Source organism: Pseudomonas sp. (genome assembly GCF_048265905.1).
Lineage (GTDB): Bacteria > Pseudomonadota > Gammaproteobacteria > Pseudomonadales > Pseudomonadaceae > Aquipseudomonas.
The window spans coordinates 454,715-510,179 of the sequence record NZ_JBLXAP010000001.1 but is presented as its reverse complement, the minus strand read 5'-3'; the positions used below and the strand labels follow the sequence as shown (position 1 = coordinate 510,179).

General features: G+C 53.9%; 60 protein-coding genes (2 of these 60 cut by a window edge). 33 read left to right on the top strand and 27 right to left on the bottom strand.

Translation table 11 applies throughout. The annotated features are described in order from the left end of the window. From ACN0UH_RS02425 to gatC, 7 genes are all read right to left on the bottom strand, one after another. A protein-coding gene (locus tag ACN0UH_RS02425) for a CatB-related O-acetyltransferase (protein ID WP_417660545.1) crosses the window boundary here: on the bottom strand, positions 1–352 show its 5' portion. 329 nt of this gene lie to the left of the window's left edge; only the first 352 of its 681 coding nucleotides appear in the window; the start codon lies at positions 350–352; its stop codon lies beyond the left edge, outside the window. Between the two features lie 208 nt (positions 353–560). Next, positions 561–941 carry a carboxymuconolactone decarboxylase family protein gene (locus ACN0UH_RS02420; protein WP_417660544.1) on the bottom strand — a complete coding sequence of 127 codons (381 nt, stop codon included), beginning with the start codon at positions 939–941 and terminating at the stop codon, positions 561–563. 14 nt (positions 942–955) lie between these two features. Then, positions 956–2,047: a calcium/sodium antiporter gene (locus ACN0UH_RS02415; RefSeq protein WP_417660543.1), complete on the bottom strand. Its 1,092-nt coding sequence runs from the start codon at positions 2,045–2,047 to the stop codon at positions 956–958. Positions 2,048–2,147: 100 nt separating this feature from the next. After that, positions 2,148–2,531, bottom strand: a complete 384-nt coding sequence (locus ACN0UH_RS02410; protein ID WP_417660706.1) for a septal ring lytic transglycosylase RlpA family protein — start codon at positions 2,529–2,531, stop codon at positions 2,148–2,150. A gap of 234 nt (positions 2,532–2,765) precedes the next feature. Then, on the bottom strand, positions 2,766–4,211 hold the full coding sequence (gatB, locus tag ACN0UH_RS02405; RefSeq protein ID WP_417660542.1) for an Asp-tRNA(Asn)/Glu-tRNA(Gln) amidotransferase subunit GatB: 1,446 nt from the start codon (positions 4,209–4,211) through the stop codon (positions 2,766–2,768). 11 nt (positions 4,212–4,222) lie between these two features. After that, a complete protein-coding gene (gatA, locus tag ACN0UH_RS02400) occupies positions 4,223–5,674 on the bottom strand; it encodes an Asp-tRNA(Asn)/Glu-tRNA(Gln) amidotransferase subunit GatA (RefSeq protein ID WP_417660541.1) in 1,452 nt (483 codons plus the stop codon). Between the two features lie 15 nt (positions 5,675–5,689). Then, positions 5,690–5,977, bottom strand: a complete 288-nt coding sequence (gene gatC / locus ACN0UH_RS02395) for an Asp-tRNA(Asn)/Glu-tRNA(Gln) amidotransferase subunit GatC (RefSeq protein ID WP_087518118.1) — start codon at positions 5,975–5,977, stop codon at positions 5,690–5,692. A gap of 237 nt (positions 5,978–6,214) precedes the next feature. Here gatC and mreB point away from each other — a divergent pair, with 237 nt between their 5' ends. The 8 genes from mreB (at position 6,215) to tldD (ending at position 17,353) form a co-directional block, all read left to right on the top strand. Next, the gene (mreB, locus tag ACN0UH_RS02390; RefSeq protein WP_010489781.1) at positions 6,215–7,252 is read left to right on the top strand and encodes a rod shape-determining protein MreB; all 1,038 of its coding nucleotides are present in this window, start codon (positions 6,215–6,217) and stop codon (positions 7,250–7,252) included. A 267-nt stretch (positions 7,253–7,519) separates the two neighbouring features. After that, the gene (mreC, locus tag ACN0UH_RS02385) at positions 7,520–8,467 is read left to right on the top strand and encodes a rod shape-determining protein MreC (protein ID WP_417660540.1); all 948 of its coding nucleotides are present in this window, start codon (positions 7,520–7,522) and stop codon (positions 8,465–8,467) included. Next, positions 8,464–8,952 carry a rod shape-determining protein MreD gene (gene mreD / locus ACN0UH_RS02380; RefSeq protein ID WP_417660539.1) on the top strand — a complete coding sequence of 163 codons (489 nt, stop codon included), beginning with the start codon at positions 8,464–8,466 and terminating at the stop codon, positions 8,950–8,952. The genes mreC and mreD overlap by 4 nt, the downstream gene beginning before the upstream one ends. 33 nt (positions 8,953–8,985) lie before the next feature. Continuing rightward, positions 8,986–9,585 carry a Maf family protein gene (locus ACN0UH_RS02375; protein WP_417660538.1) on the top strand — a complete coding sequence of 200 codons (600 nt, stop codon included), beginning with the start codon at positions 8,986–8,988 and terminating at the stop codon, positions 9,583–9,585. Between the two features lie 67 nt (positions 9,586–9,652). After that, positions 9,653–11,110 carry a ribonuclease G gene (rng, locus tag ACN0UH_RS02370; protein ID WP_417660537.1) on the top strand — a complete coding sequence of 486 codons (1,458 nt, stop codon included), beginning with the start codon at positions 9,653–9,655 and terminating at the stop codon, positions 11,108–11,110. A 31-nt stretch (positions 11,111–11,141) separates the two neighbouring features. Further along, on the top strand, positions 11,142–14,966 hold the full coding sequence (locus tag ACN0UH_RS02365; protein ID WP_417660536.1) for a YhdP family protein: 3,825 nt from the start codon (positions 11,142–11,144) through the stop codon (positions 14,964–14,966). A 93-nt stretch (positions 14,967–15,059) separates the two neighbouring features. Next, on the top strand, positions 15,060–15,908 hold the full coding sequence (locus ACN0UH_RS02360) for a carbon-nitrogen hydrolase family protein (RefSeq protein ID WP_417660535.1): 849 nt from the start codon (positions 15,060–15,062) through the stop codon (positions 15,906–15,908). A gap of 2 nt (positions 15,909–15,910) precedes the next feature. Next, positions 15,911–17,353 (top strand): metalloprotease TldD, encoded by a 1,443-nt coding sequence (gene tldD, locus ACN0UH_RS02355; protein ID WP_417660534.1) that lies wholly within the window; start codon positions 15,911–15,913, stop codon positions 17,351–17,353. Between the two features lie 105 nt (positions 17,354–17,458). Here tldD and yjgA read toward each other — a convergent pair whose 3' ends face one another. Further along, positions 17,459–17,977: a ribosome biogenesis factor YjgA gene (gene yjgA / locus ACN0UH_RS02350; protein WP_417660533.1), complete on the bottom strand. Its 519-nt coding sequence runs from the start codon at positions 17,975–17,977 to the stop codon at positions 17,459–17,461. A 108-nt stretch (positions 17,978–18,085) separates the two neighbouring features. On the opposite strand from yjgA, the gene pmbA reads away from it, so the two are divergent. Further along, positions 18,086–19,432: a metalloprotease PmbA gene (pmbA, locus tag ACN0UH_RS02345; protein ID WP_417660532.1), complete on the top strand. Its 1,347-nt coding sequence runs from the start codon at positions 18,086–18,088 to the stop codon at positions 19,430–19,432. A gap of 91 nt (positions 19,433–19,523) precedes the next feature. Here pmbA and ACN0UH_RS02340 read toward each other — a convergent pair whose 3' ends face one another. The 10 genes from ACN0UH_RS02340 to ACN0UH_RS02295 all read right to left on the bottom strand — a co-directional run bounded on the left by ACN0UH_RS02340 (position 19,524) and on the right by ACN0UH_RS02295 (position 26,637). After that, positions 19,524–19,796, bottom strand: coding sequence for an HPr family phosphocarrier protein (locus ACN0UH_RS02340; RefSeq protein WP_417660531.1), 273 nt, complete (start codon positions 19,794–19,796; stop codon positions 19,524–19,526). 12 nt (positions 19,797–19,808) lie between these two features. Further along, a complete protein-coding gene (gene rapZ / locus ACN0UH_RS02335) occupies positions 19,809–20,666 on the bottom strand; it encodes an RNase adapter RapZ (RefSeq protein ID WP_087518107.1) in 858 nt (285 codons plus the stop codon). Between the two features lie 16 nt (positions 20,667–20,682). After that, a complete protein-coding gene (gene ptsN / locus ACN0UH_RS02330) occupies positions 20,683–21,147 on the bottom strand; it encodes a PTS IIA-like nitrogen regulatory protein PtsN (protein WP_417660530.1) in 465 nt (154 codons plus the stop codon). 15 nt (positions 21,148–21,162) lie between these two features. After that, entirely contained in the window at positions 21,163–21,471 is a 309-nt protein-coding gene (gene hpf, locus ACN0UH_RS02325) for a ribosome hibernation-promoting factor, HPF/YfiA family (protein ID WP_087518105.1), read from the bottom strand. A 189-nt stretch (positions 21,472–21,660) separates the two neighbouring features. Further along, entirely contained in the window at positions 21,661–23,175 is a 1,515-nt protein-coding gene (locus ACN0UH_RS02320) for an RNA polymerase factor sigma-54 (RefSeq protein WP_417660529.1), read from the bottom strand. 133 nt (positions 23,176–23,308) lie between these two features. Next, positions 23,309–24,034 (bottom strand): LPS export ABC transporter ATP-binding protein, encoded by a 726-nt coding sequence (gene lptB / locus ACN0UH_RS02315; RefSeq protein ID WP_417660528.1) that lies wholly within the window; start codon positions 24,032–24,034, stop codon positions 23,309–23,311. A 3-nt stretch (positions 24,035–24,037) separates the two neighbouring features. Beyond that, a complete protein-coding gene (lptA, locus tag ACN0UH_RS02310; RefSeq protein WP_417660527.1) occupies positions 24,038–24,574 on the bottom strand; it encodes a lipopolysaccharide transport periplasmic protein LptA in 537 nt (178 codons plus the stop codon). Next, positions 24,561–25,127: an LPS export ABC transporter periplasmic protein LptC gene (gene lptC, locus ACN0UH_RS02305; protein WP_417660526.1), complete on the bottom strand. Its 567-nt coding sequence runs from the start codon at positions 25,125–25,127 to the stop codon at positions 24,561–24,563. Before lptC ends, lptA begins: the two co-directional genes overlap by 14 nt. 11 nt (positions 25,128–25,138) lie before the next feature. Beyond that, positions 25,139–25,663 (bottom strand): KdsC family phosphatase, encoded by a 525-nt coding sequence (locus tag ACN0UH_RS02300; protein ID WP_417660525.1) that lies wholly within the window; start codon positions 25,661–25,663, stop codon positions 25,139–25,141. Beyond that, positions 25,663–26,637, bottom strand: a complete 975-nt coding sequence (locus tag ACN0UH_RS02295) for a KpsF/GutQ family sugar-phosphate isomerase (RefSeq protein ID WP_417660524.1) — start codon at positions 26,635–26,637, stop codon at positions 25,663–25,665. The genes ACN0UH_RS02300 and ACN0UH_RS02295 overlap by 1 nt, the downstream gene beginning before the upstream one ends. Positions 26,638–26,885: 248 nt before the next feature. Between ACN0UH_RS02295 and ACN0UH_RS02290 the strand changes: the two genes are divergently transcribed. From ACN0UH_RS02290 to hisC, 10 genes are all read left to right on the top strand, one after another. Continuing rightward, positions 26,886–27,695, top strand: coding sequence for an ATP-binding cassette domain-containing protein (locus tag ACN0UH_RS02290; protein WP_417660523.1), 810 nt, complete (start codon positions 26,886–26,888; stop codon positions 27,693–27,695). Next, positions 27,695–28,492, top strand: a complete 798-nt coding sequence (gene mlaE, locus ACN0UH_RS02285; protein WP_417660522.1) for a lipid asymmetry maintenance ABC transporter permease subunit MlaE — start codon at positions 27,695–27,697, stop codon at positions 28,490–28,492. Before ACN0UH_RS02290 ends, mlaE begins: the two co-directional genes overlap by 1 nt. After that, a complete protein-coding gene (gene mlaD / locus ACN0UH_RS02280; protein WP_417660521.1) occupies positions 28,492–28,962 on the top strand; it encodes an outer membrane lipid asymmetry maintenance protein MlaD in 471 nt (156 codons plus the stop codon). Before mlaE ends, mlaD begins: the two co-directional genes overlap by 1 nt. 12 nt (positions 28,963–28,974) lie before the next feature. Continuing rightward, a complete protein-coding gene (locus ACN0UH_RS02275) occupies positions 28,975–29,607 on the top strand; it encodes an MlaC/ttg2D family ABC transporter substrate-binding protein (RefSeq protein WP_417660520.1) in 633 nt (210 codons plus the stop codon). After that, positions 29,604–29,951: an STAS domain-containing protein gene (locus ACN0UH_RS02270; protein ID WP_417660519.1), complete on the top strand. Its 348-nt coding sequence runs from the start codon at positions 29,604–29,606 to the stop codon at positions 29,949–29,951. The genes ACN0UH_RS02275 and ACN0UH_RS02270 overlap by 4 nt, the downstream gene beginning before the upstream one ends. Before the next feature lie 124 nt (positions 29,952–30,075). After that, positions 30,076–30,315, top strand: a complete 240-nt coding sequence (locus ACN0UH_RS02265; protein WP_087518093.1) for a BolA family protein — start codon at positions 30,076–30,078, stop codon at positions 30,313–30,315. 16 nt (positions 30,316–30,331) lie between these two features. Then, on the top strand, positions 30,332–31,597 hold the full coding sequence (murA, locus tag ACN0UH_RS02260) for a UDP-N-acetylglucosamine 1-carboxyvinyltransferase (RefSeq protein WP_417660518.1): 1,266 nt from the start codon (positions 30,332–30,334) through the stop codon (positions 31,595–31,597). A gap of 106 nt (positions 31,598–31,703) precedes the next feature. Then, positions 31,704–32,339 (top strand): ATP phosphoribosyltransferase, encoded by a 636-nt coding sequence (gene hisG, locus ACN0UH_RS02255; protein WP_417660517.1) that lies wholly within the window; start codon positions 31,704–31,706, stop codon positions 32,337–32,339. 123 nt (positions 32,340–32,462) lie between these two features. Further along, complete coding sequence (gene hisD, locus ACN0UH_RS02250; RefSeq protein WP_417660516.1) at positions 32,463–33,773, top strand: histidinol dehydrogenase; 1,311 nt, start codon at positions 32,463–32,465, stop codon at positions 33,771–33,773. A gap of 119 nt (positions 33,774–33,892) precedes the next feature. Beyond that, the gene (hisC, locus tag ACN0UH_RS02245) at positions 33,893–34,948 is read left to right on the top strand and encodes a histidinol-phosphate transaminase (RefSeq protein WP_417660515.1); all 1,056 of its coding nucleotides are present in this window, start codon (positions 33,893–33,895) and stop codon (positions 34,946–34,948) included. 65 nt (positions 34,949–35,013) lie between these two features. Here hisC and algW read toward each other — a convergent pair whose 3' ends face one another. Further along, on the bottom strand, positions 35,014–36,174 hold the full coding sequence (gene algW / locus ACN0UH_RS02240; protein ID WP_417660514.1) for a Do family serine endopeptidase AlgW: 1,161 nt from the start codon (positions 36,172–36,174) through the stop codon (positions 35,014–35,016). 110 nt (positions 36,175–36,284) lie between these two features. Between algW and ACN0UH_RS02235 the strand changes: the two genes are divergently transcribed. The 3 genes from ACN0UH_RS02235 (at position 36,285) to cysN (ending at position 40,048) form a co-directional block, all read left to right on the top strand. Further along, positions 36,285–37,043, top strand: a complete 759-nt coding sequence (locus ACN0UH_RS02235) for a Nif3-like dinuclear metal center hexameric protein (protein ID WP_417660705.1) — start codon at positions 36,285–36,287, stop codon at positions 37,041–37,043. Between the two features lie 184 nt (positions 37,044–37,227). Beyond that, positions 37,228–38,145, top strand: coding sequence for a sulfate adenylyltransferase subunit CysD (cysD, locus tag ACN0UH_RS02230; protein ID WP_087518086.1), 918 nt, complete (start codon positions 37,228–37,230; stop codon positions 38,143–38,145). Position 38,146: 1 nt separating this feature from the next. Further along, the gene (cysN, locus tag ACN0UH_RS02225) at positions 38,147–40,048 is read left to right on the top strand and encodes a sulfate adenylyltransferase subunit CysN (protein WP_417660513.1); all 1,902 of its coding nucleotides are present in this window, start codon (positions 38,147–38,149) and stop codon (positions 40,046–40,048) included. A gap of 90 nt (positions 40,049–40,138) precedes the next feature. Here cysN and ACN0UH_RS02220 read toward each other — a convergent pair whose 3' ends face one another. Then, entirely contained in the window at positions 40,139–40,588 is a 450-nt protein-coding gene (locus tag ACN0UH_RS02220; RefSeq protein WP_087518084.1) for a YhcB family protein, read from the bottom strand. A 140-nt stretch (positions 40,589–40,728) separates the two neighbouring features. Here ACN0UH_RS02220 and ACN0UH_RS02215 point away from each other — a divergent pair, with 140 nt between their 5' ends. The 3 genes from ACN0UH_RS02215 to zapE all read left to right on the top strand — a co-directional run bounded on the left by ACN0UH_RS02215 (position 40,729) and on the right by zapE (position 43,910). Beyond that, positions 40,729–41,355, top strand: coding sequence for an alpha/beta hydrolase (locus ACN0UH_RS02215; protein WP_417660512.1), 627 nt, complete (start codon positions 40,729–40,731; stop codon positions 41,353–41,355). A 17-nt stretch (positions 41,356–41,372) separates the two neighbouring features. Continuing rightward, positions 41,373–42,722 (top strand): tryptophan--tRNA ligase, encoded by a 1,350-nt coding sequence (locus tag ACN0UH_RS02210; RefSeq protein WP_417660511.1) that lies wholly within the window; start codon positions 41,373–41,375, stop codon positions 42,720–42,722. Positions 42,723–42,812: 90 nt separating this feature from the next. Further along, the gene (zapE, locus tag ACN0UH_RS02205) at positions 42,813–43,910 is read left to right on the top strand and encodes a cell division protein ZapE (RefSeq protein ID WP_417660510.1); all 1,098 of its coding nucleotides are present in this window, start codon (positions 42,813–42,815) and stop codon (positions 43,908–43,910) included. A gap of 166 nt (positions 43,911–44,076) precedes the next feature. Here the strand turns inward: zapE and ACN0UH_RS02200 are convergent, their stop codons facing one another. Together ACN0UH_RS02200 and ACN0UH_RS02195 are read right to left on the bottom strand one after the other, a co-directional pair. After that, complete coding sequence (locus tag ACN0UH_RS02200; protein WP_417660509.1) at positions 44,077–45,051, bottom strand: hypothetical protein; 975 nt, start codon at positions 45,049–45,051, stop codon at positions 44,077–44,079. A 110-nt stretch (positions 45,052–45,161) separates the two neighbouring features. Then, entirely contained in the window at positions 45,162–46,067 is a 906-nt protein-coding gene (locus ACN0UH_RS02195) for a GlxA family transcriptional regulator (protein ID WP_417660704.1), read from the bottom strand. A gap of 340 nt (positions 46,068–46,407) precedes the next feature. Between ACN0UH_RS02195 and ACN0UH_RS02190 the strand changes: the two genes are divergently transcribed. Then, entirely contained in the window at positions 46,408–47,544 is a 1,137-nt protein-coding gene (locus tag ACN0UH_RS02190; protein ID WP_417660508.1) for an acyl-CoA dehydrogenase family protein, read from the top strand. A gap of 70 nt (positions 47,545–47,614) precedes the next feature. Here the strand turns inward: ACN0UH_RS02190 and ACN0UH_RS02185 are convergent, their stop codons facing one another. After that, positions 47,615–48,652 carry an NADP(H)-dependent aldo-keto reductase gene (locus ACN0UH_RS02185; RefSeq protein ID WP_417660507.1) on the bottom strand — a complete coding sequence of 346 codons (1,038 nt, stop codon included), beginning with the start codon at positions 48,650–48,652 and terminating at the stop codon, positions 47,615–47,617. Positions 48,653–48,901: 249 nt separating this feature from the next. Here ACN0UH_RS02185 and rplM point away from each other — a divergent pair, with 249 nt between their 5' ends. From rplM to ACN0UH_RS02150, 7 genes are all read left to right on the top strand, one after another. Further along, entirely contained in the window at positions 48,902–49,330 is a 429-nt protein-coding gene (rplM, locus tag ACN0UH_RS02180; protein ID WP_069897891.1) for a 50S ribosomal protein L13, read from the top strand. A gap of 14 nt (positions 49,331–49,344) precedes the next feature. Further along, entirely contained in the window at positions 49,345–49,737 is a 393-nt protein-coding gene (gene rpsI / locus ACN0UH_RS02175; RefSeq protein ID WP_417660506.1) for a 30S ribosomal protein S9, read from the top strand. 254 nt (positions 49,738–49,991) lie between these two features. Next, complete coding sequence (gene petA / locus ACN0UH_RS02170; protein ID WP_339511363.1) at positions 49,992–50,585, top strand: ubiquinol-cytochrome c reductase iron-sulfur subunit; 594 nt, start codon at positions 49,992–49,994, stop codon at positions 50,583–50,585. Then, complete coding sequence (locus ACN0UH_RS02165) at positions 50,585–51,796, top strand: cytochrome bc complex cytochrome b subunit (RefSeq protein ID WP_339511361.1); 1,212 nt, start codon at positions 50,585–50,587, stop codon at positions 51,794–51,796. The genes petA and ACN0UH_RS02165 overlap by 1 nt, the downstream gene beginning before the upstream one ends. Then, positions 51,796–52,575: a cytochrome c1 gene (locus tag ACN0UH_RS02160; RefSeq protein ID WP_417660505.1), complete on the top strand. Its 780-nt coding sequence runs from the start codon at positions 51,796–51,798 to the stop codon at positions 52,573–52,575. The genes ACN0UH_RS02165 and ACN0UH_RS02160 overlap by 1 nt, the downstream gene beginning before the upstream one ends. A gap of 88 nt (positions 52,576–52,663) precedes the next feature. Continuing rightward, positions 52,664–53,281: a glutathione S-transferase N-terminal domain-containing protein gene (locus ACN0UH_RS02155; RefSeq protein ID WP_417660504.1), complete on the top strand. Its 618-nt coding sequence runs from the start codon at positions 52,664–52,666 to the stop codon at positions 53,279–53,281. Between the two features lie 17 nt (positions 53,282–53,298). Next, complete coding sequence (locus ACN0UH_RS02150) at positions 53,299–53,712, top strand: ClpXP protease specificity-enhancing factor (protein WP_417660503.1); 414 nt, start codon at positions 53,299–53,301, stop codon at positions 53,710–53,712. A 59-nt stretch (positions 53,713–53,771) separates the two neighbouring features. On the opposite strand, the gene ACN0UH_RS02145 is transcribed toward ACN0UH_RS02150, so the two are convergent. The 4 genes from ACN0UH_RS02145 to ACN0UH_RS02130 form a co-directional block, all read right to left on the bottom strand. Beyond that, a complete protein-coding gene (locus tag ACN0UH_RS02145) occupies positions 53,772–54,305 on the bottom strand; it encodes a BON domain-containing protein (protein WP_417660502.1) in 534 nt (177 codons plus the stop codon). Next, positions 54,302–54,895 carry a phosphoheptose isomerase gene (locus ACN0UH_RS02140; RefSeq protein WP_087518069.1) on the bottom strand — a complete coding sequence of 198 codons (594 nt, stop codon included), beginning with the start codon at positions 54,893–54,895 and terminating at the stop codon, positions 54,302–54,304. The genes ACN0UH_RS02145 and ACN0UH_RS02140 overlap by 4 nt, the downstream gene beginning before the upstream one ends. Positions 54,896–54,981: 86 nt before the next feature. Continuing rightward, entirely contained in the window at positions 54,982–55,356 is a 375-nt protein-coding gene (locus tag ACN0UH_RS02135) for a YraN family protein (protein ID WP_417660501.1), read from the bottom strand. After that, a protein-coding gene (locus tag ACN0UH_RS02130) for a penicillin-binding protein activator (protein WP_417660500.1) crosses the window boundary here: on the bottom strand, positions 55,349–55,465 show its end. The gene runs 1,695 nt beyond the window's last position; the window shows 117 of its 1,812 coding nt (coding positions 1,696–1,812); the start codon falls outside the window, past its right edge; it ends in the stop codon at positions 55,349–55,351. Before ACN0UH_RS02130 ends, ACN0UH_RS02135 begins: the two co-directional genes overlap by 8 nt.

Below are 55,465 nucleotides of genomic sequence, written 5' to 3'. Positions count from 1 at the left end.
TTGAGCAGATCCAGCAATCGCTGCCGATGATGACATCACCATTGCTACCAGTCGCGTCCTTGATATGGGAAAGCTCTTGCATCTGCAGCGGGAATGGGTAGCTGGTTATCCAGTCGGAACGGTGACGGCCACCCAAGTAGATATCAACGCCACCTGCAATCGAGGTATAGGCACCAACATGCAATTTGGTGCCTTCATTCCAGTCATGCACTTTGGGTTTGCCGTAAGTGCCATCGCCAAATGTATAGTGCGGATAACGCTCGCGCAGTTTCACTGTGTTTCGATACAGCTTTGGTGTATTGCGGATACGTTTTCTGGCACTGCGACTAAGCAATTTCGCTAAGAATTTCATTTATATATCCCATCCATAGGATCGACATTATCCCGCTATGTAATAGAAATATTACGATAGTGCGATATCTGTGTTTGTCTGTTGCGGATTGTATCTTGGTGAGCGACCCGCCAGCAAAAGGTTCAGGTGACACGTTAGTTCGAACGACTGTCCAAACCCAAAAAAGCCGGGCAATCAGCCCGGCTTTTATTGCACGATCATCCCAAGCTCAGTTTTTTTGCTGATGCTCATCAATGATTTCCTGAGCCGCGCGAAAAGCGTCGATTGCCGCTGGAGCCCCCGCGTAAGCCGCGCAGTGCAGCAGGGTTTCGCGGATTTCTTCAACCGTGCAACCGTTGTTCAATGCGCCGCGCACGTGGCCTTTTAGCTCCTGCGGGCATTTCAGCGCCGTGAGTGCTGCGAGGGTGATCAGGCTCCGGGTTTTGCGCTCCAGCCCTTCACGGTTCCAGACACCGCCCCAAGCATGATCGTTGACATAATCCTGCAGCGGTTGAGTAAACGCTGTGGCATTGCCCAAGGCGCGATCGACGTAAGTATCGCCCATGACTTCGCGACGTATTTGTTCGCCGTCTAAAGGTGTTTTGCTCATGCTCTGTTCCCCGCTCAAGTCAGTCGCTGTTTCTGCCAGCTACGCACGGTGACAATGATCAAGGTGACCACTGTCAGTGGAATAACATAGCCGATCATCGCGTGGCCAAAGCTTTCAACAATCGGGCGGCCGGTGGCGAACAGCACCAGATACAGGGTGTAGGCACCGTAATAGGCCAAGAACAGCAAACCCTCCCAACGGCTGATTCGGTAGCCGGTGAAGAAGATTGGCAGGCAAGCGACTGCGACTGCAATCATCACCGGGAAGTCGAATGCCAGTGCGTTGGGTGACACCGAAATAGGGCTTGGCGCAACCAGTGCGGCCAAACCCAGCACGCTGAGCAGGTTGAACAGGTTACTGCCGACAATGTTACCCACGGCGATATCGCGTTCACCTTTGAACGCTGCAAGGATCGACGTCGCCAACTCGGGCAGCGAGGTACCGATGGCAATGACGGTCAAGCCGATCACCAGTTCTGACAGGCCCAATGCGCGGGCCAGTGTCACTGCACCCTCAACCAGGAAGTGCGAGCCACCGACCAGCAGCACTAAGCCAACAACGATCAGCAGCAAGTTGATCAGCCATGCATTTGGCTTGGCCGGTTGGTCGAGACCAAACTCGGCTGCAAATTCATCGTCCGCTTCCGCCACCCCTTGTTTGCGGCTGCTGCGCACCAGGAAGAAGGTGTAGGCAACGATGCCAGTGAACAATATTGCGCCGTCAATGCGGCTAAGATTGCCGTCGTAGGCGAGGCCAAACGTTAACAGGCTGGCGCCGATCATTAACGGCACATCCATGCGAATCAGTTGGCGTGAAACAATCAATGGCGCAATCAACGCGGTTGCGCCGAGTACCAGCAATACGTTTGCGATGTTGCTGCCGACCACGTTACCGATCGCCAAGTCGCCGCTGCCACTGACAGCCGACTGCACGCTGACTGCGGTTTCCGGGGCGCTGGTGCCAAAGGCAACCACGGTCAGGCCGATCACCAGCGGTGGAATGCCGAATTGCGCCGCCAGCTTGGCAGCGCCACGTACCAATACTTCGGCGCCAGCCACCAAAAGCACCAAGCCGGCAATTAAATATACAAATGTCAGTAGCGTCATACGGGGCTCCAGAAAGATGCGGCTAGTTTAGCCAGCCGCAGATTTGGCGCTATAAAAAATTCGGGTGATTGGTAACCAGTTTTTACCCGTTGCAACTTCGCTATGGACGCAACAGTTTGATGGATACCGGGGCGACACCATCACGGATCATATCGAGCTGCTCTGCAGCCTTTTTCGATACATCGATAATCCGTCCGCGCACAAATGGGCCGCGGTCGTTAATGCGCACCGTCACGGTTTTATCATTGCGTAAATTAGTCACCAATACACGGCTGCCGAAGGGCAGCGTGCGATGTGCTGCGGTTAGCGCGTTCTGGTCGAAACGCTCGCCGCTGGCAGTTTTCTTGCCATGATGCCTGGCGCCGTAATATGAAGCATTGCCAGTACCAGCGCCAACAGCCGCAGCGCCAGGACTGTCGACGGTGTTGCTGGCGCAACCAGCCAACAGGATGAACAGTCCGAGCAATATCAGTGAACGTTGCATACGGGCTCCGAAAAAGTCGTAGGGTGTGGCAATGCGCAGCTTGCTCACCACGTGCAGCTCAAACAGCAAAGCGTGCATTTCCTTACGAGTAGCGTCGGTTCTGACTGCCAGTGCCACTCATGGTGGATGAGAAAAGCGTCATCCGCCCTACAAGTCGGGTGCACCGAATTGTAGGGCAATGGCACTGCACAGCTGATCTTAAAGGGATCAACCAATTCGCCATGCGATGACTTGTCAGCCTTCGAGCTTCTTTTTCAGCAGTTCGTTCACTTGTTGCGGGTTGGCTTTGCCTTTCGAGGCTTTCATGGCCTGACCGACGAAGAAGCCGAACATCTTGCCGCGCTTGGCTTCTTCCGCTGCACGGTACTGTTCAACCTGCTCAGCATTGGCGGCGAGCACCTCATCAAGCATCGCTTCGATTGCACCGCTGTCAGTCACCTGCTTGAGGCCTTTGGCTTCGATGACCTGATCGGCAGAGCCTTCACCGGCGGCCATGGCTTCAAAGACCATCTTGGCGATCTTGCCGGAGATGGTGTTGTCTTTGATGCGCAGGATCATGCCGCCCAGTTGCTCGGCGCTGACCGGGGACTGCTCGATATCAAGGTTGTCTTTGTTGAGCAGGCTGGAAAGCTCGCCCATGACCCAGTTGGCGGCGAGTTTGGCGTCGCCACAGGTTTTCTCAACGGCTTCGAAATAGTCGGCCATTTCCCGGCTTGAAGCCAAGACGTTGGCGTCGTATGCCGATAAACCAAACTGCGCCTCGAAACGTTCGCGCTTTTGCACTGGCAACTCAGGCAAGGTCGAACGCAGCTTATCAAGGTAGCTCTGTTCGATAACCACCGGCAGCAGATCAGGGCAGGGGAAGTAGCGGTAATCGTTGGCTTCTTCTTTACTGCGCATCGAGCGGGTCTGATCTTTGTTTGGGTCGTACAGGCGGGTTTCCTGAACGACTTTGCCACCATCTTCGATCAGCTCAATCTGACGCTGAACTTCGTGGTTAATGGCTTTTTCGATGAAGCGGAACGAGTTGACGTTCTTGATTTCGGCGCGGGTGCCGTATTCAGCCTGACCTTTTGGTCGCACCGATACGTTGCAGTCGCAGCGCAGTGAGCCTTCAGCCATGTTGCCGTCACAGATACCGAGGTAGCGCACCAGCGCATGGATCGATTTGACGTAGGCAACGGCTTCTTTGGCGCTGCGAATGTCCGGCTCCGAGACGATTTCCAGCAACGGCGTGCCGGCGCGGTTAAGGTCGATGCCGCTCATGCCCTGGAAGTCTTCGTGCAGGCTTTTGCCAGCGTCTTCTTCAAGGTGCGCACGGGTGATGCCGATGCGCTTGACGGTGCCGTCTTCAAGGGTGATATCCAGGTGGCCGATGCCGACGATCGGGTCATCCATCTGGCTGGTCTGGTAGCCTTTCGGCAGGTCCGGGTAGAAGTAGTTTTTGCGCGCAAAAATATTGCGCGGGGCGATGTGAGCATCAATCGCCAGGCCAAACATGCAAGCCATGCGCACGGCTTCAGCATTGAGCACCGGCAGCGTGCCGGGCATGCCGAGGTCAACCAGGCTGGCTTGGGTGTTAGGTTCGGCGCCAAACGTGGTGGCGCTGGCCGAGAAGATTTTCGACTGAGTCGCGAGCTGTGCGTGAATTTCCAGCCCGATCACGGTTTCCCATTGCATCTGAGTGATCCTTAAAATCCGGCTGGCACGCGAGTGTGCCAATCAGTGACTTGTTGATATTGGTACGCCACGTTGAGCAGGCGACCTTCCTGGAAGTACGGCGCCAGCAGTTGCACGCCGACCGGCAAGCCATCGACGAAACCGGCGGGCATCGACAAACCGGGAATACCGGCAAGGTTGGCGGTGATGGTGTAGATGTCTTCAAGGTAGGCAGCGACTGGGTCGTTGCTCTTCTCGCCAAGTTTCCACGCCGGGTTTGGTGTGGTTGGGCCAAGGATTACATCGACATCATTGAATGCAGTCACGAAGTCGTTCTTGATCAGGCGGCGGATCTGCTGGGCCTTGATGTAGTACGCATCGTAATAACCGGCAGACAGGGCATAGGCACCGACCATGATCCGGCGTTTAACTTCGGCGCCGAAGCCTTCACCGCGTGAGCGCTTGTAAAGATCTTCAAGGTTCACCGGGTTTTCGCAGCGGTAACCAAAACGCACGCCATCGAAGCGTGACAGGTTGGATGAGGCTTCAGCTGGGGCGATGACGTAATAAGCTGCAATCGCGTTCTGAGTATTGGGCAGGCTGATGTCTTTAACCGTGGCACCAAGGGATTTCAGTTGTTCAACAACAGCCATCACCGCATCGGCGATTCGGCTGTCGAGGCCAGTGCTGAAATACTCTTTTGGCAAGCCAATGCGTAATCCGGTCAGCGGCTTGGCTAGCGCGGCGAGGTAATCGTCAACCGGCTGGTCGACACTGGTCGAGTCTTTCGGGTCGAACCCAGCCATGGCTTGCAGCATCAAGGCGCAGTCTTCAGCGGTGCGCGCCAATGGGCCGCCCTGATCAAGGCTGGACGCATAAGCGATCATGCCCCAGCGCGACACGCGACCGTATGTCGGCTTGATCCCGGTGAGGTTGGTGAGCGCGGCCGGTTGGCGAATCGAGCCGCCAGTGTCGGTGCCGGTGGCAGCAGGCAGCAGGCGCGCTGCCACAGCCGCTGCTGAACCGCCGGATGAGCCGCCTGGGACACGCTCAAGATTCCACGGGTTTTTCACTGCGCCGTAGTGGCTGGACTCGTTGGCCGAGCCCATGGCGAACTCATCCATGTTCAGCTTGCCCAGTGTTACCGCGCCAGCTGACGCCAGTTTTTCGACCACGGTGGCGTTATACGGTGCTTTAAAGTTGTCGAGCATCTTCGAGCCGCAACTGGTGCGAATGTCGAGGGTGCAGAACAAGTCTTTATGACCGATGGGCGCGCCGAGCAAAGCGCCAGTCTCGCCAGTTGCGCGACGTGCGTCAGCGGCTTTGGCTTGCTGGATCGCGAGGTCTTCAGTAACGCTGATAAAGCTATTGAGTTGCGGATCGAGTTGCTGAATACGCGCCAGCAGGGTGCGGGTCAGTTCTTCGGATGAGAATGTTTTGTCGGCGAGTCCGCGGGCGATCTCGGCCAGAGTCATTGGGTGCATACTAGGCTCTTTCCCTTACTCGATAACTTTTGGAACAAGATAAAGTCCGCTTTCGACAGCCGGGGCAATTGCTTGGTAGTCGTCGCGATGATTTGTTTCAGTCACTTCGTCGGCTCGCAGGCGTTGTGTCGCCTCCAAGGGGTGAGCCAAAGGTTCGATACCGCTGGTATCTACCGACTGCATGTGGTCAATTAGGCCGAGGATGTTGTTGAGAGTCTCGGTGGTTTGTGGGATTTCGCTGTCATTCAGGCCTAGTCGAGCCAAATGGGCGATTTTTTCCACTTCGGAGCGTTCAAGCGCCATTGGATTTCCCTGTGTTAAGCCGCCTTTAAACAGGCCGCCTGAAAGTGTGATTGAGTCGTCATGCATGCGATATGCAGGGAACGTATTTCGCAAACCAGCGGTCAAAGGCCGCGATGGTGGGGCACAAGCCCGGAAAAACAGGCAATCTAACACATTGGTGCCTTGCTCAAAATCCCTTCCATTGTTAGAGTTTGCCGCACTTTTTTTACCCACGCGTTTCCTAGGGTCCTATATCCCATGTTCAAAAAACTGCGTGGCATGTTTTCCAGCGATCTCTCTATTGACCTGGGCACTGCCAATACCCTTATTTATGTTCGCGAGCGCGGAATTGTTCTCAATGAGCCTTCCGTCGTTGCTATCCGTACCCACGGTAACCAGAAGAGCGTCGTTGCTGTCGGTACAGAGGCCAAGCGCATGCTGGGTCGTACACCGGGCAACATTGCCGCAATTCGCCCGATGAAAGACGGCGTCATCGCCGACTTTAGTGTCTGTGAAAAGATGCTGCAGTACTTCATCAACAAAGTTCACGAAAATAGCTTCCTGCAGCCAAGCCCTCGCGTTTTGATCTGCGTACCTTGTAAGTCGACTCAGGTTGAGCGTCGCGCCATCCGTGAGTCGGCGATTGGTGCCGGTGCCCGTGAAGTGTTTCTGATCGAAGAGCCAATGGCTGCTGCGATCGGTGCTGGCCTGCCGGTTGAAGAAGCGCGCGGTTCGATGGTCGTGGATATCGGTGGTGGTACCACTGAAATCGCCCTGATCTCGTTGAACGGTGTGGTTTACGCTGAGTCGGTACGTGTTGGTGGCGACCGTTTCGACGAAGCCATCATCACTTACGTGCGTCGCAACTACGGCAGCCTGATCGGTGAATCGACGGCTGAGCGCATCAAGCAAGAGATCGGCACCGCTTATGCAGGTGGTGAAGTGCGCGAAGTTGATGTTCGTGGTCGCAACCTGGCAGAAGGCGTGCCACGTAGCTTCACGCTGAACTCCAACGAAGTGCTTGAAGCGCTGCAAGAGTCGCTGGCGACTATCGTTCAGGCGGTTAAGAGCGCGCTTGAGCAGTCACCGCCAGAGCTGGCTTCAGATATTGCTGAGCGTGGTCTGGTGCTTACCGGTGGTGGCGCCCTGTTGCGTGACCTCGACAAGTTGCTGGCCCAAGAAACTGGGCTGCCGGTGATTGTTGCCGAAGATCCGCTCACCTGTGTTGCACGAGGCGGCGGTAAAGCGTTAGATATGATGGATCGTCACACCATGGACTTGCTGTCCACGGAGTAAAGCCTTCCGTTTTAGGGACTCTCTGAAAAAGGTAGCGAGCGTAGATAGTACAAGGCAGAAAGATGCGAAAAAGCGGAGTTTAGTTGCCTAAATGAGCATTTTGAGCAGTTTTTTAACGCCGTAATATCGAGCGCAGTAGTTTCTCAGAGTTTCCTTAAACAAAAGCTGCAAGGCGGGCCCCGGGCTCACTTGCAGCTTTTTGTTAATGTCTGATGCTACGAGGACCCGCCTATCAAACCGCTATTTGCCAAAGGACCTTCGCTCGGTGTGCGCCTGCTGGTGCTGGCCGTGCTTTCGGCTGCCTTGATGGTGGTAGATGCGCGTTTTGAGGTGCTCAAGCCTATGCGTAGCCAGTTGGGCGTGATTGTCGAGCCGGTTTATTGGCTGGGCAGCTTGCCGGTGACTTTGTGGGAAAACACCACTCAAGAGTTGAGTTCGCGCACTGAACTTGTCGCTGAAAACGAAAAGCTCAAGACTGAACGCCTGCTGATGCAGCGCCGCCTGCAGAAGCTGGCGGCGCTGACCGAACAGAACGTGCGCTTGCGCGAGCTGCTTAACTCGGCGGCGTTGGTTGATGACGATGTGCTCGCCACCGAGCTGATCGGCATTGATCCTAATCCGTTCACTCACCGCATTTTGATTGATAAAGGTTCGAAAGACGGTGTGGTGATCGGACAGCCGGTGCTCGATGCGCGCGGCCTGATGGGGCAGGTGGTCGAAGTCATGCCCTATTCGGCGCGAGTGTTGCTGCTCACCGATACCAACCACAGTATTCCTGTTCAAGTGAACCGCAACGGCTTGCGTGCAATTGCCAGCGGCACCGGTAATCCTGAGCGCCTTGAGCTGCGTCATGTTGCTGATACGGCCGATATCAAAGAGGGCGATCTGTTGGTCAGTTCTGGCTTGGGTCAGCGTTTTCCGGCCGGTTATCCGGTGGCAACGGTGTCGCAGGTGATCCATGACTCGGGTCAGCCGTTTGCGATTGTCAGGGCGATTCCGACTGCTAACCTCAACCGCAGCCGATACATGCTGCTGGTGTTTACCGACCCACGCTCGCCCGAGCAGCGCGCAACTGAGGCGGCTCAGGCGCAAGAGGCCGAAGACCTCCAGTCGATGCCGTCTGCTGCACCTGCCGAAGGCGAATCAACTGAAACTCCAGCTCCGCAACCACCCTCGACAACACCGCCACAGTCACAGCAAGGAGCACAGCAATGAGTGGTGTTCGTGCACGCAATACGTGGGTTGTCTGGCTGAGTTTGATATTCGCACTGTTGCTCAGCGTTTCCAGTTTGCCAGCCTTTATGGAAATTGGACGGCCTCTTTGGCTCGCGCTATTTCTGACTTACTGGGTGTTGGCGCTACCGCATCGTGTCGGCATGGCAACCGCCTGGACTTTTGGCTTGTTAGCGGATGTGCTTAATGGTTCGTTGCTCGGCCAGAATGCGCTGATTCTGAGTCTGATCACCTTTTTGGTATTAAGCCTGCATCAGCGCTTGCGCATGTTTCCGATGTGGCAACAGAGCTTGGTGTTGATGGTTGTATTTGGCTTGGCTCAGTTAGTCCAGTTATGGCTTAACGCGTTAACCGGTAGCCGTCCGCCAACCCTTACGTTTATTCTGCCAGCGGTTGTCAGTGTGCTGCTTTGGCCGTGGGTCAGTGTCATTCTACGTAGCATTCAACAGCGCCTAGGCGTCAATTAAGCAGGCATTTGCCTTCGACAGGGAGAACTCTGCATGGCCACTTTGTATCTGGCTTCAGGTTCGTCGCGCCGGCGGGAGTTGCTTACGCAGATCGGTGTGCCCTTTATCACGCAAGTCTCTCCAGTCGATGAAACTGTGTTGCCTGATGAGCAGCCAAGACATTATGTCGAGCGCTTGGCGCGGGCAAAGGCGCAGGCGGTGTTTGATCAGCTTGAATCGCCGGTTGAGGCGGTTGTGCTTGGTTCTGATACGGCGGTGGTTCTCGACGGCAAAATCCTTGGCAAGCCATCTGACCGGAACGAGGCGCTGGCGACCTTGCAAGCGCTGTCAGGACGTGAACATCAAGTGTTGACTGCGGTGGCGTTGGTTGCGCGCGATAAAACCAGAGCGGCGGTGGTGACAAGTCAGGTAACCTTTAGATGCATTTCAGATGCCGAAGCACAGGCATACTGGGCCAGCGGTGAACCGCAGGATAAAGCAGGCAGTTACGGTATTCAGGGGTTGGCGGCCGTGTTCGTCAGCCAATTGCAGGGCAGCTATTCGGCAGTGGTGGGTTTACCCCTGTGTGAAACAGCTGAGTTACTCGCAGAATTTGCAATTCCGTGCTGGCAATCGTTGCCAGTCCACACTTAAGGAAGTTGTAGGTCACGGGCGAGCGGGCTCCCCGAGTTTGCAGCTTCATCTCAAAAGAGATGGACGCATGAGTGAAGAAATCCTGATCAACATCACGCCGATGGAATCGCGCGTGGCAGTAGTCGAAAATGGTGTGTTGCAGGAAGTCCATGTCGAGCGTACTCAGCGCCGCGGGATTGTTGGCAACATCTACAAAGGCAAAGTTGTTCGTGTGTTGCCTGGAATGCAGGCCGCTTTTGTCGATATTGGCCTTGAGCGTGCAGCCTTTATTCATGCGTCAGAAATCTCCAGTCGCGAAGGTACTGCCGTCGAATCCATCAGCGCTTTGGTGCATGAAGGGCAGAGCTTGGTGGTGCAGGTCACCAAAGACCCGATCGGCAGTAAAGGAGCGCGCCTGACGACGCAACTGTCGCTGCCATCGCGTTATCTTGTTTACATGCCGCGCACCAGTCATGTTGGCATCTCGCTAAAGATCGAAGATGAGGCCGAGCGTGAGCGCCTCAAGCAAGTAGTGGCAGATTGCGTAGGTGCCGAGGGCAGTGAAGAAACCGGTGGTTTCATTTTACGCACTGCGGCTGAAGGCGCGGGCGCAGATGAAATCCTGGTGGATATCCGCTATGTGCGCCGTTTGTGGGGGCAAATCGCCGGGCAGATGAAGTCCGCGTCTTCGCCCTCGGTTATTTACGAAGACCTCAGCTTAGCCTTGCGTACATTGCGTGACTTGGTCAGCCCGCGCACTGAGAAGATCCGAATCGATTCGCGTGAGACTTTTCAGAAGATCACCCACTTCGTCAGTGAGCTGATGCCGGAAATCTCTGACCGCCTTGAGCATTATCCGGGCGAACGGCCGATTTTTGATCTGTACGGCGTTGAAGATGAGATCCAGAAAGCCCTTGATCGCAAGGTGCCGCTAAAGTCCGGTGGCTACCTGGTGGTTGATCCGGCTGAGGCGATGAGTACCATTGACGTCAACACTGGCGCATTCGTTGGCCATCGCACGCTCGAAGAAACCATTTTCAAAACCAACCTTGAGGCCGCTACGGCAATTGCCCGGCAGCTGCGCTTGCGCAACCTCGGTGGGATTATCATCATCGACTTTATCGACATGGAAGATGAAGAGCATCAACGTCAGGTTTTGCGCACGTTGGAAAAACAATTAGAGCGTGATCACGCAAAGACCAATATCATTGGTATTACCGAATTGGGTCTGGTGCAAATGACCCGCAAGCGTACACGCGAGAGCCTTGAGCAAGTGCTCTGCGAACCTTGCGCTTGTTGTCAGGGACGCGGCAAGTTAAAAACCCCGGAAACCACCTGTTATGAAATTTTCCGGGAAATATTGCGTGAAGCAAGAGCCTATCAGCCAGAGGGATACAGGGTGTTGGCCAATCAAAAAGTAGTAGACCGCCTGCTCGATGAAGAGTCAGGCAATGTTGCAGATCTAGAGGCCTTTATTGGCCGCACCATTAAGTTTCAAGTGGAGACCATGTACTCCCAGGAACAATACGATGTGGTGCTGTTATGACGTACACCCCCACCGAACAGGTTTGAGTTAGTTGGCACGCTCAGGCGGCTGGTTGGCAACGGTTCTGCGCTGGAGCTTAGGGTTCTGTGCGCTGGTGTTAATCGTCACTGCGCTGCTGGTCAGTCTCGGTCGGCAGCTCACGCCATTAATTGCTGAATACCGTATACAGGCCGAAGATCAAGCGCAGGCAGCGTTAGGCTTGCCTGTGTCTATTGGGTCGCTTGAGGGCAGTTTGCGTGGGTTAGCTCCCGAATTGATCGCTCATGACGTGATCTTGGGCGATGGTGCTGATGCTATGCGCCTTGATCAAATTCGCCTTATTCCGGACTTGATAGCCAGTGCAATGGCCATGCAGCCACGGGCTGAACTCTTGGCGATTGATGGCTTGCAACTCAGTGTCACGGAGAACGATGCCGGTGAGTGGCGCGTTGAAGGTTTGCCAAAACAGCAAGACAGTACTGCGATTGATGTCGAGAAGCTGCTTGAGCAGTTGAAAATGGTACGTCATCTTTCGTTGCTCAATAGTCAGGTGACCCTCGAAGCATTTAATCAGCCCGCACACACGCTGCGTTACGTAAACCTGACGTTGGGCTTCGCCGGTGGTCACCAACGCCTTGATGGGCGTTTGCAGTTACCGGATGGTAAGCCGTTGGCGTTGCAGGTGCGCACGCAGATGAACGTCAAAAAATGGCGCGACTTGCAGGCTGAGGTCTATCTTCAATTGCCTGAAACAGATTGGGCCAGCTGGCTACCTCAGACGCTCACCCGCGATTGGTCATTGGACCATCTGCAAGTTGGTGGTCAATTCTGGTTGTCGTGGGCTGACGGTGCTTTGCGGCGTGCTGTGACGCAAATTAAAGCGTCCAGGGTTGAAGGCCACTACGCGCAACGTAAGCCAGCGAACCTGACAGACGTGGTGCTCAACAGTTACTTTGAGCGCGATGCCGATGGCCTGACTGCACAGGTATCCAACTTCACTGCACGCGCCAACGAACAGCAAGTTGGCCCGGTAAACTTTACCCTGCAACAGCATGCCAAGCAGGCTGAAGATGCCGAGACTTGGGCGCTCAGTGTTGATCGCCTGGAGGTCGCACCTTTATTGCCACTGGTGACGTCACTGGCGCCGATTTCGGACAAGGCCCTTGCTGCAATTGGTACGCTAGACCCTCGCGGGGCCCTGACTAATGCCACCCTGCGTTTTCATCCTGAAGCCGAGGGCGATAAACGCGTGGAGTTTGCCACCAATACCGATGGGATCAGTTTTTCCGCCTACGATCATGTGCCCGGTATTGAAAATATTACGGGTAGCGTCACTGGCGACCTGGGCTCAGGCACGATTTTGCTCGATGCCAAAGACTTCTCGCTCGACCTGGCAACTTTGTTTCCCAAAGCTTGGTTGTATCACACCGCCAGAGGCCAGGTTGATTGGCGGATTAACGAGCAAGGGTTAACCCTGCGTAGCCCCTATGTACAAGCCACGGGCGATGAAGGCAAAGCTGCTGCTGATTTTCTGATTCGTCTGACCGGTGATCCTGAGGTTGAGGATTACATGGACTTGCGTGTCGGCATTACTGAAGGCGACGCTCGATTTACTGAAAAGTACTTGCCCACGCTAGTTCCAGAATTCAGCCCAGCGTTGGCCGATTGGTTGAAAACTTCGATCAAGGCCGGTGCTGTTGATCAAGGTTATTTCCAGTTTCAGGGCTCGCTCAACAAAGGCTCTAGCAAGGCTTCGCATAGTATTAGCCTGTACTTTGCCGTGCACGATGCTGAGCTTGCCTACCAGCCGGGTTGGCCCGAACTGAAAGGTGCTCGCGGTGAAGTTCTAATTGAAGATGATCAGGTGCGCATTCGTGTCCCGCAGGGCAAAGTGCTGAACAGTACGGTGAAAAACGTCAATGTAACCATCCCGCTTGAGGACCCGGATACACCACCCCATCTGCAGTTGACTGCTGATCTTGAGAGTAGTGTTGGCGATGCGCTGAAAATCCTCAAGGAAGCGCCGATCGGCACGGCGGAGGTCTTTTCTGGCTGGCAAGGCAAAGGTGATTTAGTCGGCGCGCTGGACTTGGATATCCCGCTGCAAAAAGGCACGCCTAAGGTGATTGTGGATTTCACCGCAAAGGACGCAGACGTTAAAATTGCCAATCCTAAACTCGATCTCAGCCATGTCTCCGGCGCGTTCCGCTATGACACGGCCAAGGGGTTGAGTGCGCCGAGCATCCAAGCACAGTTGCTCGGTCATAAAGCCAAAGGCAAGGCCATTGCTCAAGCTGTTGATGGTCGAGCAACGAGTTTGATTGAGGCTCAAGGGCAAGTTCCGTTGCAGACGCTGACTCAGTGGCTGGCGGTGACTCAACCTATACCTGCAAACGGCAATGTGCCGTACCGAATGCGCCTGAAAATCGATGGTGCGCAAAGCAATTTGCAAATTGATTCTGAACTCAAAGGCTTGGCAATTGATCTGCCAGCCCCTTTCGGCAAGGCCGCGAATGATCAGCGCAGCACAACTCTCGAGTTGGGCCTCGGTGGTGAGCAGCGCAGCTATAAGCTGAGTTATGCAAACATGCTGAGCTTCAATGGCGTCTCTCCAGCCGCTAGTTTTCTCCAAGGGCGTGGCGAGTTGCGTTTGGGGAGTGGAATGGCGCAACTGCCGACCCAGAAGGGCTATCGTCTGCGCGGTTCGGTTGCAGAGTTGAACCTGGCTGATTGGCAGCAGGCGGTCAGCCCGTATACAAGCTCATCCAAGGGTACAGAGTTGCAGGCTTTCAACGATGCGCAACTGAATATTGGCCGCTTTGTCGGGTTTGGTAAAACTGTCAATGACGTTACCGTGGGCGTGCGTCGCTCTGGTCCTGCATGGGCATTGTCAGTCGACAGCTCACTCGCCAAGGGCAGTATCGTATTTCCTGATGCCTCATCCCGGCCAATTAACGCAGACCTTGCCTATATCCGCTTACCAAAGCCTGAGCCAACAGCTGCGGCCGCAACTGAAGCACCTGATCCATTGGCGGATATTGATCCGCATAAAATTCCTTCGATTGATTTCAAAGTGGCTGACATAAAGCTCGGCGAACAGTCGCTGGGCCCTTCGTCTTTGAAAGCCCGCGCGGTAGCCAGTGGCGTTGCGTTCAGTGATTTGAATATCAATCTTGCGGGTTTGAGGGTGACTGGCACTGCCGGTTGGGAAGGTGAAGCAGGTCGCTCCAGGAGCTGGTACAAAGGCCGGTTTGAGGGTGAAGACCTGAAAGATGTATTGCTGGCTTGGGGCTTTGCTCCGACTGCCACTAGCGAGCACTTTCGTCTTGATGTAGATGGCTCTTGGCCTGGCTCTGCACTGAATGTCAGCTTGGCGCGATTCAGTGGCAACATGGACGCTGCTTTGCGTAAGGGCCAATTTGTTGAAGTGAAAGGTTCTGCTTCAGCGTTGCGGGTGTTCGGACTGCTCAATTTCAACTCGATTGGGCGTCGCTTGCGCTTGGATTTCTCGGACCTGTTGGGTGAAGGGCTGAGTTATGACCGGGTAAAAGGTAATTTGTATGCGACTAATGGTGTCTATGTCACCAAGCGGCCGATTACCCTAAAAGGCCCTTCAAGTGACTTGGAACTCAATGGCACCCTGAATATGGTCGATGAAACTATCGACGCTAAATTATTGGTGACACTGCCAGTGACAAACAACTTGCCTATCGCCGCACTGATTGTAGGGGCGCCGGCCATTGGCGGTGCATTGTTTGTTGTTGACAAGCTGCTGGGCGATCACTTCGCGCGCTTTGCCAGTGTCCAGTACGACGTCAAAGGCCCGATCCAGTCACCCAAGATCGACTTTGATAAACCCTTTGAAAAACCCAGGTAAGTACAAAACCCAGGTAAGCGCACTGCTCGGCCTGCCAGGAAGTTGAGAGGGGCGTAGACTGGCGGGTATTCGGTTATTGCTGTGGGAAAGAACATGAACCTCTCAGTTATTCAAATGGTGAGTCAGGACGATGTTCTGACTAACCTGCAGCAAGCGCGCAAGTTGCTTGAAAGCGCCGCCGAGCAAGGTGCTAGCCTTGCTGTTCTACCTGAAAATTTTGCTGCAATGGGCCGCCGCGATTACCGTCAAATCGGTCGTGAAGAGGCAATGGGGCGCGGACCAATACTGCCATGGTTGAAACTGGCCGCCCGTGACCTCAAGTTATGGATAGTTGCTGGCACAATTCCATTACCTGCGGCGGGTCATCCAGATGCTAAACCCAATGCGTGCTCGCTTTTGATTGATGCTGATGGTGAGCCTGCTGCGCGTTACGACAAATTGCATCTGTTTGATGTTGATGTCGCTGACAGCCGTGGGCGCTACCGTGAATCGGATGACTATGAGTTTGGCAGCAAGGTGGTGGTCGCAGATACGCCCGTTGGGCGTCTTGGTTTGACCGTTTGCTACGATCTGCGGTTTCCTGAGCTGTATGGCGCTTTACGTGAGGCCGGGGCGCAGCTGATCAGCGCGCCGTCGGCGTTTACCGCCGTGACTGGCACCGCGCATTGGCAGGTGCTGATTCGGGCGCGTGCCATCGAGACTCAATGTTACGTTTTGGCTGCCGCGCAAGGTGGCCTTCACCCCGGCGGTCGTGAGACTCATGGCCACTCAGCAATTGTTGACCCATGGGGGCGCATTTGCCTGAGTCAGGCCCAAGGCAGCGGGGCGCTGGTGGCGCCGCGAGATGCGGCGGAACAGGCCTTGATTCGCCAACAAATGCCAGTAATGCGGCATAAACGATTTTTTGCAGCGGCCGACCCGCGGCTGCCAGGTTTGGAGTAGTTATGAGTGAGATGCTGATGTCGGTGAGCGATCACCTGTTGAGCCCGGGCGGTCTGACTATCGATAGTTTGCCCGGTGTTCTAGGCGAGTTAGCGGGGCCGGGGATTGATGCGGCCGATTTGTACTTTCAAAGTCAGGTGTCTGAGACTTGGGTGCTAGAAGACGGCATCGTCAAAGAAGGCAGTTTTAACCTTGACCAAGGTGTCGGTGTGCGCGCCCAGTCCGGTGAGAAGACCGGCTTTGCCTACAGCAATGCGATTACCGCAAAGGCATTGAGCCAAGCTGCCGCCGCTGCACGTTCGATTGCTCGGGCAGGGCAAAACGGCTGCGTCCGGGCTTTTAGCAGCCCAGAAATTACCGCGTTATATGCGCCAAATAATCCACTTGATGTGATGGGCCGTGCTGAAAAGGTTGAACTGCTCAAGCAGGTTGACCAAGCAACACGTGCGCTCGATTCGAGAATCAAGCAAGTCACAGTTAGCCTGGCGGGTGTTTGGGATCGGGTCATGGTCGCTTCCACAGATGGTGGGCTTGGGGCTGATATTCGTCCGCTGGTGCGTTTTAACGTCAGCGTCATTGTTGAGCAAAATGGTCGTCGTGAACGTGGCGGCCATGGCGGTGGCGGACGCACCGATTACCGTTACTTTCTTAACGAAGATCGGGCCATGGGCTATGCCCGTGAAGCATTGCGACAGGCTCTGGTTAACCTTGAGGCGATTCCAGCACCTGCGGGCAGTATGCCGGTGGTGATGGGCGCTGGCTGGTCGGGTGTGTTGTTGCATGAAGCCGTTGGCCACGGCCTTGAAGGTGACTTCAACCGTAAAGGCAGTTCTGCATACAGCGGCCGTATGGGTGAGAAAGTTGCTTCGAGCCTGTGCACCATTGTTGATGATGGAACCTTGGCTGAGCGGCGTGGTTCGCTGAGCATGGATGATGAAGGTACGCCAACGCAGTGCACCACGTTGATCGAAAATGGCGTACTCAAAGGTTATATGCAGGACAAGCTCAATGCCCGGCTGATGGGCGTTCGGCCTACTGGTAATGGGCGCCGTGAGTCTTATGCGCATCTCCCCATGCCGCGCATGACCAACACTTACATGCTGGCAGGTGAGAGCGATCCGGAAGAGATTATCCGATCGGTGAAGAAGGGTATCTATTGCGCCAACCTCGGTGGCGGACAGGTCGATATCACCAGCGGCAAGTTTGTCTTCTCAACCAGCGAAGCCTATTTGATTGAAGACGGTAAAATTACTGCACCAGTCAAGGGGGCAACCTTGATCGGGAATGGCCCAGAGGCCATGAGCAAGGTGTCGATGGTTGGCAATGATCTGGCGCTGGACAGCGGTGTTGGCACCTGTGGCAAAGATGGCCAGTCGGTTCCGGTTGGTGTGGGTCAGCCAACTTTGAAAATAGATGCAATTACCGTCGGCGGTACAGGTAGTTAATGCAAAAAACTGCAAAGACACGCCAATCACCTATTGGGAATTGGGTTTCTTTGCAGTTTTAAGGCGCGGGAAGGTCCCGCCCGCCCACCCGCTTGCTTTCGAGGGTTAACGCAGGCCGCGTTTAGTCTCGTCTAGCTCACGGATGTATTTGAAGATTTTACGCGAGGCCGCTGGCGCTTTGTTTTGCGCTGCTTCATGTTGGCCTTGGCGGATTAGCTGGCGCAGGTGTTGGCGATCGGCTTCAGGGTATTCACTGACGAAGCTTTCAAGGGTTTCGTCGTTGCCGTTAAGTAAACGGTCGCGCCAACGCTCAAGGCCGTGGAAGCGCTCGTTGTATTGACGGGTTGAGGCGTCAAGTTGATTGAGCAGGGTCAGAATCGCATCAGTGTCCTGATCGCGCATTAACCGGCCGATAAACTGGGTGTGACGTTTTTTCGCCGAATTAGCTGTGTGCCGAGGGGCTTCAGCCAGCGCAGTACGCAGCTCTTCGGTGAGTGGTAATTTGTTTAGCAGGTCAGGCTTTAGAGCAGCCAGACGTTGACCGAGGTCTTGCAAGGCATGCAGCTCGCGTTTGACCTGGGTTTTGCTTTTCTCTTCGGAGAAGTCGTCAAGGTATTCAGACATGGGGGCGATCCAGTGGAAAACGCCGTCATGATAGCAGTTAGTTCTTGGTTGTAAGCGGTTGAGCCCGACAGGGTGCAGCTCACAGCGAAAATATTTTCAGGAGTAGGTATGAGTTCAGTAGAAGTTGTCGGCCCACAAATGGTCCCGCAGTTGCAGGCTCAGGTGGAGCAAATTATCGCTGAAGCCAAAAAGCAGGGTGCGAGTGCCTGTGAAGTCGCGGTCTCTGTTGAGCAAGGTTTGTCGACTACAGTGCGTCAGCGTGAAGTTGAAACTGTTGAGTTCAATCGCGATCAGGGCTTTGGCATCACCCTCTATCTCGGCCAGCGAAAAGGTTCGGCAAGTACCTCGGCGACGGGAGATGCGGCTATTCGTGAAACTGTCGCGGCAGCATTGGCGATTGCCAAACACGCCTCGGAAGATGAAAGCGCTGGCCTTGCAGACGCTGCACTGATGGCACGAGATCTACCCGATCTGGATCTCTACCATGCGTGGTCGATAACTCCTGAGCAGTCGATTGAGCATGCTCTGCGCTGCGAAGGCGCTGCATTCGACGCCGACAAACGTATCAAAAACGCCGATGGCACTTCCTTGAGCACCCATCAGGGATGTCGCGTCTATGGTAATAGCAATGGCTTCATCGGTGGCTATGCGAGTACCCGACACAGTTTGAGCTGCGTGATGATCGCTGAAGATAACGGGCTTATGCAGCGTGATTACTGGTACGACGTAAATCGTCAAGGCGAACTGCTGGCTAGCCCTGAAGATATTGGTGCACGTGCAGCCATGCGCGCTGTGAGCCGTCTTGGTGCCCGGCCAGTGCCTACTTGTGAAGTACCGGTGTTGTTTGCTGCTGAGTTGGCCACAGGACTGTTCAGCAGTTTTCTGGGTGCAATCTCGGGCGGCAGTATTTACCGTAAATCCTCATTCTTGGAAGGCACAATCGGACAGCAGCTTTTCCCTGAGTGGTTAAGCCTCGATGAGCGCCCGCATATTCCACGGGCAATGGCCAGTGCAGCATTCGATGGCGACGGTCTGGCAACCTACGCCAAATCCTTTGTTGAAGACGGTAAGTTGCTGTCTTACGTGCTCGGTACATATTCAGGGCGCAAATTAGGCATGCCAAGCACCGCTAACGCGGGCGGCGTGCACAATCTGTTTGTTACCCATGGAGCTGAAGACCAGCAGGCGCTGATCAAGCGCATGGGGCGTGGCCTGCTGGTGACTGAGCTAATGGGGCACGGCCTGAACATGGTGACCGGTGATTACTCTCGCGGTGCTGGCGGTTATTGGATTGAAAATGGTGAAATCCAATTCCCGGTTCAGGAAGTGACGATTGCTGGGAATATGCGCGATATGTTCAAGCAGATTGTTGCTGTAGGGAATGATCTGGAACTGCGCAGCAGTATTCGTACCGGCTCCGTCTTGATCGAGCGTATGACTGTCGCAGGTAGCTGATAATCAACAGCTAGGCACTAAAAAAGGGAGCTTAATTGCTCCCTTTTTCATTTTGCGAGCCCTTTCATAGCTCAAGTGTCGGCTCAGAGCATTACTCGCCCTCATCGAAGAAGTTGTTGATCAGCTCGATGATTGCCTCCAGCGCTTGCTCGTCTTGCTCACCTTCAGTTAGCAGGTGAATTGAGGAGCCCTTGCCAGCTGCGAGCATCATTACCGACATGATGCTTTTGCCGTCGACTAAGCTTTGCGGGGTGCGGCCGACTTTAATGCTGCAAGGGTAGCGTGTGGCAACGCCGACAAATTTAGCCGCTGCCCGCGCATGCAAGCCTAGTTTGTTGATAATGGTTACTTCACAGGCGGGCATCGCGGCGATTCCTTAATTGAGGTCGCGGTGGCGAGTCTGGACGTTTTTGAACTGAGCTTTGAGGGCTTTGCCCAACCGGTTGGCGATATACACTGAGCGATGATGACCGCCTGTGCAGCCAATAGCGACAGTGACATAGGCACGATTGCTGGCAGCGAAGCGGGGCAGCCATTTGCTCAGGTAGGCATGGATGTCTTGGTACATTTCCTGAACATCCGCCTGATTGTCTAAATAGTCAGAGACGGGTTGTTCGAGTCCCGAAAAGTTGCGCAACTCGGGACGCCAGTATGGATTGGGTAGGCAACGCACATCAAACACCACGTCCGCATCAACCGGCATGCCGCGTTTGAAACCAAACGACTCAACCAGAAATGCAGTGCCCGGATCTGGCTTGTTTAGCAAGCGCAGTGCAAGGGTATCGCGTAGCTGGTAGAGATTGAGGTGAGTGGTATCGATCTTTAAGTCGGCCAGATCAATGATAGGCTCCAGCAGCAAAGCTTCATCGGTTATGGCTTCGGCCAACGAGCGGTTGTCGTTGGTCAGTGGATGGCGCCGACGTGTTTCGGAGAAGCGTTTGAGCAGGGTTTCTTCGTTAGCATCCAGATACAGCAGGTCGCATTGAACATTGCGCGCCCGCACTTGCTCAAGCAGCTCTGGAAACATGTTCAAATCGCTTGGCAGGTTGCGTGCGTCAATGGATACAGCAACATTTGGGCGAACTGAATCTTCCTGCTGGAAAGCTCGCTCAGCTAGTTGTGGTAACAAGCTGGCTGGCAAGTTATCGATGCAGTAAAAGCCGTTGTCTTCAAGTACATCAAGCGCCGTACTTTTACCTGATCCAGAACGACCGCTGACAATAATCAAGCGCATGTAGAGTCTCTGCCATTTAGCTGTTGTTCTGTATGTCGACAACAACCTGATACAGGGCGTCATTGCTTTGCGCTTGGCGCAGGCGTTCGCGGACATCGCTGCGATCAAGCATGCTAGCGATTTGGCGAAGTAGCTCCAAGTGCTCGTCCGTTGCTGCTTCAGGAACCAGCAGTACGAATAGCAAATCTACCGGTGCGCCATCGATCGCGTCGAAATCTACAGGTGATTCTAGCCTGAGCAAGGCACTGATTGGCGCGTTGCAAGCAGGCAGGCGGCAGTGCGGAATGGCAATACCATTGCCAAAACCGGTGGACCCGAGTTTCTCGCGGGCAATCAGGCTCTCGAAGATGTCTTGTCCATCGAGGTCGGGCAGTTCGCGCGCAACCAAGTTGGCAATCTGTTCGAGAACGCGTTTTTTACTGCCACCCGGCACGTTCAGCAAGGAACGGCCGGGGGTCAGGATATTTTCAAGTCGGATCATAGGAGTTGGGCGATATCAACGGGCCATTGCGCCTTGTTGACGGTCGAGCTGCTTTTCCTTGTGCTTGATAAGTTGTCTGTCGAGTTTGTCGGTCAGTAAATCGATTGCTGCATACATATCATCATGTTCGGCATTAGCAACTATTTCGCCGCCTGCAATGTGTAAGGTGGCTTCGATTTTCTGCTTGAGCTTCTCGACCTCCATAATGACTTGCACATTAGTAATCTTGTCGAAGTGGCGTTCTAGTCGACTGAGTTTTTCGTCGATGTAGTCACGCAGGGCGTCGGTCACATCTAGCTGGTGTCCACTGATGTTGACTTGCATACCGCATTCTCCTTGTTGCCGTGTGTAAGAGACAGGCTGTTTTGCCTGCCGCCGGAACACTTTTGCGCGGAAAAAACTCAGTCATCGAGTCTGGCATTTTCACGCTCTGAATATTTGCAGTATGGCTGCATTTATCTAAGAGGGCGTCAGTTCGATATTGCTTGAGACAATTTTCCTGTTCATCAGCTGCTACATCAATCGCTTGCGTTCACTTGAAGGCGCGATACCGAGAGACTCACGGTATTTAGCAACGGTGCGGCGAGCTACTTGAATGCCTTGTGCCTCCAGTAAACCAGCGATCTTGCTGTCACTCAATGGCTTTTTTGCATTTTCCGCTGCAACCAGTTTTTTGATAATCGCGCGGATCGCTGTAGATGAGCATTCTCCGCCTTCGGAGGTGCTTACATGGCTGGAGAAGAAGTATTTCAACTCGTAAATGCCGCGCGGGGTGTGCATAAATTTTTGCGTGGTAACGCGCGAGATTGTCGACTCGTGCATGCCCACCGCTTCAGCGATGTCGTGCAGCACCAAAGGCTTCATGGCCTCGTCGCCATAGTCGAAGAAGCCGCGCTGGTGCTCAACAATCTGGGTAGCGACTTTCATCAGTGTTTCGTTGCGGCTCTGCAGGCTTTTGATAAACCAGCGGGCTTCCTGCAGTTGATTGCGCATAAAAGTGTTGTCAGCGCTGGAGTCGGCACGGCGTACAAAGCCTGCGTACTGCGCATTCACCCGGAGCCGGGGCATGGCTTCCTGATTGAGCTCAACCAGCCAGCGCTCGTTGTGTTTGCGCACAATGACATCAGGCACCACGTACTCAGGCTCACTCGATTCAATCTGCGAGCCAGGACGTGGGTTGAGGCTCTGGATCAGTTCAATAACTTGGCGCAGATCGTCTTCTTTGAGCTTCATGCGGCGCATGAGCTGGCTGTAGTCACGACTGCCAAGCAGGTCAAGGTAGTCATTGGCGAGGCGCTGTGCCTCGGTTAGCCATGGCGTCTTGGCGGGCAATTGACGCAGCTGTAGTGTCAGGCACTCGCGCAGATCGCGTGCGGCAATACCTGATGGTTCGAATTGTTGAATGCGGTGCAGGACCGCCTCAATTTCGTCCAGCTCGATATCCAGTTCAGGGTCGAAGGCTTCAAGAATCTCTTCGAGGGTTTCTTCGAGATAACCTTGGACGTTGATGCAGTCGATCAGAGTAACTGCGATCAAGCGATCCTTATCTGACATCGGCGACAGATTGAGCTGCCAGAGCATGTGGCTCTGTAAGCTTTCACCTGTTGAGGTACGTGTGGTGAAGTCCCACTCGTCATCGTCGCTGCTGCTTGGCAGGCTGCTGGCACTGGTCTGGTAGACATCTTCCCAGGCGGTATCAACTGGTAACTCGTTGGGAATGCGTTCATTCCACTCGCCATCTTCCAGGTTGTCCACGGTTTGTGGAGCGTCTTGGAAGCTGGTTTCTTGGTAGGTGTCTTGTTGCGCGGGCTGCTCAACCGTAGCGGTTTCGGCACCGTCGGCCATTGGGTCCGAGTTATCGAAATCTTCGCCTTCTTCCTGGCGTTCGAGCATTGGGTTCGACTCCAGTGCCTCCTGGATTTCTTGTTGAAGATCCAGGGTCGACAGTTGGAGTAGGCGAATGGCTTGTTGCAGCTGAGGAGTCATCGTCAGCTGCTGGCCCATCTTCAGGACTAGCGATGGTTTCATTGCAGACCTTATTTACCTGCGTCTCTGCGCAATCTACTACAGGGCGCCTGGGACGCCTCAAGGAAGCAAATTATATGCCTGAACTGCAGTGCTTTGCCTAGATGTTGAGGCTGATCGGTTGATAAAAACCTGGTTAAAGACGGAATTCATGACCCAGGTAGACTTCTTTAACCGTCTGGTTGGCGAGAATCGCCTCTGCGTCGCCTTCGGCAATGAGCTGACCGTCGCTGACGATATACGCTGTTTCGCAGATATCAAGCGTTTCGCGTACGTTGTGGTCGGTGATCAGCACGCCGATGCCCTTGGCTTTCAAGTGATGAATGATTTGCTTGATATCGCCAACCGAAATTGGGTCAACACCGGCAAATGGCTCATCGAGCAAAATGAATTTCGGTGCAGTTGCCAGGGCGCGGGCAATTTCAACGCGGCGCCGTTCGCCGCCGGAAAGACTCATGCCCAAGTTGTCACGAATGTGGTGAATATGGAACTCTTCAAGCAGGTTTTCCAATTCAGCTTCGCGCTCAGCACGGTTGAGCTCTTTGCGCGTCTCAAGAATTGCCATGATGTTGTCGGCAACACTGAGCTTGCGAAAAATTGATGCCTCTTGCGGCAGATAACCAATGCCTGCGCGTGCGCGGCCGTGCATTGGCTGATGGCTGACATCTAGGTTGTCAATCAGGATGCGCCCCTGGTCAGCCTGGACTAAGCCCACAATCATGTAGAAGCAGGTAGTTTTACCTGCACCGTTAGGGCCAAGCAGGCCGACGATCTGGCCGCTATCAATGCTCAGGCTAACGTCACGGACAACCTGGCGGCTTTTGTAGCTTTTCGCCAGGTGTTGGGCTTTCAATGTAGCCATTAATTACTGCCCTTGGGTGGGTTTGTTCTTCGGTTGAATCACCATGTCGATACGCGGGCGCGGTGTGGTCACTTTGCTACCATTGGCGCGGCCAGCATTAACGATTTGGCGCTGAGTATCATAGACAATCTTCTCGCCCTCGAAGGTATTACCCTCTTGGATGACCTTGGCTTGGTCAATCAATACGATGCGCTCGTTAGCGGCAAAGTATTGGATGGTCAGGCCGTAGGCTTTGACGATCTCTTTGTCTGCAGCAGGTTTCTGCTCATAGTATGCAGGGCGTCCGACGGAGGTAAATACGTCGATTTCACCTTTGGTATTTTGCGTAATGGTGACGGTGTCGCCCTTGATTATCATGGTGCCTTGAGTGATAACGACATCGCCGCGATACACTGCGACACCTTGCTTGTCGTCGAGCTCTGCACTGTCTGCCTGTACGCGGATCGGTTGATCGCGGTCAGTGGGCAAAGCCCAAGTGTGAGCGCTTCCTAGCGCTGCACCCAAGCTGAGCAGAAGGGGGAGGGTTTTAACGAACCTCATGCTGGCCTCTTACGTTGGACAGCAAGAGCATCTTGCCGTCATTTAAATACGCTTTCATTCCTTGCGCCGTGGTCACCCCATTGGCTGCGTCGATTCTAACGGCTTGCTGGGTCTGCGCATATTCCTTATCGGGAATTACGGTCAAGCGACTGGTTGTAAGTAGGGTTGGGCGACCTTTTGCATCGGTGCGTTTTACGCGGACCTTATCAATCAGTTCGACCTCTTTACCGCCAGGAGAAACTTCACCTTTTTCACTTTGCACATGCCACGGCAGCTCTGTTCCGCGGTATAGCAGCAGATCAGGTTGCGTCAGATATGAGATGTCCGAGGCTTTGGCGTGCTCTACCTTGTCGGCAGTCAGCTCGTAATGCAATTTCCCATCAGGTTGATATTGCACTGTTTTGGAGTTGACCACATAGAAGTCAATTGTATTTTGCGCCGTGGTCTTGGCCGGCTTATCTGTGAAGCTGTCCGGGTTGATATTCCAATACCCAGCAGCTGCGACGAGCAGCACGCCGAGTATAAGAAGCAATATGTTCAGTGGTTTACGCATAGTATGCAGTTCTACAGGTAGGCTGCTTGAGCCGCTTCAAGGGTGCCTTGGGCAAGCATGATCAGTTCGCAGAATTCACGAGCTGCACCTTCGCCGCCTTTGGCCTGGGTTACTGCGAACGCGTGTTGACGCACAAAAGAGTCGGCGCTGGAGACTGCCATGCCCAAGCCTACTCGACGAATAACCGGAAGGTCTGGCAGGTCGTCGCCCAAGTAGGCGACCTGCTCATAGTTTAGGTCGAGTTCGCCAAGGAGTTCGTCAAGTACAACAAGTTTGTCTTCACGGCCTTGGTAAAGGTGCTGGATGCCAAGGTTTTGCGCGCGACGCTCTACCACTGGGCTATTGCGTCCGGTGATAATCGCGGTGCGCACGCCTGAGTTAATCAGCATCTTGATGCCGTGGCCGTCGAGCGTATTAAATGTCTTGAACTCGCCACCATCGACCAGAAAGTACAGCTTGCCGTCAGTGAGTACGCCATCAACGTCAAAAATTGCCAGTTTGATCGCGCCAGCGCGTTGCTTGAATTCTGGGGTCATTACATTACTCCGGCGCGCAATAGGTCGTGCATGTTTAGCGCGCCAATAGGGCGATCGCTGTCATCGACTACAACCAGTGAGCTGATTTTATGGTCTTCCATGATCTTTAATGCCTCGGCCGCTAGCATTTCAGCGCGGGCGGTTTTGCCATGAGCGGTCATGACTTGATTGATGGTTGCTACACGTAGATCAATTTCTCGGTCCAGAGTTCTGCGCAGGTCACCGTCAGTAAAAACTCCGGCCAGTAAGCCTTGTTCATCAATTACAACTGTCATGCCCAAGCCTTTTTGGGTCATTACCAGTAATGCTTCGCGAAGCGAGGTGCCAGAGTTTACCGTAGGCAGGCCATCTCCGGTGTGCATGACGTTCTCTACTTTCAATAGTAGCCGCCTGCCAAGCGCGCCGCCTGGATGTGAAAAGGCGAAATCTTCAGCGGTAAAACCACGTGCTTCAAGGAGCGCGATAGCCAGTGCATCGCCCAGAACCAATGATGCGGTGGTCGATGAGGTTGGTGCCAGGTTAAGCGGGCAGGCCTCTTTGGACACGCTGGCGTCGAGATTCACTTCAGCCGCTTTTGCCAGAATCGAGTCAGGATTGCCGGTCATGCTGATCAGCTTGATGCCTAGGCGTTTAATCAGCGGCAGCAAGGTCACGATCTCTGCGGTCGACCCAGAGTTGGAAAGCGCAAGCACCACGTCATCGCGGGTAATCATGCCCATGTCGCCGTGGCTGGCTTCGGCTGGATGTACAAAAAAAGCCGTGGTGCCGGTGCTGGCCAAGGTCGCAGCAATTTTATTGCCGACGTGACCTGACTTGCCCATGCCAACTACAACCACTCGACCTTTGCACGCAAGTATCAGATCGCAAGCGCGGATAAAATTGTTATCCAGTCGCGGCAGCAACTCTGCAACGGCTTCCAGTTCAAGGCGAATGGTGCGCTCTGCTGATTTGATAAGGTCGTTTGACTGGTTCATGTCGGTCGGCTAGGCCATGCTCTGTAAAAGCCAGCGATTATAGCTCGAATGCGCTGTCAGCTCATCTTAGAATTGCTTACGCTTTATGTGGTCGTTTAAGTAGGAGTGGTTTGCCGCCTTTGCTAATATTGGGTGCGTTTCCGGGGCAGTGGTATGCTACACCGCTAATTCGGCTCTTAATGGTTGGCGCGGTGTCTTGGGTTAAACACCCAGCGTCTATCAATGGAGGCTGTTCGTAAGGAGTTTAGATGGGCGCCGAAAGTCATTACGCGGTTGAGCTTAAAAACGTCAGTTTTAAGCGCGGTGACCGAGATATTTTCAAGAATATCGATGTGTGTATTCCGCGCGGCAAGGTTATTGGCATTATGGGGCCTTCCGGAAGCGGAAAAACCACCCTGTTGAGGCTGATTGCCGCTGAATTAAAGCCTTCTGCTGGCGAAGTTTGGGTTAATGGGGTTGACCTGCCGACACTGTCGCGCAGTGAATTGTTCGACATGCGTAAACAGATGGGCGTGCTGTTTCAAAGCGGCGCCTTGTTTACCGATCTCGATGTATTCGAGAACGTGGCATTTCCGTTGCGCGTCCATACCCAGCTTCCAGAAGAAATGATTCGCGATATTGTGCTGATGAAGCTGCAAGCCGTGGGACTGCGCGGGGCATTTGAACTGATGCCTGACGAGTTGTCGGGCGGCATGAAGCGCCGTGTGGCATTGGCGCGGGCAATCGCCTTGGATCCACAGATTTTGATTTACGACGAACCTTTTGTGGGGCAAGACCCGATTGCGATGGGGGTCTTGGTTCGTTTGATTCGCCTGCTAAATGATGCGCTGGAGATTACCAGTATCGTGGTTTCCCATGATTTGGCCGAAACCGCGAGCATCGCAGACTACATCTATGTGGTGGGTGATACTCAGGTGTTGGGGCAAGGCACTCCAAGTGAATTGATGAAGTCGGAGAGTCCGCGTATTCAACAGTTTATGCAGGGTGCAGCCGATGGCCCTGTACCGTTTCACTTTCCGGCGGCTAGTTACCGTGACGATTTACTGGGGGCGCGCTGATGCGCAAAAGAACACCAATTGAGCGAGTCGCCCTCATGGGACGCGCCGGTATTGATGTGCTCGCAACGCTGGGGCGCTCATCAATTTTTTTGTTGCGGGCTCTCCTCGGTCGGGGCACATCTGGCAATTCATTCCAGTTGCTTGTCAAACAGCTGCATTCTGTCGGGGTGATGTCCCTGGCAATTATCATTGTTTCAGGTTTGTTTATCGGCATGGTGTTGTCGCTTCAAGGTTTCAATATCCTTTCCAGCTACGGTTCAGAGCAGGCCGTTGGGCAAATGGTTGCGCTGACACTGCTGCGTGAGTTGGGACCGGTGGTGGCCGCGCTGTTATTCGCCGGGCGTGCGGGCTCTGCATTGACTGCAGAGATCGGTAACATGAAATCCACCGAGCAGCTTTCAAGCCTGGCGATGATCGGGGTTGATCCGCTTAAGCATATAGTCGCGCCAAGGCTGTGGGCTGGCTTCATCTCGATGCCTTTGCTGGCGATGATTTTCAGCGTGGTCGGTATCTGGGGCGGGGCGATGGTTGCGGTCGACTGGCTGGGCGTTTATGAAGGTTCGTTCTGGTCAAACATGCAGAACAGCGTGTCGTTTACTGGTGACGTGCTTAATGGTGTGATCAAGAGCATCGTTTTTGGATTTGTTGTGACCTGGATCGCCGTGTTTCAGGGCTATGACTGTGAGCCGACCTCGGAAGGCATCAGTCAGGCGACTACCCGAACAGTGGTCTACGCCTCTTTAGCTGTATTAGGTTTGGACTTTATTCTGACTGCTTTGATGTTTGGAGATTTCTGATGCAAAACCGCACACTGGAAGTTGGTGTCGGCCTGTTCCTGCTGGCCGGAATGCTGGCATTGATGCTACTGGCTCTGCGCGTCAGCGGTCTGGCAATGGGTAGCAATGACGATAGTTATAAAGTCTATGCATACTTTGACAACATTGCGGGTCTAACCGTACGTTCCAAAGTGACCATGGCTGGGGTGACCATTGGTAAGGTCGTAGCGATTGATTTGGATCGTGACAGCTATACCGGGCGCGTCACCATGTTGGTCGACGAAATGGTCAACAACCTGCCCGAAGACTCGACCGCCTCAATTCTGACCGCGGGTCTACTGGGCGAGAAATACATTGGTATCAGCGTAGGTGGTGAGGAAGAGGTGCTAAAAGATGGCAGCACTATTCATGACACCCAGTCATCGCTGGTTCTTGAAGACTTGATTGGTAAGTTTTTACTTAATTCTGTGAATAAAGACGATTCCAAATAACGGGAACTGATAATGATCAAAGTACTTCGTAACAGCCTTGTCGTGTTGCTCGCGGCATTGCCACTGATCGCCGTTGCCGCACCCTCCGCTACCGAGGTGGTTCAGGAAACCACAACTAAACTGCTCACTGACCTGAAGGCCAATAAAGAGCAGTATCGCAGTGACCCTAATGCGTTCTACAACGCCTTGGATTCTATTCTGGGCCCGGTGGTTGATGTCGATGGCATCTCGCGCGGGGTCATGACGGTGCGTTACTCGCGAAAAGCAACTCCGGCGCAAATGGAGCGCTTTCAGACCAACTTCAAGCAAAGTCTGATGCAGTTCTATGGCAATGCGCTGCTTGAGTACAACAACCAGGATATTCGTGTCCTGCCGGATTCGGGTCAGCAGGATCCAGAGCGCGCCACTGTTAACATGGAAATCAAGGACGGTAACGGCACTATTTATCCGTTGGCCTACACAATGGTCAATAAAGGCGGAGCCTGGGTGATGCGCAACATGATCATCAACGGTATCAACGTTGGTAAACTGTTCCGCGACCAGTTCTCGCAATCGATGCAGAAAAATGGCAATGATTTGGACAAGGTAATCGATACTTGGCCTGAAACCGTCGCAAAAGCACGTCAGGCCAAGGGTGAGTCGTGAGTCGGGCAAGTATGGATGAACTGTCGCCCGGGGTATTTCAGCTCTCAGGCGTGATTGATTACAGCTCTGGGCCGCAGTTGCGTAAAGATGGCGGCAAGCTGCTCAAAGACTGCAATGCCAGCACTTGCGTGATTGACTGCGCCGCTGTCGAGAAGTCCAGCAGCGTTGGACTTTCATTGTTGCTGGCGTTCGTTCGCGATGCGCAGAGCAAAGGTAAAAGCATAGTGATACGCCACTTGCCTAAAGATATGCAGGAGATCGCCAAGGTTTCCGAGCTCTTGGATATTTTGCCTGTCGAGCAGAATGACGAAGAGCAAAACGCTGCTGCACCTGCCCCCGAGTAGCCGCAGTCTATGCTTAACCTGCGGATTCTTGAGGATTCGCAGGTTCCCGGCTTTTTTTGTATGATGCGCGACCCGAGAGCTTCGGCTCCGCTGTCGCTAATGAATACGCTGATTGAGGTTGATCATGCAGGCCCTAGAAGTAAAAAGCCTCCTGGAGGCTAAACTGCCGGATACACAAGTAGAAGTTGAAGGCGAAGGCTGCAACTTCCAGTTGAATGTGATCGGCGATGAGGTGGCTGCTTTGAGCCCCGTTAAGCGTCAGCAGCAGGTCTATGCACACCTGAATCCATGGATTGCCGATGGCAGTATTCATGCTGTGACTATGAAATTCTTCAGCCGTGCCGCATGGGCCGCGCGTTCCTAGAGGCAGCGAGACAGTAATGGATAAATTAATTATTACCGGCGGCGTTCGTCTTGATGGCGAAATCCGCATTTCCGGTGCGAAGAACTCTGCTCTGCCAATTCTGGCCGCGACCTTGCTTGGCGATGCCCCGGTTACCATCTGCAATTTGCCGCACTTGCACGACATCACCACGATGATCGAGCTGTTCGGGCGCATGGGCATTGAGCCAATTATTGACGAGAAACTCTCGGTCGAAGTTGACGCTCGGGCGATCAAAACGCTGATTGCGCCTTATGAGTTGGTTAAAACCATGCGTGCATCGATTCTGGTGCTGGGCCCAATGGTTGCGCGCTTTGGCGAGGCTGAAGTTGCCCTACCTGGCGGGTGTGCGATTGGTTCGCGCCCGGTTGACTTGCACATCCGTGGCCTTGAGGCCATGGGCGCAGTGATCGATGTTGAAGGTGGTTACATCAAAGCGAAAGCGCCGGAAGGCGGTTTGCGCGGGGCACGCTTCTTCTTCGATACCGTCAGCGTAACCGGTACTGAAAATATCATGATGGCCGCTACCTTGGCCAAAGGCCGTAGCGTGCTTGAAAATGCCGCGCGCGAGCCGGAAGTGGTTGATTTGGCAAACTGCCTGATCGCCATGGGCGCCAAGATCCAAGGTGCTGGCACCGACACCATCACCATTGATGGCGTTGAGCGTCTTGGTGGTGCACGCTTTAGCGTTATGCCAGACCGTATCGAAACCGGTACCTATCTGGTCGCTGCTGCTGCGACTGGTGGTCGGGTCAAACTCAAGGATACCGATGCTTCGACCTTGGAATCCGTGATCTCCAAGCTTGAAGAGGCTGGCGCTGAAATAACCACCGGCCCAGACTGGATCGAGCTGGACATGAAAGGTAAGCGTCCCAAGGCTGTGACCTTGCGTACTGCACCATATCCGGCGTTTCCTACCGATATGCAGGCTCAGTTCATCGCGCTCAATGCGATTGCTGAAGGCAGCGGCGCTGTGATCGAAACAGTTTTCGAAAACCGCTTTATGCACGTCCATGAGATGATTCGTATGGGCGCGCAGATCTTGGTTGAAGGCAACACGGCTGTGGTAACGGGCACCGATAAGCTCAAGGGCGCGCCAGTCATGGCGACTGACCTGCGTGCTTCGGCGAGTCTGGTGATCGCAGCATTGGTTGCTGAAGGTGATACCTTGATCGATCGTATCTACCACATCGACCGTGGTTACGAGTGTATCGAAGAGAAACTGCAGCTATTGGGCGCCAAGATTCGCCGCGTTCCGGGCTAAGTTTCAACGCAAGTCCCGCCATGCTGTTGAGGTCTGGCGGGTAACGCACACTCAGGTAACTTGTTTTGAGTCTGCGACGTTTAGCTTCTAAGGATTTACAACCATCATGCTCACCATCGCGCTGTCGAAAGGCCGCATTCTCGATGACACTCTACCGCTGCTTGCCGCTGCGGGGATTGTGCCAACCGAGAACCCTGAAAAAAGCCGCAAACTGATCATTCCGACGACTCAGGATGATGTGCGCTTGCTGATTGTTCGTGCGACTGATGTGCCAACATACGTTGAGCATGGCGCCGCCGATCTGGGCGTTGCCGGGAAAGACGTGCTGATGGAATACGGCGGTCAGGGCTTATACGAGCCACTGGATCTGCGTATTGCCAAGTGCAAGCTTATGACTGCGGGCGCGGTGGGTGCTGTTGAGCCTAGCGGTCGCCTGCGAGTGGCAACCAAGTTCGTCAACGTAGCCAAGCGTTACTACGCCGAACAAGGTCGTCAGGTTGATGTGATCAAGCTTTACGGATCCATGGAATTAGCGCCATTGGTCGGCTTGGCCGACAAGATTATCGATGTCGTCGACACCGGTAATACATTGCGTGCCAACGGTCTGGAAGCGCAGGAACTGATTGCCACGATTAGTTCGCGCCTAGTGGTCAACAAGGCCTCGATGAAAATGCAGCACGCACGTATTCAGGCATTGATCGACACCTTGCGTGAAGCTGTCGAGTCGCGACACCCTATCTAATACCCATACGCAGCCCAGTGCTGCGTCCGCCTATCCGTGTCATAGCCAGAATTTTCAGGTGCCCGCGCGGAGCGGCTGGTATTCTTCGGGCGCTTGAGCATTTGCTAATTCAAGAGGCCCGTTATGACTGCTCCCATCGCTATACGTCGACTCAATGCCGCTGACCAAGGTTTTGCCCACGACCTTGATCATTTGCTGAGTTGGGAGAGTGTATCTGACGATGGCGTAAACCAGCGCGTGCTGGAGATCATCGCCGCCGTACGCAGTCGTGGTGATGCCGCACTGGTTGAATACACTCAACGTTTCGATGGCCTTGAAGTCGCCAGCATGGCTGAGCTTATCCTGCCGCGTGAGCGCCTGGAATTGGCATTGACCCGTATTACCTCCGCTCAGCGCGAAGCGTTGGAAGTCGCTGCTGAGCGCGTGCGCAGTTATCACGAGAAACAAAAGCAAGACTCATGGCGCTACACCGAAGCCGACGGTACGGTACTTGGTCAGCAAGTTACACCGCTGGATCGTGCGGGCTTGTATGTGCCCGGCGGTAAAGCAACCTATCCGTCATCGGTATTGATGAATGCGATCCCGGCTAAAGTGGCCGGTGTAGCTGAAGTCGTCATGGTAGTGCCGACGCCACGCGGCGAAATCAACGAGATGGTGTTGGCTGCCGCTGCCATTGCTGGCGTCGATCGCGTATTCACCATCGGTGGCGCCCAAGCCGTAGCCGCGCTCGCCTACGGTACCGAAAGCGTGCCGCCGGTGGATAAAATTGTTGGTCCCGGCAACATCTACGTAGCGACCGCCAAGCGTCATGTATTTGGCAAGGTTGGTATCGATATGATCGCCGGTCCTTCCGAGATTTTAGTGGTTTGTGATGGTCAAACCGATCCTGACTGGATCGCCATGGACCTGTTCTCGCAAGCTGAGCACGATGAGGATGCCCAGTCGATTTTACTCAGCCCTGATGCGGAGTTTCTCGATAAGGTCGCGGCATCCATCGCCAAATTGCTGCCAACCATGGAACGCGCTGAAATTATTCGCAGCTCGCTGGAAGCGCGCGGCGCATTGATTCACGTGGCTGATATGGCGCAAGCCATTGAGGTGGCTAACCGCATTGCTCCAGAGCACTTGGAGTTGTCCGTGGCAGAGCCTGAACAATGGTTGCCACAGATTCGCCATGCGGGCGCAATATTTATGGGTCGTTATACCGCAGAAGCCTTGGGTGATTACTGCGCTGGGCCGAACCATGTATTGCCTACATCCGGTACCGCACGCTTTTCGTCGCCACTGGGCGTCTATGACTTCCAGAAACGCTCATCAATCATCTATTGCTCCGCTGATGGTGCCTCTGAACTGGGTAAAACCGCTTCAGTGCTGGCCCGCGGCGAGTCTTTGACGGCTCACGCACGCAGCGCTGAATACCGGATTAAAAACTAATCCAGACAAATTTTGGCGCGGCTCTGAGCCTGCACCACGCGGCTATGGAGCCTCTGGAAAAGCTAGCGAGCGCAGTAATCTTTCAGAGGTTCCCTAATGATTTCTAGGAGAGCAGGGCAATGAGCAAATTCTGGAGCCCCTTCGTTAAACAATTGGTGCCTTATGTTCCGGGCGAGCAACCGAAGCTGGCAAAGCTGGTTAAGCTCAACACCAACGAAAACCCATACGGGCCTTCGCCGCAGGCTATTGCGGCAATGCAAGCTGAGGTAAATGACCAGCTGCGTCTGTACCCCGACCCAAACAGCGACCGCCTGAAGCAGGCTATTGCACAATTCTACGGCGTCCAAACGTCTCAAGTGTTTGTTGGTAATGGTTCGGATGAAGTGCTCGCGCACGCTTTTCATGGCTTGTTCCAGCATGCGAAGCCTTTGCTGTTTCCGGACATCAGCTATAGCTTTTACCCTGTCTATTGCGGCTTGTACGGGATTGAGCCTGGGGTTGTTGAGCTGGATGAGCAATTCAATATTCGTGTTGAAGATTATGTGCAGCCGAACGGCGGCATCATTTTTCCAAACCCGAATGCGCCGACTGGCTGCCTGTTGCCGCTAGACGCTATTGAGCGATTGTTGGCGCTCAATACTGAAAGCGTAGTGGTCGTGGATGAAGCCTATATCGACTTCGGTGGCGAGACGGCAATTAGCTTGGTGGATAAGTATCCGAACTTGCTGGTAACTCAAACCCTTTCGAAGTCCCGCTCGCTGGCAGGGCTACGGGTGGGTTTTGCGGTGGGGCATGCAGACTTGATCGAAGCATTGGAGCGGATCAAGAACAGCTTTAACTCCTATCCGCTGGATCGCGTCGCAATTGCTGGTGCCGCGGCTGCATTCGCCGATGAAGATTACTTCAAACGCACCTGCCAGGCTGTCATCAGCAGTCGTAATGACGTGGTTGAGGGGTTGCAGCAGTTGGGCTTTGAGGTGCTGCCTTCGGCCGCTAACTTCGTCTTTGCTCGTCATCCTGGGCGTGATGCGGCTGAGTTGGCTGCGCAATTGCGTGAGCAAGGGGTGATAGTGCGTCACTTCAAGCAGGCGCGTATTGCCCAGTTCTTGCGCATTACCATTGGTACGCCAGAGCAGAATCAAGCGCTGCTGGATGCATTGCAAGATCTCTGCTGAGCCTAAGTAAGAAAGGGTGTTGCAGCGGTCTCGAGCATCGAGAACGCTGCATGTCAGCCGTTTAGTTACTGATTATCGGCCGTCTTGGTTGACGCTGGCGGGCGAACGCCAACCTCTGCGGTAAGGTCCATTGGCTTGCCGTTACGCAGGATTTCAATGTGGATCTTGTCGCCAGGTTTAGTCCGCGCCACCTGATTCATTGAGCGACGGCCATCGCCTGCCGGTTCTCCGTCGATGTTCATGATTAAATCACCTGGTTGCAGGCCCGCACGCTGAGCTGGGCCGTCGCGATAAATCCCCGCGACAACAATGCCTGGACGACCTTCAAGGCCAAATGACTCAGCCAGCTCTGGAGTCAGGGGCTGTACTTCAATGCCCAGCCAGCCGCGGATCACCTGGCCGTGCTCGATAATAGCCTGCATCACTTCAAGCGCCAGCTTGACCGGAATGGCAAAGCCGATCCCTTGCGAGCCGCCTGATTTGGAGAAGATCGCGGTATTGATACCGACTAGGTTGCCATCGGCATCAACCAGCGCGCCACCCGAGTTGCCGGGGTTAATGGCGGCGTCCGTCTGGATAAAGTCTTCGTAGGTATTGAGGCCAAGCTGATTGCGACCTGTGGCACTGATGATGCCCATGGTGACGGTCTGACCGACCCCGAATGGGTTACCAATGGCCAGGGTTACGTCACCAACCTTGATGTTGTCCGAGCGGCCCAAGGTGATTGCGGGCATGTCATCAAGGTCAATCTTGAGCACCGCCAGGTCGGTCTCCGGGTCGCTGCCAATCACCCGGGCCAATGTTTCGCGGCCATCTCTGAGGGCTACAACGATTTGGTCAGCGCCTGAGGTCACATGATTGTTGGTTAGCAGATAACCTTCCGAGCTCATGATTACGGCTGAACCAAGGCTTGACTCCATGCGGCGTTGCCTTGGCAGGTTATCGCCGAAAAACTTTTTGAACTGTGGGTCTTCAAACAATGGCACTGCTGGCTTGTTGACAAATTTGGTGGTGTACAAGTTAGCCACCGCAGGTGACGCCAAAGTCACCGCGTTTGCATAGGACGCCGGGCCAGCAGATGCGCCGCGTCGATTATTGGGTGTCTGTCGAACCTCTACGTCGTGGTCAGGCAAGCCAACCCATTCGGGGTACTGCTGGATAAACAGCAAGGCGACAAGTACGCCAACGAGCAAGGGCCAGCCAAAAAAACGCACTGCTTTGAGCATCAAAGAAGTCCTGAGAGTTGCGAGGGGCAATTGAGCCACTTAAGGTGGATCATTATAAGGCGGCTAGCGTGAATATTGCATTGGCCAGTATCAATCTAAGAGGAAACAAAATGGCAATCGCCCTGACCACCCTGATTGCAGAAACCCAGCGATATATGAATGCAGACAGTATCAACGACTACTGCCCGAATGGTTTGCAGGTTGAAGGACGGCCGAATGTGCAGCGATTAGTCACAGGTGTTACGGCTAGTCAGGCGCTGATCGATGCCGCAATTGAAGCGGAGGCTGACGTTATCCTCGTGCATCACGGTTATTTCTGGAAGGGCGAAGATCCATGCGTGACCGGCATGAAGCAGCGCCGACTCAAGGCGCTGTTGAGCAACGATATCAGTCTGCTTGCCTATCACTTACCGCTCGATGTGCATCCCGAAGTGGGTAATAACGTGCAACTTGCTGCGCAGTTGGGCATCACCGTCGAGGGAGCGCTGAACCCGGACAACCCTCGAACAGTAGGTTTGGTTGGCTCACTGGATGAGCCTCAAAGTGCTCGCGACTTTGCCCGCCGCGTGCAGGAGCAACTGGGGCGTGAGCCGCTGTTGGTGGAGGGCTCCGAGATGATTCGCCGAGTTGGCTGGTGCACAGGTGGCGGGCAGGGTTATATCGATGAAGCGATCGCTGCTGGCGTTGATCTGTACCTTACTGGTGAAGCTTCGGAACAGACCTTTCACAGTGCGCAAGAGAATGGCATCAGTTTTATTGCCGCAGGTCATCATGCAACTGAACGCTACGGTGTGCAGGCACTGGGTGAGTATTTGGCGAAGCGCTTTGCCATCGAACATATATTCATTGATTGCGCCAACCCAATTTGACGCTTGCTTAAACAGAGCGTGGGCGCTTTCGACGGCTCGATTGAGCGATTCCTGGGCAAAATACTGAGCATAAAGTTAGAACGTTTTGATCTAGTTGGCGGCCTGAATAGAAGCTAGTGCTGTGCTAGAGTGCGCCCATGTCCACGGCCCGCTGGCCCCATTACAAAGCAAATCGTGAGTAGCTATGCTCGACAAAATGACGCACCTGAAAGAGCTCGAGGCGGAAAGTATCCACATCATTCGTGAAGTGGCCGCCGAATTCGACAACCCGGTAATGCTCTATTCCATTGGTAAAGACTCCGCGGTGATGCTGCATCTGGCACGCAAGGCGTTCTTTCCAGGCAAGTTGCCGTTCCCGGTTATGCATGTCGACACCCGCTGGAAGTTTCAGGAGATGTATAGCTTCCGCGACAAGATGAAGACTGAAATGGGTTTGGACCTGATTGTTCACGTCAACCAAGAAGGCGTGGCTCAGGGCATCAACCCGTTGACTCACGGCAGTGCCAAGCACACCGACATCATGAAAACCGAAGGCCTCAAGCAGGCACTCGACAAACATGGTTTCGATGCTGCCTTTGGTGGCGCACGTCGCGATGAAGAGAAATCCCGTGCTAAAGAGCGCGTCTACTCGTTCCGTGACAGCAAGCACCGCTGGGACCCTAAAAACCAGCGCCCAGAACTGTGGAATGTCTACAACGGCAAAGTGAAGAAGGGCGAGTCGATTCGCGTCTTCCCACTGTCCAACTGGACCGAACTGGATATCTGGCAGTACATCTATCTGGAGCAAATCCCGATTGTGCCGCTGTACTTTGCAGCCGAGCGCGATGTGATCGAGAAGAATGGCACGCTGATCATGATCGATGATGAGCGCATTCTTGAGCACATGTCCGACGAAGAAAAATCACGCATCCAGAAGAAAATGGTGCGTTTCCGTACGCTGGGTGACTACCCGCTGACGGGCGCAGTTGAGTCGCAGGCGACTACGCTGGCCGACATTATTCAGGAAATGCTGCTGACTCGTACCTCTGAGCGTCAAGGTCGTGTAATTGACCATGATGGCGCAGGTTCGATGGAAGAGAAAAAACGTCAGGGGTACTTTTAAGATGTCGCACCAATCTGAATTGATCAGCGAGGACATTCTCGCTTACCTGGCGCAGCATGAGCGCAAGGAACTGCTGCGGTTTCTGACCTGTGGCAACGTCGATGACGGCAAGAGCACCCTGATCGGGCGTCTGCTGCATGACTCGAAGATGATCTACGAAGATCACCTCGAAGCCATCACTCGCGACTCGAAAAAAAGCGGCACCACTGGCGAGGAAGTCGATCTGGCTCTGCTGGTTGATGGTCTGCAGGCCGAGCGCGAGCAAGGTATTACCATTGATGTGGCGTACCGTTACTTTTCGACTGCCAAGCGCAAGTTTATCATCGCCGACACCCCGGGCCATGAGCAGTACACCCGGAACATGGCGACGGGTGCATCGACCTGTGATTTGGCAATCATCCTGATTGACGCACGTTATGGTGTGCAGACGCAGACCAAACGCCACAGTTTTATTACCTCTCTGCTGGGCATCAAGCACATCGTTGTCGCCATCAACAAGATGGATTTGAAAGACTTCGATCAAGGCGTATTCGAGCAGATCAAGGCTGACTATTTGAAGTTTGCTGAAGGTATTGCACTGAAACCGACATCGCTGCACTTCGTGCCAATGTCGGCGTTGAAGGGCGATAACGTTGTCAGCAAGAGTGAGCGCTCGCCGTGGTACGACGGACAACCACTGATGGAGATTCTTGAGACTGTTGAAATTTCAGGTGATCGCAACTTCAATGACCTGCGTTTTCCGGTGCAATACGTAAACCGTCCGAACCTGAATTTCCGTGGTTTTGCTGGCACCTTGGCCAGCGGCATCGTGCATAAAGGCGATGATGTGATTGTCTTGCCGTCGGGTAAAGGCAGCCGCGTTAAGTCGATCGTGACCTATGAAGGCGAGCTGGAGCAGGCCGGTCCTGGTCAGGCGATTACGCTGACTCTTGAAGATGAAATCGACGTTTCGCGTGGCGACATGCTGGTTCACGCCGATAGCCGTCCGCTAGTGACTGACAGCTTTGATGCAATGCTGGTGTGGATGGCTGATGAGCCGATGCTGCCGGGCAAGAAATACGACATAAAGCGCGCCACCAGCTATGTGCCGGGCTCGATTGCCAGCATTGCTCACCGGGTAGATGTTAATACCCTGGAAGAGGGTGCCGCGAGTAGCCTGCAGCTCAATGAGATCGGCAAGGTGCGTATCGCACTGGATTCCCCTATTGCGTTGGATGGCTATGCGCACAACCGCACCACGGGGGCGTTTATCGTGATTGATCGCCTGACCAATGGCACTGTTGGCGCAGGCATGATCATCGCTGAGGCTGTTGGTTCGCAGGGTGGCGTTGGCCATCACGGCAAGCTGGCGCATGTATCGGTAGAAGAGCGTGCGGCAAGACTCGGTCAGCAACCGGCCACTGTGCTGTTCAGTGGCTTGTCTGGTGCCGGCAAAAGCACCTTGGCTTACGCGGTTGAACGCAAACTGTTCGACATGGGCCGTGGTGTCTATGTCCTTGATGGCCAGAACTTGCGCCATGACCTCAACAAGGGATTGTCACAGGATCGTTCAGGGCGCACTGAGAATTGGCGTCGAGCTGCGCATGTCGCACGGCAGTTCAATGAGGCTGGTCTGCTGACTCTGGCGGCTTTTGTAGCGCCGGATGCAGAAGGACGTGAACAGGCCAGAACACTGATTGGAGCAGAGCGCTTGATCACGGTTTATGTTCAGGCTTCGCCACAGGCTTGCCGTGAGCGTGATCCGCAGGGGCTGTATGCGGCTAATGGCGATAACATCCCGGGTGAATCATTCCCTTACGATGTACCGCTTGATGCCGACGTAGTAATCGACACCCAGACTGTGTCGGTTGATGACGGCGTTAAAATGGTTCTGGCGGCATTGCGTGAGCGTGGTGCAATCTAACGAGTGAGCTATTTGCTTGCAGATGCATGAGCCATAAAAAAACCCGCTTAATGCGGGTTTTTTTATGGCTACGGAGCGAATGCATTCGCGTTAGCGTTTGCTCTTCAAACCGTAGTTTTCGTCGAGCATACCCGGAATATTAGCCATTTTAGGCGCGTAATCCTTAGGTGTTTCGTGATCGCGCGGCGGCGTCAGGCGCTCACGTTTGTCACGTTTATCGCTACCTTCATCGGCGTGCAGTGCGGCTAACAACCGTTGCCGAGTCAACTCGTCGAGTGCCAGATTGTTGGTGCCTTCGGTGAGGTGTTCTTGGACGTCTTGATAGCTTTGAGTTAATTTTTTAACCAGATTTGCAGTGGTGTTGAAGTGCGTGACGACATCACTCTGATAGTTGTCAAAACGTTCCTGCAGGTCATCAAGCTGACGTTGAGTTCGGCCAGGAACTGCGTTGGGCGCCAAGCGCGCAACCAGAAATCCAATTGCGATACCTGCAACTAGGGCTATGGCTGGTATCAGCCAGGCTGTTAGCGTCTGTTCCACGAGTCCTTCCTCTCTAAACGGCTTTGCTTTACGTTAGCGGTTGGAGCCTGCGCTGTATAGCGTAATGCGAGCCGGTATGTTTTTGGCGCAGGCTGACAGCCTAGACGAATCGACCCTGCGATGGGTCACGGAGTTCACTCTTGCTCACCCGTGAAACTGCTTTATTTATCCCAGGCCCGAGTGGCCAGCTTGAAGCCCTTTCTCTTGAAGTGCCCGATGCGCGCGGCGTCGCGCTGATATGTCACCCAAATCCGGTGCAGGGCGGCACGATGCTCAACAAAGTTGTGTCGACCTTGCAACGCACTGCGCGTGACTCAGGTTTGCATACTTTACGCTTTAACTATCGTGGTGTGGGCAATAGTGCTGGCACTCATGACATGGGCACAGGCGAAGTCGATGACGCCGAAGCTGTTGCTCAGTCACTGCGCCAACAATACCCGAATTTGCCGCTGACCTTGATGGGCTTTTCCTTTGGCGGATTTGTTGCTGCAACGCTGGCTGCTCGACTGGAGGCGCAAGACGTTGAAGTGCAACATTTATTCATGATCGCTCCAGCAGTGATGCGCCTCGACGACACACTGCTCGCGCAGCGCTGCACGATGACCGTAATTCAGCCTGAGGCTGATGAAGTGGTTGATCCGCAACTGGTTTATGACTGGTCAAGCGCGCTAGACCGTCCACATGAGTTGCTGACCGTGGCAGAATGTGGGCACTTTTTTCATGGCAAACTGACCGATCTTAAAGATTTGTTATTGCCGCGCCTCTAATTAGCAAGCGAACGCCCATGACCACTCGTATTCTTACCGGCATCACCACCACCGGCACGCCGCACCTTGGTAACTATGCAGGGGCTATCCGCCCGGCAATTGTTGCAAGCCGCGACGCTAACGTGGACTCGTTTTATTTTTTGGCCGACTACCATGCGCTGATCAAATGTGATGATCCGCTGCGCATTCAGCGTTCACGACTGGAAATCGCTGCAACCTGGTTGGCCTGTGGCCTCGATGTCGATAAAGCAACTTTTTATCGTCAGTCTGATATCCCGGAGATTCCAGAGCTGTGCTGGCTGCTGACGTGTGTGGCGGGCAAGGGCTTGCTTAACCGCGCCCATGCCTACAAAGCATCTGTGGATAAAAACATCGAGCTTGGTGAGGATCCGGATGCGGGCGTAACCATGGGCTTGTTCAGCTATCCGATATTGATGGCGGCGGACATTTTGATGTTCAACGCGCATAAAGTACCAGTGGGCCGCGATCAGATTCAGCATGTCGAGATGGCGCGTGATATTGCCCAGCGTTTCAATCATTTGTTTGGCAAAGGTGAAGAGCTTTTCACTCTGCCAGAGGCGGTGATTGAGGGCGATGTGGCGACTTTGCCGGGTCTTGATGGGCGCAAAATGTCGAAAAGCTACGACAACACTATTCCGTTGTTCAGTGGCGCCAAACAGATGAAAGAGGCGGTGGCGCGTATCGTTACCGACTCGAAATTGCCGGGCGAAGCCAAAGATCCAGATAGCTCGCACCTGTTCACGCTTTATCAAGCCTTCGCCACGCCTGAGCAGCAAGCGCAGTTCCGTGCTGAACTGATTGATGGCTTGGGTTGGGGAGAGGCCAAGCAGCGCCTTAATGACCTGCTTAATACGGAGCTGGGTGAGGCCCGCGAAAAATACCATGCATTGATTGAACGTCCAGCTGACCTTGAAGACATTCTTCTGGCTGGCGCGGCAAAGGCGCGCAAGACCGCCACACCGTTTCTGATTCAACTGCGTGAAGCGGTCGGTCTGCGCTCGTTCCGTTCGGCGGCGGCGAGCACTGAGTCGTCGAAGAAAAAAGCCAGCAAAAGTGCGCGCTTTGTCAGCTTTCGTGAAGATGACGGCAGCTTTCGCTTCCGCTTGCTCGATGCAAGTGGCGAACAATTGCTGCTCTCGAAGTCATTTGCGGACGGCAAGTCGGCAGGCATGGTTAACAAGCGCCTGCAGTCGGGTGAACCGCTGGATATTCGTGACGATGGCCACGGCTTTGCCGTTTGGGTTGATGGCGAGTGTGTGGCAACCAGCCCTGAATTTGCTGATGCACAAGCGCAAAATGCCGCAGTTGAGCGTTTGCGAGAGGCGTTGGCGCCTGAGTTGGTGTAACAACTCGCTGCTCAGCACGGATAGCTGATTGATTATCTGCGGGGCAGGGCCTAAAGTACCTGCCCCGTTTTTGTTGCTCAGCTAACGAATATGACTCCGCTAGAACGCTATCAAGCCGATCTCAAACGTCCAGACTTCTTCCATGATGCGGCGCAGGAAGTGGCTGTGCGTCATTTACAGCGTCTGTATGACGATTTGGTTGCCGACGGGCAAAACAGCAAGCCTGGTTTGTTCGGCAAACTGTTCGCCAAGAAAACCCAAGCCCCCGTCAAAGGTTTGTACTTTTGGGGTGGTGTCGGGCGTGGTAAGACTTACTTAGTCGATACCTTCTTCGATGCCTTACCGTTCGAGCAAAAGGTGCGCACTCACTTTCACCGCTTCATGAAGCGTGTGCACGAAGAGATGCGTGGCCTTAAGGGTGAGAAAAACCCACTGACTATCATCGGTAAGAAATTTGCTGATGAGGCGCGGGTTATCTGCTTCGACGAATTCTTCGTTTCGGATATTACCGATGCGATGATTCTGGCAACGCTGCTTGAAGAGCTGTTCAAAAACGGCGTGTCTCTGGTTGCTACCTCGAATATTGTGCCTGATGGCTTGTACAAGGACGGCTTGCAGCGTGCGCGCTTCTTACCGGCCATTGCTTTGCTTAAAGAGCACACCGACATCGTTAACGTCGACAGCGGTGTGGATTATCGTTTGCGCGCCCTTGAGCAAGCAGAGCTGTTTCATTGGCCGCTGGGTGCCGAGGCCGAAGCCAGCTTGCACACCAGCTTCAAAAGCTTGTCGCCAGATTGCACGCATGCCGTTGAGAACGAGTCGATTAGCATCGAGAATCGTCAAATCACCGCGGTGCGAGTTTGCGAAGACGTGGCGTGGTTTGAGTTCCGTGAACTCTGTGACGGCCCACGTAGCCAGAATGACTACATTGAACTGGGTAAAGTGTTTCACGCGGTGCTGCTGGCGAATGTCGAGCAGATGGGGGTTGCCACTGACGATATGGCGCGCCGTTTCATCAATTTGGTTGATGAGTTCTACGACCGTAACGTCAAGCTGATCATCTCTGCAGAGGTTGAGCTGAAGGACCTCTATACGGGCGGTCGTCTGACATTTGAGTTCCAGCGTACCTTGAGCCGCTTGCTGGAAATGCAGTCGCACGAGTTCTTGTCGCGGCCACATAAGCCTTGACCCGCTAGCAAATCAGGCTGCCATGAGCAGCCTTTTTTGTGCCTGTTGTTTTGGTGGGGTGAGCCTTGGTGGACAAGCTTCGCGTTGTCGTCCCCTACGGTCTATTCACTCACCAATAGCCTATTTGGAAACCTAGCTGGTGAGTCTAAGCCCGGCATACAGAGCCTTAGTTACCTGCTACACGCTTCTTGAAGGTTGCCAATAGCGTTTTCGCGTGGGCAATTTCCAGTGACTCCATGGCGCTTATCGGGGTGATTGCCACTGCTTGCTGCAGGTGCTTCAAGGCTTTGCTGTCTTCCTCGTCGCCATATACGTAGGTAAGCGCGTTAGCATATTCATAATGACCTATTGGCAGGTCATTCCTGATCGCAAAGGAGCGCTTGAAGTAGGTTTCCATTTTTTCTGTACTGACGCCATAAGTAAGACCGCCAACCATTGAGCCAACCTTACGAATAACCCCGGCTTGATAACCTCCATACAAAGCCAGCGCATAAGGTTGCAGTGGGTCTTTACTGAGAATGGCGTCTAACTCGTCAGGAATCTGCGAGCTATAACCACGTTTTAGTGTAACGGGGATCGACAGCTCTTCACCGAGCCGGGCTTTAGCGTAAATTCGGCCGAACTGAGCAACCACGTCGAGCTTTGCCAGGTCACCGGCTTTGTCGGTTAAGTCGATTACTTGTTCAAGTAGCCGGTGTTTCTCATCTTGATCCGTTTCGAGAAACATGGCGTAGATCACTTGCGAGAACATTGCGGGTATCTGTCCGCCGAAACCGAGGGCCATGCCTTGCTGTTTGGCTTGGGCAAAGTCACCGCGAAACATGCTGCGCCAAGCATCCTGAAGCTTTTCTGCGTACTCACTGGCGAGCGCCTCGGGAGTACCTTGGGTCAACGTATCGGTTGTGGGTATGGATAATATTTGCGGGTGCTGCGTGACCATGCTCAGTACCCATTGCTCATCAGGAAATGGATAGCTATTACCAAAGCCGCGCGTTAGCTGTGGCCACGCCTTGCGTAGTTTGTCGCCGGAATAGTCGAAAGCTGATTGATCGTATGGGAAGGTTTTCCAGTCATCTTGTGCATTGGCAGAGAAGCTGAGAAAGCCGAGAGAGACGGACAGAGCAAAAAGCAGGCTGCGCATTGGGGCGTCCTATTGTTATTTTGGGGCCCTTGCAAGGGTTGCCCCGATCATAGGACGCTGTGTTTTAACGACTACCCATCCAATGGCTTGCGCTGGGAATGATCACTTTCTTAGATGGGGCCGTTTTTGTGTTGAAACTGGCGACGGTACAGGTTGGGTGACAAGTCTGTGTGCTGGCGAAACAAGCGCGCAAAAAAACTGGCGTCGTCATAACCAACTTCGTAGCTAATAGTCTTGATGCTCTTGCGGGTGGCGCTGAGTAGGCTTTTGGCTGTTTCGATGCGTAACCTTTGCAGGTAATGCAATGGTTTATCACCGGTTGCACTTTGGAAGCGACGCATGAAGTTGCGAATGCTCATGCCATGCTCGCGGGCGACGTCTTCAAAGCGGAACTTGTCGGCGTAGTGTTCTTCAAGCCATTGTTGAATTTGCAGGATGGTCAGGTCGTGATGCAGCTTCTGACCACCAAAACCAATGCGCCCCGGGGTGTAGTTGCGTTGCACTTCAAATAGGATGTCGCGTGCCACACCTTGGGCAACACTGGCGCCGCAGAACTGCTCGATCATGTAAATGAACAGGTCGCAGGCTGATGTGACACCGCCTGCGCAGTACAGATTGTCGGCATCAGACAAATGCTTGTCCTGATTTAGGAGCACTTTGGGGAAGCGCTCACTGAACTCTTCAAAGAAGCGCCAATAGGTGGTTGCCTCCTTGCCATCAAGCAGTCCGGCCTGGGCCATCCAGAAAACGCCAGTGGCTTCCCCGCAAATAGCGCTGCCCGCCGCGTGACACTCCTGAAGCCAGTTGAGTACGTTGGGATGGCGATGGCGTAGGGCGTCAAAATCATCCCAAAATGCAGGCAGGATGATTACATCCGCCGGCTTGAGGCCGCTGTCGACGGGGATAATCACGTCACTAAAACTGCGTACAGGAAGGCCGTCGGGACTGACTAAGTGGATCTCAATAGTTGGGGTCAGGCCCAAGCCTTGCTGCTTGCCGTGGCGCAGGCTGGCCATGTGGAAGAAGTCTTTGGCTTGCAGCACGGTTGAGGCGAACACACCGGTGGTGGCCAAAATGCACACGCGCTTGAGCGGAGTGGGGTGTTGAGTCGTCATGGTTTATTTATTCTTATTTAATACGGCGTTTAGCTAGGGCAGTGCAGGGCAGGTTTGCTTGGTCACTGGCCAATGTGTTTCTGGGCGTCATCATTGTCACTTGCTGGCGCTGCATTAGGGGCGATTTGGTCAAGTAACGGCTTGATCGTCTTATTTTTTGGCGCTTGTGTCCAGTGTGACTATTGGGGCTACTGTCCTAAAGTCTCACCACGCTCAATACAATGACCAATCAGGTGCAAGCATGATTCCAAGAACAATATACAGCTCTGACCACGAACTTTTTCGCGACAGCGTGCGCAAGTTTTTTGAGCAGGAAGCGGTGCCTTTTCATGCGCAGTGGGAAAAGGACGGCCATATCGATCGGGCGCTGTGGAACAAGGCGGGTGAGGCTGGAATGCTTTGTTCGCACATTCCAGAGGAGTACGGCGGTATCGGTGCGGATTTTCTGTATAGCGCTGTAGTGATTGAGGAAGTAGGGGCGCTGGGATTGACTGGAGTTGGCTTTTCACTGCACTCGGATATTGTTGCGCCTTACATTCTGCATTACGGCTCAGAAGCGCTAAAGCAAAAGTATCTGCCGAAGATGGTCACTGGTGAAATTGTCACGGCCATCGCCATGACTGAACCGGGTGCGGGCTCGGATTTGCAGGGCGTAAAAACCACTGCAGTGCTCGATGGTGATGAGTACGTTATCAATGGTTCAAAGACCTTTATCACTAACGGCTTTCTCGCTGACCTGGTGGTTGTCGTAGCTAAAACCGATCCGGCGGCTGGCGCTAAAGGCACCAGCTTGTTCCTGGTTGAGGCGAATACGCCGGGTTTCGCGAAAGGTAAACGCTTGGAAAAAGTCGGAATGAAGGCTCAGGACACTTCTGAACTATTTTTCCAGGATGTCCGCGTGCCGAAAGAAAACCTTTTGGGTCAAGCGGGGATGGGGTTTGCTTATCTGATGCAGGAGCTGCCGCAGGAGCGTCTTACTGTCGGAATTGGTGCGCTGGCATCAGCTCAGGCCGCGTTGCAGTGGACGCTTGAGTACACGCGTGAGCGCAAGGCGTTCGGCAAAGCTGTCGCTGACTTTCAGAATACCCGTTTTAAATTGGCTGAAATGGCCACCGAGATTCAGATCGGCAAAGTATTTGTTGATCGCTGTCTTGAGCTGCATTTGCAGGGCAAACTCGATGTACCAACGGCGGCAATGCTCAAATATTGGGGTACGGATTTGCAGTGCAAAGTGCTCGATGAGTGCGTGCAACTGCATGGTGGCTATGGCTATATGTGGGAATATCCAGTTGCGCGGGCATGGGCAGATGCTCGGGTGCAGCGGATTTATGCTGGCACCAATGAAATCATGAAAGAGATTATTGCGCGCTCGCTTTAAACATGGCGCTGTAATAGAAAAAATCCCGGCTCTTGCCGGGATTTTTATTGGGCTGGATTAAAGCGGAGACCTACGGCGCGGGGTTGGGTTGCGATTTGTGAATGGCGTCGATTTCTGTAAGTACTTCGCTAGATAGCGTGATTTCGCTGCTTTTAAGGTTGCTTTCCAGTTGTTCTATCGATGTTGCACCGATGATGTTGCTGGTGACAAAAGCCCGAGAGGTGACAAATGCCAGCGCCATTTGCGCAGGGTCGAGATTGTGTTCCTGGGCCAAGGCAACATAGCGCGCACAGGCAGACTCGGATTCAGAGCTGCTGTAGCGAGCGAAACGGCTGAACAGGCTCAGGCGTGCACCTTCGGGGCGTGCCCCGTTGGCGTATTTGCCTGAGAGCATGCCAAATGCCAGTGGCGAGTAAGCCAGTAAGCCGCACTGTTCGCGAATTGCAATTTCAGCAAGGCCTACTTCAAAGCTACGGTTGAGTAAGTTATACGGGTTTTGGATCGACACACTGCGCGGCCAGCCGCGATTTTCAGCCAACTCGAGAAACTTCATGGTGCCCCATGGTGTTTCATTGGATAGGCCAATGTGGCGGATCTTGCCTGCTTTGACCTGTTCGTCGAGCGCTTCGAGCACCTCTTCCAGTGGCGTGAAGTCGGTGTCTTGATGCTTGTAGTCGAGTTGGCCGAAGAAATTGGTCGGGCGCTCAGGCCAATGCAACTGATAGAGGTCGATCCAGTCGGTTTGCAGACGTTTAAGGCTTGCGTCCACTGCCGCGGTGATGTGCTCGCGGTTGTGTTTGAGCTTGCCGTCACGAATATAGTCGATGCCATTGCCGGGTCCGCTGATCTTGCTGGCCAGGACCCAGTCTGCGCGATCGCCGGTTTTGGCAAAGTATTCACCGATGATCTGCTCAGTCTTGCTGTAGGTTTCCGCTCGCGGCGGCACGGGGTACATTTCAGCGGTGTCGATAAAGTTGACGCCGTAAGCCTTGGCTCGCTCAATCTGCGCGAAGCCCTCGTCGCGGGTGTTCTGCTCGCCCCACGTCATGGTTCCTAGGCATATGGCGCTAACTGAGATGTCTGTTTTGCCTAGTTTGCGAAAATCCATTACTTCGTCCTCTGGAAAAAGAGTTATACAATCAGGTTGCTAATTTTTTCGCAATCTGCATAATTGCGCAGCTCTTTCTGCAGTGGAAGTGATGCGCCGTCTGCCGAAGAAATCTTGCCGTGTAACGGACGCGCTGACCCGAGCCCCCGATAGCGTCTGTCTCCGGCTGCCTTTGACCTTGTCAAAGTACGCACTATTCAGTAAGATCCGCCGTCTTATTTATCAGGGCGGCCCCTGAGGCTATAAAGAATGAAAACTTTTACTGCTAAACCAGAAACAGTTAAGCGCGACTGGTTTGTCGTCGACGCTGCTGGTCAGACCCTGGGTCGTCTGGCTACCGAAATCGCTACTCGTCTGCGTGGCAAGCACAAACCTGAGTACACTCCGCACGTTGATACTGGCGACTACATCGTCGTAATCAATGCTGAGCAGGTACGTGTTACCGGTGCCAAGACTACCGATAAAATGTATTACTCTCACTCCGGTTTCCCGGGTGGCATCAAGTCGATCAACTTCGAAAAGTTGATCGCCAAGGCGCCAGAACGCGTGATCGAGACCGCGGTTAAAGGCATGCTGCCGAAGAACCCGTTGGGTCGCGACATGTACCGTAAGCTGAAAGTCTATGCGGGCGCTGCTCACCCTCATACTGCTCAGCAGCCCCAAGAACTGAAGATTTAACGGAATAGTTCATTATGTCGGCGACTCAAAATTACGGCACTGGCCGTCGCAAAACTGCAACCGCACGCGTTTTCCTGCGTCCGGGTAACGGCAGTATCTCTATCAACAATCGCACTCTTGATACGTTCTTCGGTCGCGAAACTGCCCGCATGGTAGTTCGTCAGCCGCTGGAACTGACCGAGATGACCGAAAAGTTTGACATCTTCGTTACCGTCGTTGGCGGTGGTGTAAGTGGTCAAGCTGGCGCTATCCGCCACGGTATCACTCGTGCATTGATGGATTATGACGAAACTCTGCGTCCGGCTCTGCGTAAAGCAGGCTTCGTGACTCGTGATGCTCGTGAAGTTGAACGTAAGAAGGTTGGTCTGCGTAAAGCGCGTAAGCGTCCGCAGTACTCGAAGCGTTAATTCGCTACTTGCGTTCAAAAGCGCCCAGTTTCCTTTCGGAGCTGGGCGTTTTTTATGGGTGCTAAACTAGTCTGCGACATCGTGACGCATACATGGATTGCGCGCGTGCTAAGGTGTTTAGAGCTTTTGCTGGGGTAATTAACCTTGTCACAAAAGGGGCTTTTCTTTACCATTTGGCGAATTTTTTGCGCGACCAGAATTTTACTTAGTATAGGCCTGAATAACAGGCCACAAAGCTGATGGGAGACGACTGAATGAGCAATGACGGCGTGAATGCAGGCCGGCGTCGCTTCCTCGTAGCGGCCACCTCTGTGGTGGGTGCTGCAGGAGCGGTGGGTGCCGCGGTCCCGTTCGTGGGGTCATGGTTCCCAAGCGCTAAGGCCAAGGCTGCCGGTGCACCTGTGAAGGTGAACGTAAGCAAGGTCGAGCCGGGGCAGCAGATGATTGCTGAATGGCGGGGGCAGCCGGTGTTTATCGTGCGCCGCACTGAGGAAATTCTCGGTAACCTGACCAAACTCAATGACCGCGTGGCAGACCCTGAGTCGAAGGCCTCTGTACAGCCTGAGTATGTGGATCCGGTGACTCGTTCGATCAAGCCGGAAATACTGATCCTTGTTGGTATTTGCACGCACTTGGGTTGCTCGCCGACTTTCCGTCCAGAAGTTGCACCGGCAGATTTGGGACCAGATTGGTTGGGCGGCTATTTCTGCCCTTGCCATGGTTCGCACTATGACTTGGCGGGTCGCGTATACAAGTCGCAGCCTGCTCCGTTGAATCTGCCAGTGCCGCCATATTCATATGACTCGGATGACATTGTCACCGTTGGCGTGGATCAGGAGAAAGCTTGATGAGCAAGTTCATGGAATGGGTTGACGCCCGCTTTCCCGCCACAAAAATGTGGGAAGACCACCTCAGCAAGTACTACGCACCGAAGAACTTCAATTTCTTCTACTTTTTTGGCTCGTTGGCCCTGTTGGTTCTGGTAAACCAGATACTGACGGGTGTTTGGCTGACCATGAGCTACACGCCGTCAGCTGAAGAAGCGTTTGCTTCGGTCGAATACATCATGCGTGATGTCGACTATGGTTGGATCATCCGTCTGATGCACTCAACCGGTGCTTCGGCATTCTTTGTTGTAGTCTATCTGCATATGTTCCGCGGCCTGCTGTACGGCTCATATCAGAAGCCTCGTGAGCTGGTTTGGGTCTTCGGTATGCTGATTTATCTGGCACTGATGGCTGAAGCCTTCATGGGTTATCTGTTGCCGTGGGGTCAGATGTCATACTGGGGCGCCCAGGTAATTATCTCGCTGTTCGGCGCGATCCCGGTTATCGGTGACGACCTGACTCAGTGGATTCGTGGTGACTACCTGATTTCCGGGATCACTCTGAACCGCTTCTTCGCCTTGCATGTTGTGGCCCTACCGATTGTGATTCTCGGTCTGGTTGTCCTGCATATTCTGGCGTTGCATGAAGTCGGTTCTAACAACCCGGATGGCGTGGACATCAAGAAAAAGAAAGATGAAAACGGCATTCCTCTTGATGGCATCCCGTTCCATCCGTACTACACAGTGAAAGACATCGTGGGTGTCGTGGTGTTCCTGTTTGTCTTCTGCGCGATTATCTTCTTCTTCCCTGAAATGGGTGGCTACTTCCTTGAGAAGCCAAACTTTGAAGTGGCTAACGCATTCAAGACCCCAGAACACATTGCCCCGGTTTGGTACTTCACGCCGTTCTACGCAATTCTTCGGGCCGTTCCTGACAAGCTCCTGGGCGTAATCGCCATGGGTGCAGCCATCGCTGTGTTGTTCGTGTTGCCTTGGCTGGACCGTAGTCCTGTCAAATCGATGCGCTACAAAGGTTGGTTGAGTAAGATCTGGCTGCTGGTGTTCTGCATCTCGTTCGTCATCCTTGGTGTTCTGGGGGTGTTGGCGCCGAACCCAACGCGTACGTTGATCTCGCAGATTTGTACTTTCCTGTATTTCGCGTACTTCATTCTGATGCCGTTCTACACCAGGATGGAAAAAACCAAACCGGTTCCGGAAAGGGTGACTGGCTGATGAAAAAACTATTTGCTGCAATGATCATGGCGTTGCTGCCGGTATTCGCTTTCGCAAGTGCTGGGGGAGCTCTCCCGCACAAGATCGATGTCGATCTGACAGATAAAGCTGCTATGCAAGATGGTGCGCGAACCTTTGCAAACTATTGCATGGGTTGTCACGGCGCTAAGTTCCAGCGTTATGAGCGTGTTGCCGATGATATTGGTGTTCCGCACGAAGTCATGCTCGAAAACCTTGTTTTCACTGGCGGTAAGATCGGTGATCACATGCAGAGCAGCATGCGCTCTGAAGATGCCAAGGGCTGGTTCGGCGCTGCGCCGCCGGATCTGACTCTGGTTGCACGTGTGCGTGGTAATGATTGGTTGTACAGCTATCTGCTTAGCTTCTACGAAGACCCTAGTCGTCCAATGGGTGCAAACAACACCGTTTTCCATAATGTCGGCATGCCTAACGTTCTGGTTGGATTGCAGGGTCGTCAATACATGGGCTGCAAGCAGGTTCAGGTGGTCGAGGATGGTAAGAAGCAATACGATCCGTTGACCGGTACTCCGATTACCCATAAAGCTTGTGATCAACTGGTTGTCGAGCCTAAAACCGGTTCGCTGTCAGAAGAAGAGTTTGATGAGAAGGTCAGGAACCTGGTGACCTTCCTTGCTTACTCGGCAAATCCGGTAAAACTGGAAAGTCAGCGTATCGGCACCTACGTTCTGCTGTATCTTGCCTTCTTCTTTGTATTTGCTTACTTGTTGAAGCGTGAATACTGGAAGGACGTGCATTAATCTGCATTTGTCTGCTGTTGACCTGCGCGCCCTACTGGGCGCGCAGGTTTTTCTGCTTCATATAACTTTATAAGCGAGGAGGACCGCCATGGGCGTGACCAATCGGTTGGCCTGTTACTCCGACCCCGCCGACCACTATTCCCACCGCGTACGTATTGTGCTCGCCGAGAAGGGTGTCAGCGCCGAGATCATCACTGTCGAGCCGGGTCGTTACCCGCCGAAGCTGCTTGAGGTGAATCCTTACGCCAGCTTGCCGACTCTGGTTGATCGTGATTTGGCGTTGTATGAGTCGACTGTGGTAATGGAATACTTGGATGAGCGTTATCCGCACCCGCCACTGTTGCCGGTTTATCCGGTAGCTCGTGCCAACAGTCGTTTGTTGATTCATCGCATCCAGCGCGACTGGTGTGCCTTGGTTGACTTGATTCTTGATCCGCGCAGTAAAGAGCCAGCCCGCGTGCAAGCGCGCAAGGAGCTGCGTGAGAGCCTGACGGGTGTGTCTCCGTTGTTTGTCGACAAGCCTTACTTTCTCAGTGATGAGCTGAGCTTGGTAGACTGTTGCTTGTTGCCAATTCTATGGCGTCTGCCGGTGTTGGGTATTGAGTTGCAAAAACCTGCTAAACCGCTGCTCGAATATATGGAGCGGCAGTTCGCCCGTGAGGCCTTCCAGGCCAGCCTGTCCACGGTTGAGCGTGATATGCGTTAACGCGCGAGGAGAGACCTATGAACTCGAGTCGTCCCTATCTGGTTCGTGCTCTGTATGAGTGGATCGTTGATAACGACTGCACTCCACACTTGTTGGTGAATGCTGAGTATCCGGGCGTGCAAGTGCCGTCGGGTTTTGCCAGTGATGGGCAGATTGTGCTCAATGTGTCGCCCAGTGCAGTTCGTCACTTGCATATGGATAACGAGGCAGTGAGTTTTGAGGGGCGCTTTGGTGGTGTGGCGCATACGCTATACGTACCTGGGCCGTCGATTCTTGCTGTTTACGCAAGGGAAAACGGTCAGGGCATGGTCTTTGATTTGGAGGCGCCGGCGGCTGATGAAGAAGTAGTTGAGGGTCCTGAAGATCAGGGGCCGCCTGAGACTGATCCGCCACGTCCAAGTGGTAGACCAAGCTTGAAGGTTGTGAAATAGCGACCACGAAGCAAATAAAAAGGCGATCCGAAGATCGCCTTTTTTGTGCCCGTACGATACTAGTTGATGTACTGGAACAGCATGATGACTTTCTGTACACCTGACACGCCCTGTACCACTTGCGTGGCGCTCTGGGCTTCCTGACGCGTTACCAGACCGAGCAGGTAAACAATGCCGTTCTCGGTGATCACCTTGATGTTGGTGCTGGGTACGTTGCTGTTGGCGAGCATTTCAGTCTTGATTTGTGCGGTTAGCAACGAATCGTTACTGCGCGCGATCAGCGAAGTCGGCGGCAGAATTTGCAGCTCGTTATAAACCTTTTTCACGCCTTGAACGCTGTTGGCTGCTTTTTCGGCCGTTTGCTTGAGTTCTTCGCGCGGGGTTTGCCCGGCCAAAAGGACGATGCCGTTGTAGCTGCTGACAACGATATGCGAAGTCGGGCTGGTCAGGTCAGGGCTGGCTTTCTGTACTGCGCTACGTACGTCAGGATCGAGCAGCTTGTCGTCAATTGAGTTGCCGATGCTGCGGTTGCTGCAGCCGCTAACCAAAAGGGTAAGCGCCAATGCTGCAATAGTCAGTGGTGAACGGATCATTCTTCACTCCCAAATAGTAGGCTGTCGATAAGGTCGCACAAGCAGTGGATGGTCAGAAGGTGGACTTCCTGTATGCGTGCGGTGGATTGTGCCGGGACGCGGATTTCTACGTCCTCTGGCAATAATAGTGAGGCCATATTGCCTCCGTCGCGGCCAGTGAGTGCTACTACCGTCATTTCACGGTCATGCGCAGCCTGAATGGCCTGGATAACGTTGGCCGAGTTGCCGCTGGTGGAGATTGCCAAGAGCACGTCTCCAGGCTGGCCTAGCGCGCGTATTTGTTTGGAGAAAATCTCGTTATAGCTGTAATCATTGGCAATCGAGGTGATTGTCGAGCTATCGGTGGTCAATGCAATTGCTGGCAGGCTAGGCCGCTCTCGTTCAAAGCGATTGAGTAGCTCGGAAGAAAAGTGCTGAGCATCGCCAGCTGATCCGCCATTGCCGCATGAGAGGATTTTGCCCTCGTTCAGCAGGGCGTTAACCATCGCCATGCTGCCTTGCTCGATGAGTGGCGCAAGGACTTCCATTGCCTGCTGTTTAGTGTCAATGCTGGCTTGGAATAACTGGTGAATACGGGCTTGCATGTCCATCGAAGATGTCACCTTAAGTTTTGCGGGTGCAGAAATATAAATGGGTCAGGGTGCTGCCTTATTGTGACCATGAATGGTTAAGGGGTTCACGTATCAAACGCGTTTTTAATCCAATTCAATTGCAATTTGTCTTTGCTGTCTGCGCTTATGGCGACGACGTCAAAGCGGCAGGGGTATTGGTTCCAGCGTGATTCTTGCTGCAGAAAAGACATGGCCGCTTGCGTGAGTTTGTTGCGCTTGCGGGTGTCGACGCTTTCTGCTGCACCGCCCCAAGCTTTGTGGTGACGGTAGCGAACTTCGACAAATACTACTGTATCGGTGTCGAGCATGACCAGATCAAGCTCGCCACGCCTGCACCTCCAGTTTTTAGCGATGAGGCGCAGGCCGTGTCTTTCAAGGTGTTGACGCGCGATGGCCTCAGCAGCGTTGCCGCTGCTTTTGCTGCTGGTGCGATCAATCAAGCGGGGTGTCGGGCAGGCGCTGGATCTGGCCGCCAGTGAATTGTGCCCAGGGTAATTGGCGTTCAATTCGCTGGTCGGGGCCAAGGCTGAGGCTGCCGGTCAGGCCGTC

Bases quoted from the DNA above. Each gene is read 5' to 3' on its own strand.
- ACN0UH_RS02235 (WP_417660705.1), top strand. From the start codon at position 36,285: ATGGCAATCGCCCTGACCACCCTGATTGCAGAAACCCAGCGATATATG.
- ACN0UH_RS02375 (WP_417660538.1), top strand. From the start codon at position 8,986: ATGGCCACTTTGTATCTGGCTTCAGGTTCGTCGCGCCGGCGGGAGTTG.
- cysN (WP_417660513.1), top strand. From the start codon at position 38,147: ATGTCGCACCAATCTGAATTGATCAGCGAGGACATTCTCGCTTACCTG.
- ptsN (WP_417660530.1), bottom strand. From the start codon at position 21,147: ATGATCCGACTTGAAAATATCCTGACCCCCGGCCGTTCCTTGCTGAAC.
- ACN0UH_RS02340 (WP_417660531.1), bottom strand. From the start codon at position 19,796: ATGCCCGCCTGTGAAGTAACCATTATCAACAAACTAGGCTTGCATGCG.
- rpsI (WP_417660506.1), top strand. From the start codon at position 49,345: ATGTCGGCGACTCAAAATTACGGCACTGGCCGTCGCAAAACTGCAACC.
- ACN0UH_RS02165 (WP_339511361.1), top strand. From the start codon at position 50,585: ATGAGCAAGTTCATGGAATGGGTTGACGCCCGCTTTCCCGCCACAAAA.
- petA (WP_339511363.1), top strand. From the start codon at position 49,992: ATGAGCAATGACGGCGTGAATGCAGGCCGGCGTCGCTTCCTCGTAGCG.
- ACN0UH_RS02290 (WP_417660523.1), top strand. From the start codon at position 26,886: ATGGGCGCCGAAAGTCATTACGCGGTTGAGCTTAAAAACGTCAGTTTT.
- ACN0UH_RS02320 (WP_417660529.1), bottom strand. From the start codon at position 23,175: ATGAAACCATCGCTAGTCCTGAAGATGGGCCAGCAGCTGACGATGACT.
- ACN0UH_RS02295 (WP_417660524.1), bottom strand. From the start codon at position 26,637: ATGAACCAGTCAAACGACCTTATCAAATCAGCAGAGCGCACCATTCGC.
- ACN0UH_RS02160 (WP_417660505.1), top strand. From the start codon at position 51,796: ATGAAAAAACTATTTGCTGCAATGATCATGGCGTTGCTGCCGGTATTC.
- ACN0UH_RS02195 (WP_417660704.1), bottom strand. From the start codon at position 46,067: ATGGCCAGCCTGCGCCACGGCAAGCAGCAAGGCTTGGGCCTGACCCCA.
- gatB (WP_417660542.1), bottom strand. From the start codon at position 4,211: ATGCAATGGGAAACCGTGATCGGGCTGGAAATTCACGCACAGCTCGCG.
- tldD (WP_417660534.1), top strand. From the start codon at position 15,911: ATGAGTGAGATGCTGATGTCGGTGAGCGATCACCTGTTGAGCCCGGGC.
- ACN0UH_RS02190 (WP_417660508.1), top strand. From the start codon at position 46,408: ATGATTCCAAGAACAATATACAGCTCTGACCACGAACTTTTTCGCGAC.
- murA (WP_417660518.1), top strand. From the start codon at position 30,332: ATGGATAAATTAATTATTACCGGCGGCGTTCGTCTTGATGGCGAAATC.
- algW (WP_417660514.1), bottom strand. From the start codon at position 36,174: ATGCTCAAAGCAGTGCGTTTTTTTGGCTGGCCCTTGCTCGTTGGCGTA.
- ACN0UH_RS02155 (WP_417660504.1), top strand. From the start codon at position 52,664: ATGGGCGTGACCAATCGGTTGGCCTGTTACTCCGACCCCGCCGACCAC.
- rng (WP_417660537.1), top strand. From the start codon at position 9,653: ATGAGTGAAGAAATCCTGATCAACATCACGCCGATGGAATCGCGCGTG.
- ACN0UH_RS02300 (WP_417660525.1), bottom strand. From the start codon at position 25,663: ATGACCCCAGAATTCAAGCAACGCGCTGGCGCGATCAAACTGGCAATT.
- rplM (WP_069897891.1), top strand. From the start codon at position 48,902: ATGAAAACTTTTACTGCTAAACCAGAAACAGTTAAGCGCGACTGGTTT.
- hisG (WP_417660517.1), top strand. From the start codon at position 31,704: ATGCTCACCATCGCGCTGTCGAAAGGCCGCATTCTCGATGACACTCTA.
- gatA (WP_417660541.1), bottom strand. From the start codon at position 5,674: ATGCACCCAATGACTCTGGCCGAGATCGCCCGCGGACTCGCCGACAAA.
- yjgA (WP_417660533.1), bottom strand. From the start codon at position 17,977: ATGTCTGAATACCTTGACGACTTCTCCGAAGAGAAAAGCAAAACCCAG.
- mlaE (WP_417660522.1), top strand. From the start codon at position 27,695: ATGCGCAAAAGAACACCAATTGAGCGAGTCGCCCTCATGGGACGCGCC.
- mlaD (WP_417660521.1), top strand. From the start codon at position 28,492: ATGCAAAACCGCACACTGGAAGTTGGTGTCGGCCTGTTCCTGCTGGCC.
- ACN0UH_RS02410 (WP_417660706.1), bottom strand. From the start codon at position 2,531: ATGCAACGTTCACTGATATTGCTCGGACTGTTCATCCTGTTGGCTGGT.
- ACN0UH_RS02140 (WP_087518069.1), bottom strand. From the start codon at position 54,895: ATGGACATGCAAGCCCGTATTCACCAGTTATTCCAAGCCAGCATTGAC.
- ACN0UH_RS02200 (WP_417660509.1), bottom strand. From the start codon at position 45,051: ATGCGCAGCCTGCTTTTTGCTCTGTCCGTCTCTCTCGGCTTTCTCAGC.
- pmbA (WP_417660532.1), top strand. From the start codon at position 18,086: ATGAGTTCAGTAGAAGTTGTCGGCCCACAAATGGTCCCGCAGTTGCAG.
- ACN0UH_RS02210 (WP_417660511.1), top strand. From the start codon at position 41,373: ATGACCACTCGTATTCTTACCGGCATCACCACCACCGGCACGCCGCAC.
- cysD (WP_087518086.1), top strand. From the start codon at position 37,228: ATGCTCGACAAAATGACGCACCTGAAAGAGCTCGAGGCGGAAAGTATC.
- mreB (WP_010489781.1), top strand. From the start codon at position 6,215: ATGTTCAAAAAACTGCGTGGCATGTTTTCCAGCGATCTCTCTATTGAC.
- ACN0UH_RS02150 (WP_417660503.1), top strand. From the start codon at position 53,299: ATGAACTCGAGTCGTCCCTATCTGGTTCGTGCTCTGTATGAGTGGATC.
- lptB (WP_417660528.1), bottom strand. From the start codon at position 24,034: ATGGCTACATTGAAAGCCCAACACCTGGCGAAAAGCTACAAAAGCCGC.
- hisC (WP_417660515.1), top strand. From the start codon at position 33,893: ATGAGCAAATTCTGGAGCCCCTTCGTTAAACAATTGGTGCCTTATGTT.
- ACN0UH_RS02145 (WP_417660502.1), bottom strand. From the start codon at position 54,305: ATGATCCGTTCACCACTGACTATTGCAGCATTGGCGCTTACCCTTTTG.
- ACN0UH_RS02360 (WP_417660535.1), top strand. From the start codon at position 15,060: ATGAACCTCTCAGTTATTCAAATGGTGAGTCAGGACGATGTTCTGACT.
- lptA (WP_417660527.1), bottom strand. From the start codon at position 24,574: ATGAGGTTCGTTAAAACCCTCCCCCTTCTGCTCAGCTTGGGTGCAGCG.
- mreD (WP_417660539.1), top strand. From the start codon at position 8,464: ATGAGTGGTGTTCGTGCACGCAATACGTGGGTTGTCTGGCTGAGTTTG.
- ACN0UH_RS02185 (WP_417660507.1), bottom strand. From the start codon at position 48,652: ATGGATTTTCGCAAACTAGGCAAAACAGACATCTCAGTTAGCGCCATA.
- ACN0UH_RS02415 (WP_417660543.1), bottom strand. From the start codon at position 2,047: ATGACGCTACTGACATTTGTATATTTAATTGCCGGCTTGGTGCTTTTG.
- zapE (WP_417660510.1), top strand. From the start codon at position 42,813: ATGACTCCGCTAGAACGCTATCAAGCCGATCTCAAACGTCCAGACTTC.
- hpf (WP_087518105.1), bottom strand. From the start codon at position 21,471: ATGCAAGTCAACATCAGTGGACACCAGCTAGATGTGACCGACGCCCTG.
- ACN0UH_RS02275 (WP_417660520.1), top strand. From the start codon at position 28,975: ATGATCAAAGTACTTCGTAACAGCCTTGTCGTGTTGCTCGCGGCATTG.
- ACN0UH_RS02265 (WP_087518093.1), top strand. From the start codon at position 30,076: ATGCAGGCCCTAGAAGTAAAAAGCCTCCTGGAGGCTAAACTGCCGGAT.
- hisD (WP_417660516.1), top strand. From the start codon at position 32,463: ATGACTGCTCCCATCGCTATACGTCGACTCAATGCCGCTGACCAAGGT.
- rapZ (WP_087518107.1), bottom strand. From the start codon at position 20,666: ATGCGCTTGATTATTGTCAGCGGTCGTTCTGGATCAGGTAAAAGTACG.
- gatC (WP_087518118.1), bottom strand. From the start codon at position 5,977: ATGGCGCTTGAACGCTCCGAAGTGGAAAAAATCGCCCATTTGGCTCGA.
- ACN0UH_RS02420 (WP_417660544.1), bottom strand. From the start codon at position 941: ATGAGCAAAACACCTTTAGACGGCGAACAAATACGTCGCGAAGTCATG.
- lptC (WP_417660526.1), bottom strand. From the start codon at position 25,127: ATGCGTAAACCACTGAACATATTGCTTCTTATACTCGGCGTGCTGCTC.